The sequence below is a fragment of the Nocardiopsis sp. NPDC006938 genome (assembly GCF_042869555.1).
In the GTDB taxonomy this organism is placed as follows: domain Bacteria; phylum Actinomycetota; class Actinomycetes; order Streptosporangiales; family Streptosporangiaceae; genus Nocardiopsis.
Genome location: NZ_JBIAGA010000007.1, coordinates 64,191 through 121,861, shown reverse-complemented (window position 1 = coordinate 121,861; position 57,671 = coordinate 64,191). Strand labels below are relative to the sequence as shown.

Genomic DNA, 57,671 nt, shown 5'->3' with positions numbered 1-57,671 from the left:
GTGGCGCTCGCTGTCGCGGATCACCATGATCAGCACGACGCCACCGGCGGCCAGAGACGACAGGAAGAAGAGCACTCCGAGGCCCGACCCGTTCAGGCCCGCGCCGAACATCACGGACAGGACCAGGAAGACGATCGCCGCGGTCACGAACGTGGCCCTGATCCTGAAGTCGCGGCCCCGCTCCGTGGCCTGCGCGGCCAGCGTGTGGTGTTCCCGGCGCAGGGAGTCCCGCCGCCGTTCCCAGGCCCCGCGCTGCCGGACCAGGGTCACCACGGCCGGGAGGGCGCCGTAGACGGCCGCCGCGTACCCGGCCCGCCGGGCACCTGAGGAGAGTTCGACACGCGCCCACAGAGCGTTCGTCCAGTGCGCGGCTCCGGGTAGGTCCCCCGGGTCCGGGGGCACCATGAGGTCGGGATTGAGCAGGAAGGTGAGCGCCAGCGCCGGGTCCAGCCGCTCGTCGAATCCGCGCCAGCCCCGCAGGTTCTGCGCGAGCTCGCGGTGGAAGGCCAGGCCGGTTCGCTCGGCCACCTCGACGTCCTCTGCCAAGCGGCGCAGTTCGGGGCCGTCCGCGTGCCGGTGCTCCGCCATCTGCCGCAGCAGTTGGGGGCGGGCCAACAGCATGAGTTCGTTGGCCTCGTGGCCGCCGGTGATGAGCGGCCGGGGGTCGTGGAAGAGCTGTCGCAGCCCCGCGACGGTGAGCTCGTGGCCACGGAAGAGGGGCGGCAGCTCCGGGCAGGCCTGGGAGACGAACGAGGCCACGGCCAGGTTGGCGTCGCGCACCTCGCGACGGAACAGGGAACGGTCGACCTTGGTGTCGTTGATGTCGTTCATCACCCACGAGCCGAGCATGGCCCGCTCGGCGGGGTCGCCCAGGACGGTCACCGCGTCGGCCCAGTGCTCCTGCATGGCGGCGGCCAACGGTTCGATCCGGGTGAAGCGCACGCCCGCGAACCGGTAGGGCGGGGCGTCGGAACCCGGGGCGGACTCGGCGGCCGGAGGGCCGTACGAACTCTGGTGACGCGCCGTGGCCGGGGGCGGCGTCGGGTGGGCGGGAACGGGTGTGGGGTGGAGCGGCGGGGTGGCGGGGCGGGGGCCGGGGGACGGTGCCGCCTCGCCGGTGCCCGCGAGCGCGGTGTACTGGCGGGTGGGGGGCGCCGAGGGCGCCTCCTCCACCCGCGTGGCGGAGATCCGCGCGTCCGTGCCGGCGGCGGGGGACGTGCCCGCGACGAGGTGGTGGAGCAGGGTCGGCGCGTCGGGGCGCCGCTTGGGGTTCTTGTCCAGGCAGGCCAGGATGGTGTCCAGCAGATGGCCGGACAGGTCCCCGGTGTCGGGTTCTCCGGAGAGCACCCGCGCGATGCGCGCGGCCTGGGTGGGGCCGTGGAAGGCGTCGCGCCCGGTGGCCGCGAACACCATCACCGAGGCCCACGAGAACACGTCGACGGCGGCGGTCAGGCGCATGCCCTCCAGCTGCTCGGGGGCCATGTACCCGACCGTGCCGACGATGCCGCTGGCGGTCACGGAGGTCGACTCCACCGCGCGGGCGATGCCGAAGTCGATCACCCGGGGCCCGTCCGGAGCCAGCATGATGTTGTCCGGCTTGAGGTCCCGGTGCACCACACCGGCCGCGTGGATGGCCGCGAGCGCGGTGGCCGTGGCCACGGCCAGGCGCTGGAGCTCGGCACCGGAGCGGGGTCCCTCATCGGCCACGGCGCGGTGCAGGGTGGGTCCGTCGATGAACTCGGTGGCGATCCACGGCTGGGCGGCGTCCGGGTCCGCGTCCAGGATCGTCGCGATGCAGAACCCGCTCACCCGCCGGGCCTGCTCCACCTCGGCGGCGAATCGGCGCCGCATGTCCGCATCCCCGGACCAGTTGGCGTGCAGCAGTTTGACCGCTGCCCGGGTGCCGTCCTCGGCCTCGCCCAGGAACACCTCTCCGAAACCGCCACGGCCCAGCGATCGCGTCAGGGTGTACGGACCGACCGCTCGGGGGGCGGGCGTCAAGTCCGTGGTCTCGTCCACGAGCGCGTCCTTCCTTCTTCTCTTGTCACGTCCGGCGACCGACGGGGGCCCGCGCCGTCGGGTCAGCTGGAGGTGATTCTGCGTGCCTGCGCCAGGTCGGCGCGGATGCGCTCCACACCGGTGGTGAGCTGGGGCAGTTGGTGGTGCGAGTTGCGCAGGTCCATGAGCCGCTGGCGCCGCCTGGCCGCGGGGCCGCACATCACCAGGCGGGTCGTGAAGGCGCCGACCAGGGCGACCGTGCCCAGCAGGGCGACCCACAGCACGAGGTCGGCCAGGCCGTCACCGATGGAGGTCGCGCCGAGGACGAGGCCGACGGGATACCCGACGAGGGCGATCCTGCCCCAGTGGATCACCCGATCGGTCGTGTTCTGGAGCCGCACCTTCCCCACCAGGTCGTCGTGGGCGGCGGAGACGTCGGAGAAGCGGCTCTCCCAGTAGCGGCGCTGCCGGGCCAGGGCCTGGAGGGTGCTCAGGGAGCCGTAGATCGCGGCCGCGTACCCGGTGCTCTCGGGGGCGTCGGCGTCCGACACGCGCCGCCAGAGGATGTCCACCCACTCCGCAACACCGGTGTCGCCGCCGTCGTCGGGCGGGACCATCCGCTGCGGGTGGAGCAGGAAGGCCAGGACCAGTGCGGGGTTGACGTTGGGTTGGCTGGAGCGCCACCCCACGAGCTGCCGCGACAGCTGCTCGTGCAGGAGGGCGCCGGAGCGCTCAGCGCGGTCCAGGCCCTCGGCCAGCCGCTGGAACTCGACGCTCTCGGGGCCCTGGTGGGCTCCGGCGATCCGTAGGACCTCGGGACGGGCGAGCAGGACCATCTCGTTGCTCAGCGGCGCCCCGGTCAGAAGCGGACGCGGGTCCTCGAACAGGGCCCGGAGCTCGGGAAGGGACACGCCCCGCCCCCGGAAGACCGGCGGCAGGTCGGGGCGCGTCTGGGCGACGAAGGAGGCGACGGCGAGGTTGGCGTCGCGGACCTCGCGCCGGAACAGCGAGCGGTCGACGGTGGTGTCGCCGAGGTCGTCCATGAGCCAGGCGCCCAGCACGTCGCGCTCGTGGGGGTCGCTGAAGACCTGGACGGCAGCGCCCCAGTTCTGCTGCATGGCCTCGGCCAGATGGGCCGGGTCGTGGAAGCGCAGGCTGACGAAGTGGTAGGGCGGAACGGCACCGGTGTGCCGGGGATCGGGTGCGTACCCGCCGGGCCCGGAGGGGCGGGGCGGGGGGTGGCCGTGTGCGGCCGCCTCCGGGAGGGCCGCTTCACCCGCACCCGCCATGCGCGTGTAGGCGCGGGTGGGGGCGACCGGCGCCGCTCCGGCCACCCGGGTGGGGTCGAGGGGGGCGGCTCCGGGGTGTGGCCCGTCCGCGATCCTGGTCGGGTCGACGCCGACCCGGGTGCGGGGGTCGGGGCCGTCGGCACCGGGGACGACCGCCGTGGGCGCGGTGGGCGTGTGGTCGGGTCCGGCGGCGGGGCGTGCGGGGCCGCCGACGGTCGGGGCCGAGACGAGCCAGCGCATGAGGGTCTCGGCGTCGGGGCGCCCCGAGGGTTCCTTGTCCAGGCAGGAGCGGAGAATCGCGGCGAACGGGCCGTCGAGGCCGTCGAGGCCGGGTTCTCCGCCCAGGATGCGGGCGATGCGCGCCGCCTGGGTGGGGCCCGGGAAGGCCTCCCGGCCGGTGGCCGCGAACACCATCACCGAGGCCCACGAGAACACGTCGACGGCGGCGGTGAGACGGGCTCCCTCCAGCTGTTCGGGGGCCATGTACCCGATGGTGCCGACCACCCCGCTGGCGGTCACCGAGGTCGACTCCACCGCGCGGGCGATGCCGAAGTCGATCACCCTGGGCCCGTCCGGGGCCAGCATGATGTTGTCCGGCTTGAGGTCGCGGTGCACCACACCGGCGGCGTGGATCGCGGTCAACGCGGTGGCGGTACCGATGGCCAGGCGCTGGAGGTCCACACCCGTGCGGGGCCCGTCCTCCTCGACGGAGGCCTGGAGCGTGGGACCGTCGATGAACTCGGTGGCGATCCACGGCTGGGCGGCGTCGGGGTCCGCGTCCAGGATCGCGGCCACGCAGAACCCGCTCACCCGCCGGGCCTGCTCCACCTCGGCGGCGAAACGGCGCCGCATGTCGGCGTCCCCGGACCAACTGGCGTGCAGCAGCTTCACGGCGGCCCGGGTGCCGTCCTCGGCCTCGCCCAGGAACACCTCGCCGAAACCGCCCCTCCCCAGGGAGCGCAGCAGACGGAAACCGCCCGCCTCCTCGACTCGTATCGCCTGGTCCTGAGGGTCGTCCACTGCCCGCCCCGTCTCTCGTACGTCGTTCTCCGGCCCCGAGCGGGGCGCCATGTCAGGGTGCCACAAGGAACTGACCGCCCGTACACGGTTCCGGTTCCGATCCGTTCGTATCCGATGCCCGGCCGTTATCTCCGGGAGCGCGCGTGGTCGCCGCGCAGGACGCGGTCGACCAGATCGTCGCGCAGGGCACCGTAACCGGTGGCCGCCCACACGCTCGCCTCGGCGGGCACCTCGTAGTAGGGCACCTCACTCCCCTGGTGGCGGTCGGGCAGTACACGGGGGCGCCCCCGGCCCCGCACCGCCTTGGCGCAGGCCGCGCACAGCGGCACGCGGACGGTGCGGGTTCCGCCGAACTCGCGCCAGTCCGTCTCCCTGGTGACGGTGCCGTGCAGGGGGTTGGCGTAGCAGTGCACGCGTGCCGGACGGGACCGCGAACGACTGCGCACGATGGCGTCCTCCGCCATGTCCAGCAGGACGAGGACCCCGGCCGCGTCGGGCAGGCTGGGCGCGGTGGCGAGCATGTGGTCGTGAACCTTGGCGGCGGCCGATCGCGCGTCGAGGGCGTACTGGAGGAGCCGGGTCGCCTCCTCCCCCTGTGGCCGGGCGCGCAGCTGACCCAGGCGCTCGCCCAGTTCGACCAGGTCGGTGGCGCCCCGCTCGACGAGCCGGTCCAGTTCGGCCCGGTCGGCGTTGTCGAACCCGGCGTGCTGGGTGACGGCCAGCGCGGGCAGGGCCGGCACGCGGGCCCGGTAGGCGCGCCACCCGGCGCCGACGGCCAGCAGGAGCGCCACGGCCGCGACCGAGGGCCAGACCCATCCGGGCACGGCGGTGGCACCGCCCCGCCAGGCCCCGGACCCGAAGGCGGAACCGTCCTCACGCTGTTCGTCGTAGGCCTCGCTGGCCGCGGTGTAGGCCGCTTCGGGGTCCTCGGACAGGGACGCCTCCACCGAGACCTCGATCAGCTCGGCGATGTTGCCCCCGAACCCCGTGGCGTACGAAGAGGTGAGCGAACCGTAGTGGGCGCGCAGGTCCGATCCGGCACCGAAGTCCTGCCCGTACACGCGGTCGTTGGCGAACACCAGGAAGTGGGCGCGGCCTCCGCCCATACGGTCGTGCAACAGGACGGCCAGGTTCTCGGGCTCGCCGTCCCATGCGTCGCCCGCGACCATCGGCACCGCGACCACGTACAGGGGCAGACCGGAGTCCTCGATGAGGTCGACGGTCTCCTGGCGCAGCTCTTCGGGGAACGCGCCGGAGTAGGCGGGGTCGACGTGGACCGGCGACTCCGCCAGGGAGGCGGCGATCGCCTCGGAGGCGTTCTCCGGAGCGGTGTCGTCCGGTGACGCGGCGGCGGGGGCCGCCGTCAGGACGAGTGCCAGAACCAGGGCCAGGACCGGGGCCAGGACGGAGGGGACCTCGAACCTACGCATCGCTCTCCTCCAGGATTCCGTCGACGAGGCCGCGCGCCGTCGATCCGTAGTTGGTGCGCACCCAGACCCGGTCCGGGGTCAGGTGCGCGACCCAGGCGCCACCGATCCGCAGCTCCAGCACGCGGAGGCGGCGGGCGTCGTCCGGGGTGTTCCGGCAGGCCTCGCACAGCGGTCGGCGGCCCTCGAAGCCCGGCACCCGGCCGTTGCGGACCGCCGCGCCGTGCAGGGGGTTGGCGGCGCAGACCGGTCGGCGCGCGGCCGCGCGGTCTCCGGAGATCCCCGCCCTGGCGCGGCGGGCCAGGACCGTGACTCCGAGGAGGTCCAGGGCGTCGGCGGGGCGCCGGAGCACCACCAGTGCGGCGTCCGCGTCACGCAGGGCCTCCGCGGGCACACCGCTCTCCTCGGCGGCCTCCAGTTCACCGACCATGGCGCGGGTCTCCGACAGCGCGAGTCGGCGCAGGGCCCGGGTGCCCATCCGCGTGCGGCGTCCGGCCCCGGTCCCCCGTACGACGAGCACGGTCAGGAGGACCCCGCCGAAGACCAGCCCGGCCAGGAGGGGTCCGACCACGATGAGGCAGGGGAGGAAGCCGTCACCGAAGAAGCGCTCCGAGCGCGGACCGGGGTCGTTGTCGTAGGTGTACGCGAAGAGGGGCTCGGTGTCCGTCCCTCCGGGGTCGGTCGGAAGGTCGGACAGGGCAGACAGGGCCTCCTCGATCGCCTCGGCCGGGGTGGGGGCGGAGACGTCGCGGGTCGCCGAGCTGAGGGCGAACGGGTCGGCGCCCGTCCCGGCGGTCCCGGCCGCCACGGCGACGCGGCCGTCGTAGTCGGTGGTGGCGACCAGGTAGACGGACGGCCCCTCGGTGAGGGCGGCCAGGGAGTAGGCGAGCACCTCCGGGTCGCCCTCCGACTCGTCGGCGGGACTCATGGACATCACCAGGGCGCGGACCGGAAGGTCGCTCTCCGCGAGCAGCTCGGCGGTGGCGGCCAGCCCGGTGCGGTCCATGGTGACCAGGGGTGCGACGTACAGCGGTGCGGCGCCCGTCTCGGCGACGAGCCGTTCGACCCGCTCGGTGTTGACCACATAGGGAGGGGCGGACCGGGGCTCCGGGGTCTCCCAGGCGGTCTCGACTCCCCCCTTGGGCACACTCATCATGTAGGCGTAGGGCCCGGCGACCGCCGCTCCGGCCAGGACCAGGGTGAGCACCGCCGTCACCGGAGCCTCGTGGCGTCTGCGGCGACCGCGCGCGGAGCGCCACCACACCCAGATCACGCCCGCCCCGAGCACGAACCCGGAGCAGAGCCCGGCCAGGGTACCGAGGTTCTCGGCGCCCACGGAGCGCGTGGGGTCGACGTCGTCGCGAAAGTCCGACCAGAAGCGGGCCAGCGCGCCCGGTTCGTCCCGCTCACCGTGACCGTGCACGGGGTCGGGAGCCTCGCCTCGCAGGCGTTCGACGAGGACGACGGCGATCTCCCCGACACCGGAGTCGTACTCCAGCCTCGGGTCGTCGTACAGCCCGCGCGCGCTCTCCTCCACCGGGAGGTCGTACCCGCGGACCCGCACGTCGGGGGTGGGGGCGTCGGGGCTCAGGTGCACGTAGAGCCCGTCGCGTCCCAGCCGGTCCATGACCGGGGGCAGGAGCGCGCCGCTCCCCCAGTCCCTCCCCGCTCCGGGGAAGGGGCTGACGATCACGTGGTACGGGACGTCGAGGGTGGAGAAGAGCTCGTGCAGCTCCCGTTCCAGGGTGGCGACGTCGCCCTGGCCGGCCAGGGCGTCATCCACGATCACGGCCGCGTCCTCGGGGAGCGCGGCGAGCTCGTCGGCGTAGTACTCGGCCGGTGTCACGACCCGCTCGTACCCGTCGGCCGTCTCGGGCGCGGGCTCGGCCAGGGCGGCGGGAGCCGAAGCGAGCACGGCCGCCAGGACGACGGCGGACAGTGTCAGGGCACGTCGCAGCCGGTCCGCACGGGGCAGGAGAAGGCCTGGGCCGAGGGGCGAGGGCATGCAGCGAGCATATCGGGAGCTTTCGGCCGGTCCGGAACCCGGGACGGGCCGGAACGCGCGAGGGGCCGCCACCGTCGGTTGGACGGTGGCGGCCCCGAAGCACCGCGTGCGCGCCGGTCCGGCGCGTGCGGCGGTCCCGGTGCGCCTCGCTACTTGGCGATCAGCTGGCGCAGCACGTACTGGAGGATGCCGCCGTTACGGTAGTAGTCGGCCTCACCCGGGGTGTCGATCCGCACCACGGCGTCGAACTCGACGCCGGTGTCGGTGGAGACCTTCACCGTGCCGGGGACACGGCCCTCGTTCAGCTCGGTCACGCCGGTGACGGAGAAGGTCTCCTCACCGGTCAGGCCGAGGGAGTCCGCGGACTGGCCCTCCGGGAACTGGAGCGGCAGCACGCCCATACCGATGAGGTTGGAGCGGTGGATGCGCTCGTAGGACTCGGTGATGACCGCGCGCACACCCAGCAGGCTGGTGCCCTTGGCCGCCCAGTCGCGCGAGGAGCCGGAGCCGTACTCCTTGCCGCCCAGGACCACCAGCGGGGTGCCCTGCGCGGCGTAGTTCTGCGCGGCGTCGTAGATGAACGACACCGGCGCGTCGGCCTGGGTGAAGTCGCGGGTGTAGCCGCCCTCGGTGCCCGGCGCGATCTGGTTGCGCAGGCGGATGTTGGCGAAGGTGCCCCGGATCATCACCTCGTGGTTGCCCCGGCGGGAACCGTAGGAGTTGAAGTCCCGGCGCTCCACACCGTTGGCCTTGAGGTACTCGGCCGCCGGGGTGCCCGGCTTGATCGCACCGGCCGGGGAGATGTGGTCGGTGGTGACCGAGTCGCCCAGCTTGGCCAGGACGCGGGCACCGGAGATGTCGGTGACCGGAGCCGGGGTCTGGCCCATGCCCTCGAAGTACGGGGGCTTGCGGACGTAGGTCGACTCGCCCTCCCACTCGAAGGTGTTGCCGGTCGGGGTGGGCAGCTCGCGCCAGCGGTCGTCACCGGCGAACACGTCCGAGTACGCGCTGGCGTACATGTCCGAGGCGATCGCGGAGTCCATGACCTCCTGGATCTCCTCCGCCGACGGCCAGATGTCGGCCAGGTAGACGGGCTGGCCGTCCTTGTCCAGGCCGAGGGGCTCGGTGGTGATGTCGACGTCCATCGACCCGACCAGCGCGTAGGCGACCACCAGCGGCGGCGACGCCAGGTAGTTCATCTTCACGTCCGGGTTGATCCGGCCCTCGAAGTTGCGGTTGCCGGACAGGACCGCCGAGACGGCGAGGTCGTTGTCCTGGACCGCCTTCGAGATCTCCTCGGGAAGCGGGCCCGAGTTGCCGATGCACGTGGTGCAGCCGTAGCCGACCAGGTTGAAGCCCAGCTTGTCCAGGTACGGGGTCAGGCCGGAGCGCTCGTAGTAGTCGGTGACGACCTTGGAGCCCGGGGCCATGGAGGTCTTGACCCACGGCTTGCGGGACAGGCCCTTCTCGACCGCCTTCTTGGCCAGCAGGGCGGCGCCGAGCATGACCGAGGGGTTCGAGGTGTTGGTGCACGAGGTGATCGCGGCGATCACGACGGCGCCGTGGTCGATCTCGGTCTCGGTGCCGTCGGCCATGGTGACCGGGACCGACTTGTGCGGGCGCGCGCCGTTGGGGGCCTGCGCCGGGGCGTCGGAGGCCGGGAAGGACTCCTGGCCCGCCTCGTCGGCGTCGTCCGAGACGTAGTTGCGGACGTCGTGGCGCCAGGTCGGCTTGGCCTCGGAGAGGGCGATGCGGTCCTGGGGACGCTTCGGACCGGCGATGGAGGGGACGACCTCGGCGAGGTCGAGCTCCAGGTACTCCGAGAACTCGGGCTCGTTGGCCGGGTCGTGCCAGAAGCCGTTGGCCTTGGCGTAGGCCTCGGTCAGGGCGACCTGCTGCTCGGAGCGGCCGGTCAGGCGCATGTACCGGATGGTCTCGTCGTCGACCGGGAAGATCGCGGCGGTGGAACCGAACTCCGGGCTCATGTTGCCGATGGTGGCGCGGTTGGCCAGCGGCACGGAGCCGACGCCCTCGCCGTAGAACTCGACGAACTTGCCGACCACACCGTGGTCGCGCAGCTTCTCGGTGATGGTGAGCACGAGGTCCGTGGCGGTGGTGCCGGGACGCAGCTCACCGGTGAGCTTGAAGCCGACCACGCGCGGGATGAGCATGGAGATCGGCTGGCCGAGCATGGCCGCCTCGGCCTCGATGCCGCCGACGCCCCAGCCCAGGATGCCCAGGCCGTTCTGCATGGTGGTGTGCGAGTCGGTGCCGACGCAGGTGTCGGGGTAGGCCTGGCCCTTGCGGTCCATCGTCACGCGCGCGAGGTGCTCGATGTTGGCCTGGTGCACGATACCGGTGCCGGGCGGGACGACCTTGAACTCGTCGAAGGCGGTCTGGCCCCAGCGCAGGAACTTGTAACGCTCGTAGTTGCGCTCGTACTCGATCTCGACGTTGCGCTCGAAGGCGTCGGGGCGGCCGAAGAGGTCCACGACGACGGAGTGGTCGATGACCAGCTCGGCGGGGGCGAGCGGGTTGATCTTGTCCGGGTCGCCGCCCATGTCGCGGACGGCCTCGCGCATGGTGGCGAGGTCGACGACGCAGGGGACGCCGGTGAAGTCCTGCATGATCACCCGCGCGGGGGTGAACTGGATCTCCTGGCTGGGCTGGGCCTTGGCGTCCCAGTTGCCGAGGGCCGTGATGTGCTCTGCGGTGACGTTCGCGCCGTCCTCGGTGCGGAGGAGGTTCTCCAGCAGCACCTTCAGGCTGTAGGGAAGTCGGTTGTAGCCCTTGACGGCGTCCAACCGGAAGATCTCATACGACTCGTCGCCAACGCGCAACGTGTCACGGGCGCCGAAGCTGTTCGCGGACACGGTGTCTGCCTCCTGATCTCGCCACTTTGTCCCCAGCATCCTGCCCCATGGGCCGGACGCGGGACCTACTGAGGCCGCCCTAACCGGATCGCCGGGGCGCGGGGGACGCGAACGCGCCCCCTCACCACCGGTGCCACCCTTCAGGGCCGCTTTGACCTGCGACGACGCCACATCGTCACCGGTCGCGGCCGGTGGGCCGCGCACACTCACGGACCCGGGACGTGCCGTCGAAAAGCGGTCGACCTCACAGGCCCGAACCGGGAGCGGGACGGGGGAACCCCCGCTGTTATCTTGATGTCAAGGTATCTAACTTGTATCTCGATATCAAGTTATCGGGCGCGGCGCCACACCCCCGTCCGCCCCCGCGCCCCTCCTCCCGGGCACCGCCGGTCAGTCCAGCGCCGGTGCCACCGCCGACGCCACCAGCTCCAGGTGGTCCAGGTCGGCCAGGTCCAGGAGCTGCAGGTACATTCTCTCCGCACCCGCCTGCGCGAAGCGGCCGATCCGGTCGACGATCTCCTCGGGAGACCCGGCCAGGCCGTTCTGACGCAGCTCCGCCACGTCGCGGCCGATCCGGGCCGCACGACGGGACACCTCGGCCTCGTCCCGCCCCGCGCACAGCACCTGCGCCGCCGAGTACACGATCGGCGCGGTGCGCCCGGTCGCACGCACGGCCTCGGCGGTACGTCCGAAGGCCGCCTCGGTCTCCTCCAGAGAGCAGAACGGAACGTTGTACTCGTCCGCGAACTTGGCCGCCAGCCTCGGCGTGCGCTTGGCGCCGGTGCCGCCGATCAGCACCGGCGGGTGCGGCCCCTGCTGCGGCTTGGGCAGAGCCGGGCCCTCCGCCAGCCGGAAGTGCCTGCCCTCGTACCGGAAGGTGTCCCCCACCGGGGTGGACCACAACCCCGTGATGATGTCGAGCTGCTCCTCGTAGCGGTCGAACCGCTCCCGGGCGGAGTCGGGGAAGGGGATGCCGTAGACCGCGTGCTCCTCCTCGAACCACCCCGCGCCGAAACCGAACTCGACCCGGCCGCCGCTCATCCGGTCGACCTGGGCGACGGAGATCGCCAGCGGACCGGGGTGGCGGAAGGTCGCCGCCGTCATCAGGGTGCCCAGCCGGATACGGGAGGTCTCCCGCGCCAACCCGGCCAGGGTGATCCACGCGTCGGTCGGGCCGGGGAGCCCGCTGACGTGGTCGCCCATGGACAGAAAGTGATCAGACCGAAACAGGGCCTCGAACCCCAGGTCCTCGACGGCCCGGGCGACGGCGAGCTGGTCCTCGTAGGTGGCCCCCTGCTGGGGTTCAAGGAAGATCCTCAGGCGCATACGCCCCATTTTCTCCCACCGCACCGACCGTTCGGAAACCGCCGCGCGGGTACTGTGGAAAAGCCGAGGTCAGGGCGGACCGGCCCCGGCCCTCCCCCCACCCGAACCGTTCCGCCCCCGACCCGCGATAGCACCCCACGTGAAGCTTCTCCGCCGCGCGCGACGCCGCGCACCCGCCTACGGCCCCGACAGCACGGACCCCGTACTGCTGTCCGCCGTCGCCGCCGGGGAGACCGACGCCCTGGAGATCCTGCACCGCAGACACGCTCCCTGGCTACGGACCCGCCTGCGCTACCGCTGCTCCGACAACGACCAGCTCGACGCCGCGCTCCAGGAGACCTTCCTGGCCGTGTGGCGCAACGCCGGTTCGTTCACCCCCCGCCCGGGTGACAGCGACGCCGGTGCCTGGCTGTGGACCATCGCGATCCGACAACTCATCTCCCAACTGCGCAAACGCGCCAACCGGTGGATCGCCGAGAACGATCCCGAACCGTACGAGACGATCGGCGACGCCTCCGCCGAGGACACCGTGCTGCTCAACATCGAGCACGGCCCCCTGGGCGCCGCCCTACACCAGCTCTCCCCCGAACTGCGCTCGGCGATCCAGGCCACCGTCCTCGACGGCCTGACCGTGCGGGAGGCGGCGGAGATCCTTCAGATACCCGAGGGAACCGTGAAGACACGGGTCATGCGCGCCAAGGCGCGGCTACGGGAGGCACTGACCACATGAGCTGGCACCTGACCCACGACCAACTCCACCGGTACGCGGCGCACACCGCCGACGACGTCACCGCCATGTCCGCCGAGGCCCACCTGACCCACTGCGCCCGCTGCCGCTCCCTGCTGCCCGCCGACCAGGAGTGGCTGGACCGCAGTTGGGCCGACCTGCGCGACATCGTGGACCAGCCCAGGCGCGGCCTGGTCGAACGCGCGCTCACCGCCGTCGGCCTCCGCGAGAACACCGCCAAGCTCCTGGCCGCCACCCCGCAGCTCTACCGGGCCTGGCTGGGCGCCACCGTGCTCGTGCTGGCCATGGCGCTGGTGGTCGCGCACGAGGTACCGCGCGGCTCGCTGCTGTTCTCCTTCACCGCGCCCGTCGTTCCGCTGATCGGGGTCGCCCTCGCCTACGGTCGCGGGGTGGACCCCGCGCACACCCTCACCTCCGTCACGCCCCTGGCCGGATACCGGCTCCTGTTCCTGCGCACCGCCGCGGTGCTGGTCCCGGCCCTGGTCCTGTGCACCTCGGCCGCGTTCCTGATGCCCGCGGTCACGTCACTGGCGGAGGCGGTCTTCTGGCTGCTGCCCGCGCTGGCCATGGTGGCCGGGTGCCTGGCGCTGAGCCGCTGGATGGCCCTCTCGGCCGCCGGAGGGGTGGTCGGCTCCGCGTGGCTTCTCGCCCTGTTCCTCCTCGGCTCCGCCGACGGCCTCGACCCCCTGCTGCTGTTCTCCCCCGCCGCGCAGGCCAGCTGGGCGACCGTGTTCGCCGTACTGGCCGGGATCATCCTGATCCGGGTGAGGACCGCGTGAGCACCGGCACCACCGTCGGCGGGCCCGCGACCGGGAACCGGGTCAGCGTGAGCGGCCTGGTCCGCAGCTACGGCACGCGCCGGGCCCTGGACGGGATCGACCTCGACCTGGGGCCGGGAGTGACCGGGCTGCTCGGGCGCAACGGCGCGGGCAAGACCACGCTGATGCGCTGCCTGGCCACCGACCTGGACGCCACCGGCGGACGGATGCGGGTGCTGGGACGCGACCCCGAGCGGGCCGTCGACCGCACCGAGATCCGCCGCCGGATGGGCTACCTGCCGCAGGTCCCGACGTTCTACCCGCACTTCACGGTGTTCGGCCTGCTCGACTACGTGGCGGTGCTCAAGGAACTCGGCGGGCGCCGGGCACGCCACGACGAGGTCCGCCGCGCCATGCGCCGGGTCGACCTGTACGACCGCAGGCACAGCAGGGTGCGACGCCTGTCCGGCGGGATGCACCAGCGCCTGGGCCTGGCCGCCGCGCTGCTCGGCGATCCGGAACTGCTCCTGCTCGACGAGCCCACCGTCGGGCTCGATCCCGAACAGCGCATCCGCTTCCGCGACCTGGTCTCCGAACTCGCGGTGCACAGCACGGTGGTGCTCTCCACCCACCAGATCGAGGACGTCTCCGCGCTGTGCCGCCGGGTGCTGTGCCTGGACCAGGGCCGGGTGATCTTCGACGGCACGCCCGGGGAGCTGGTGGCCCGTGCGCGCGGGCGGGTGTGGGAACAGGGTGTGCGCCCCGAGCGGGGCGTGACCTCCTGGCGCCTGGCGGACGGACGGTACCGCGTGCTCGTCCCCGAGGGAGCGGACAACCCGGACTCGACGACCCGCGTCCCGGTCGAGCCCTCCCTGGAGGACGCCTACCTCCTCCTCACCGGGGCGCGGGGCACCACCCGGTGAGCCGGGTCCCGACGTTCCTGGCGCTGACCGGGTTCAACCTGCGGCACCTCCTGCTGAGCCCGGTGTTCCTCGCATTGGTACCCGCGACCCTGGTCGTGCTGGCGTCCTCCTCCTACTACCCGGCGCTCCCGACCTGGAAGGATCTGATCAGCCAGGTCAGAATCCAGATCGTCGGGATGTCCGCGGTGATGTTCGCGGTCACGACCTTCCCCGCGCTCCGAGAGGTGCGGTACTCGGAGGGTTTCGCCCCACCCCTGACGGCACGCGCCCGCCTGGTGTCGGTGCTCCTGGCGTCCGTCCTGGTCACCTCGGTGTGCGCGGGTCTCCTGATCGCCCATCTGGCACTGAGGGGCCCCGAGCCGATCGCGGGGACGGCCAGCCCGTTCGCCGTCGCGGCACTGGTCGTCCTGAGCTGGTGCGGGCCGATCGGGGCACTGGTCAGCGCGGTCTGGACCCGTTCCTACACCCCCCTCGTGCTGCTGCTCCTCCTCATCCCCGCGTACCTGCTGTACACGGTCACGTCCATGGGGGCACGGGCCGAGGAACTCCTACGGCGCCTGAACGAGCTGGCCCGCTGGCTGCTGGACCCGCTGCCCGTCGACGAGCCCTCCGTGACCCGGCTCGGTGTGGTCTCCCTGCTGCACGTCGTGTTCCTGGCGGCCCTCCTCCTCACGGTCGCGCTGGCCCGCAAGAGGAACACGCGGCTCGTACGGCCCGCGTCCGTCGGCGTGGCGGCACTTCTGCTCGCCGGGATGGTGAGCGTCGACGTGCACGCCCAGCGCTCCTACACCTACGAAACACCCTTCACCGACCATGAGGTGTACGGCGCCGAGGCCGACCCGTGCCGGGTCCGGGAGGGCGTCACCTACTGCCCGCTGCCCGGGTACGACTCCTGGGTGGACTACTGGCACGCCGCGCTCGCGCCGACCGTGGAGCGGATACCCGAACGCGCGCGGGACAGCATGCCCACGGTGTGGCAGGGCTCCCAGCACCTGCGCCGCGACGTGCGCGAGTTCCAGCCCGGCGCGCTGGAGTTCCCCCGCACCGACGAACCGTTTCCTCCGCGCGGAACGGTTCTCCTGTTCGACAGTTGGGAGCCCGGGGCCCGCTACCACCATGACGATCTGGTCTCCGACTTCACCACGAACGTCCTGGGCCTGCCCCGCCTGTACGACCCCTGGTGCGAGGCCTCGGGACAGGCCAGGATCGTGGTGGGGGCCTGGCTGGTCTCCGGCGCCGGAAAGATTCCGGCCGCGGAGAGCAGGTGGGCGGTGGAGGCCTTCCTGCCCCGGTTCCGGCCCTCGCCCCTGGACCTGCGGTTGACGCGGACGCTGCTGGAGCTGCCCCCGGAGGACGTCGCCACCGTCGTGGACGAGCACTGGGAGACCCTGGTCTCCGCCGACACCCCCACCGAGGAGCTGGCGGAGCTTCTGGAACTCCCCCTCACCGGAGACGGGGCAGTCCCCGGCCCGGACTGGGAAGCGGACTCCTGGTACGGACCTCCGCTCCCACCCGACGGTGACTGGCGGGGCCCCGTCTGCCGCTGACCGGACGGCGCACGCTACCGTGGCGGGATGAACACCTACTGGCACCGGGTCCTTCCGCCGCTGTCCGCCTGACCGGGCGCACACGCTGACCACCCCGAGCTACGAGGCCCCACCGCACCGGTGAGCGGCCCCGTCCGTCGTGCGCCCGTCGACGAACTCCTCTCCAGGCGTCCAGACGGAAGGTACGCACATGCCAGACCAGAACACCCCCACCACGACGGCCCGGCCCCGACTCACCGGCGGCGCGCCGCCCATCCTCGGCGCCGCCGTCCTGTGGGGCACCACCGGAACCGCCAGCTCCTTCGCTCCCGACGGAGCCCACCCGGCCGCGATCGGCTCCGCCGGTCTGGTCCTCGGCGGGCTCCTGCTCTTCCTCGCCAGCCGAGGCTCCATGGCCCTGGTCACCGGTGCGGACACCCGCACGCGATGGACGCTCCTCCTCGGTGCGGTGGCGGTCGCCGGGTATCCGTTGTCGTTCTACCCGGCCGTCGCCAGCACCGGGGTGGCGGTCGGCACCGTGATCACCCTGGGCAGCGCCCCGGTCTTCTCCGGGCTGCTCGCCTGGTGCGCGGACCGGACCCGGCCGACCGCCCGCTGGGTGACCGCCACCGCGGCGGCGGTGGTCGGCTGCGCGGTGCTGGTCCTGGGGCCCGGGCTGGCCGGGGTCCCCGCCCCGACCAACGCCACGGGCGTGTTCCTGGCGCTGCTCGCCGGGTTCTCGTACGCGCTGTACGCGATCATCGCCCAGCGGCTCATCCGGCGCGGGCACAGCTCGGGTGCGGTCATGGGGTCGATGTTCGCCGGGGGCGGCCTCCTCGTTCTGCCCGTGGTGCTGGTCGCCGGGACCGCCTGGCTGGCGACCGTGAGCGGCGCGCTGGTCGCCCTGCACCTGGCCCTGTTCACGGTCTTCCTCGCCTACTGGCTGTTCGGTGTGGGCCTGCGGTACACCTCCGCGTCCACGGCGACCACGCTGAGCCTGGCCGAACCCGCCGTGGCGGCGCTGCTGGGCGTGGCCCTGCTGGGTGAGCGCCTTCCCCTGGTCTCCTGGGCGGGGCTGGTGGTGCTGGCCCTGGGACTGGCCGTCCTGAAGGCGCCCCGGCGGCCGCGCCCGCGCGGTTGAGCCCGGCCGGGCGGAGCCCTCGCGACCTCGCGGCTCCGCCCGGTGCGGGTCAGCCGACCCGGACCCAGAACCCGGTTCCGAACCCGCGCTCGCTGAACTGGCCCGCGTGCGCGGGAATGGTGACCGTGACGCTCTGCGCCGAGGTGAGGAAGTCGTTGGAGATGATGCCGCCGTCGGACGCGGTCACCTCCCAGTAGGCGTCGGTGAACAGGCCCAGGCCGAAGTTGTCCACCTGGTAGGTGCCCGGCTCGACGTCCGTCCCGACCACGCAGGCCGTAGTGCAGGCACCGCCGTTAATGCCGCCCTCCAGGCGTGTGACCATGGGGGCGACCTCATCGGCGTGGGGGAAGTCGAGCGCCTCGAAGGCGTGGTGGACCACGTCGCTCGCCACGCCGTCGACGTACAGGTCGTGGCTGCGCACGGCCTGGAAGAGCGCCCGCTCGTCCCCCTCCTCCACGGCCTCCTCCAGCTCGGCGAAGGCGGAGACGGCGTACAGCAGGGCGCGGAAGTCCTTGCCGACGGGTGCGTACGCCCTGGTGTTCGCTTCCTTGTCCATCCACGTGACGTCGGTGAACGCCTCGTCCCACCCCTGCTCGTCGGCCGCCGCGATGAACTCGGCAGCTCCGGGGTTCCGAGGGAGACGGTGAGGGCGAGGGCGAGGCCTCGGTGTCGGCCACGTGTTCGCCCACCGGCACCGTGCACGCGCTCGCGCACAGGAGGGCGGCGACCGCCGCGGCCACGACACGTGTGGGCAGGGGGATGCGCACGTTCAAAGGGGGAACCTCTCGGCTGATGGGCCTGAGCGGGAGGCAGGAACGATGAACCATCATTATGTCCGAATTGCCAGCCCCTCGCGGACGTACGACAGCGATGTCCGGACCACGCGCCGGGCCCGGTCAGCGCCTTCCGGTGACCGGTGCGACCCTGGCCGGTCTGGTCACCGGTGCGGGCACCGCCCGCACCCTGGACGGCGGTACCCGCACGGTGCGCGTTATCGAAGTGCTTATGGCCCTTTCCCTGGTAGACGCCACGCGAACGTCTGTACGCTTCCCGGCAAACATCCCCCGCATCCCCTGAATCAGAAGGACACCCCTTGCGCAGATCCGCGGCGGCCCTGGCCGCCCTGTCCCTGCTGGCCACGGCCGCCGTGCTCGACGTCACGGACGCCCCCGCCGAGGCCTCCGCCCTGGACGGAGCCTCCGTGGTGCCCCTCCAGGTCACCGGAGACCCCTCCGAACGGTTCAACCTCGTCCTGCTCGGCGACGGCTACACCGAAGAGGAGATGCCCCTCTTCCGCGAGCAGGTGGACCAGCACCTGAACGTGCAGTGGAGCATCGAGCCGTTCCGCTCCTACCGGAACTACTTCAACGTCTACCTCGTCGAGACGCCCTCGGCGGAGTCCGGCGTGGACTGCGACCCGGCCCACGGTTGGGAGGAACGCGACACCGCCCTGGGCATGGGCTTCTTCAACGGCTGCGACGAGTCGGCCCTGGAACGCCTGCTCACCGTGGACGCGTCGGCCGCCAACGCCGCCGCCGACCTGGTCCCCGGCGTGCCCGCGAACAACCGGCAGATCCTGGCGCTGGCCAACAGCGAGACCTACGGAGGCGCGGGCGGACGCCTGGCCACCGCCTCCTCCGGCAACGCCCTCTCCGCGCTGATCAGCCCGCACGAGCTGGCGCACTCCCTGGGCGGGCTCCAGGACGAGTACCCCTACTACTTCCGGGACACCAGCCTGGGCCGCTACACCGGCGCCGAACCCACCTCGGCCCACCACACCCTGATGTCCTCCGAGCGGATGCTCGAAGAGGAGGCCAAGTGGTGGCGCTGGCTCGGTGAGGAGAGCGAGTCGGGCGGCGTGATCGGCGCGGCCGACGCCGACGGGCACGAGGGCGGCCTCTACCACTCCGAGGGAGTGTGGCGTCCCAGCAACCACTCGATGCTCAAGACCCTGGGCTACTACTTCGACCAGGTCGGACGCGAGGTGATGACCCGCCGTATCTCCGGACTGCGCGACCAGGCGACCCTGCCTGTCTCCTCCACTCCCGAGGGCGAGGTGGGCGCCGAGGACGCCGTGTGGGTCGAGGGACCGCACCCCGTCCACCACGAGCTGGACTACACCTGGACGGTCGACGGTGAGGAACTCGCCGAGGCCTCCGGAGCACGCGGCCTGGAGTTGGCCGGGCTCGACCTGGACGCCGGGACCCGGATCAGCGTCCGAGTGCAGGACCCCACCGAGTTCGTCCGCGACCCGGCGATCCGCGACTCCCCCGCGATGACCCAGACACGCACCTGGACCGTGGGCGCGGCCCAGGAGCCGGTCGAGGCCCAGGCCGGATTCACCCGCCACCGCGACACCGAGCGCGCGGTCAGCGCCACCGAGGTCGTCTACGCGGAGACCACCCGCCCCACCGACCGCCTCATGGAGGTCGCGTGGGAGCTGGACGGGGAGACCGTGTCCACCTCCGCGGACGGACGCACTCTCGACCTGGGCGCGTTCGACCTGTCGGCCGGTGACCACGTCCTGACCGCGACCGTCACCGACCCCGCGGGGTCGGACTCGGAGTCGCTCACCTGGACGGTGGACGCCACCGACCCGACCGCGCCCCGCGAACTCTCCGAGGCCGCGGCCACCGTCTCCGGCGGCGAGCACCACCTGTTCCTCAACGAGTTCTCCATGCGCCTGTCCCCCGAGGACGACGGCGAGGGCCACGTGGTCGGCGAGTTCCGGGTCGACGGCGACGGCTGGCACCACTACTACGGCTGGCCCGAGGACTCCGGGGCGCCGTTCCGCTTCACCCCGGACGGCACCAACGTCGACGACCTCGTCTACGGAAGCCTCGGCAGCGGCGGCCTGTCCATGGCGGTCTTCGAGGTGGACTCCCACGAGCCCGGCTGGGGCACCCACACCGTGGAACACCGGGCGATCGATTCTGCGGGCAACATCGGCGGCGCCGAGTCGTTCCGGGCGACGGTCGTGCCCGGCACGGAGCTCGAGTGCGCCGAGACCGTCACCGGCAGGGTCAACGGCGGACTGGACGTCGACGAGGGTGTGGTCTGCCTCGACGGCGCCGACGTGCGCGGAGGCGTCACCGTGGCCGAGGGCGCGTCCCTGGTGGTGCGGGGCGGCTCCGTGCGGGGCGGGTTGACCGCCTCCGGCGCCCACACCGTCCGCCTCTCCGGCACCGAGGTGAACGGCGCCGTGTCGATCACCGGCACGACGTCGGAGGTGACGCTGCTCGGCTCGGCGTTCTCCGGCTCGCTGGCGCTGAACGGCAACACCCAGGTCCCCGCCGCCAGCTGGACCGGCGGCGACGAGGGATACGGACCGGTCATGGCAGCGAACACCGTGCGCGGTTCGCTGTCCTGCTCCGGCAACAGCCGGGCCGTCGCCGACTTCGGCGCGGCCAACGACGTCACGGGCTCCGTCGCGGGGCAGTGCTCCGACCTGTGACACCACCGCCCGCGCACCGGAGGAACCTCCGGTGCGCGGGCGGCGTGCTAGTCCTGCTCCGCCTCCCGGTGGCGACGGGCCAGCTTCACCGGCTCCAGGACCGCCAGGCACTCCACGTGATGGGTCATCGGGAAGGCGTCGAAGGCGCGCAGGCCCGCCAGACGGTACCCGGCGCGGTCGAACTCCGCGAGGTCACGGGCCAGGGTCGCCGGGTCGCACGAGACGTAGGCGATCCGGCGCGGCTTCATACCCGCCACCTTGCGGACCACCTCGACACCGGCGCCCGCGCGCGGCGGGTCCAACGCCACGACGTCGGCGCGCACGTCGGCCCACTCACGCATCTGCTTGGCCACGTCGGCGCGCTCGATCCGCACCTGCGGCAGCTCCTTGAGGTTGTACTGGGCGTCGCGGACGGCGTTCTCACCGTTCTCCACACCCATGACCCGCCCCTCGGGGCCGACTGCCTCGGCCAGCGCGCCCGTGAACAGGCCCGCTCCGCAGTACAGGTCCAGGGCGGTCTCGCCCTCGCGGGGCTCCAGACCGTCCAGGACGGCGGCGCTCAGGGTCTCGCCGGCGGCGGGGTGCACCTGCCAGAAACCACCGGCCCCCACCCGGTACTCGCGACCGGCCACGTTCTCGCGCACGCCCTTGCGGCCCCGCACGGACTGCACCCGGCCGCCCTTGAACCGCCGCAGCACGGCGCTGGAGGCCTTGAGTTCGGGCAGCGTGCCGAGCTTCGCGGTGGTGGGGGTGACCACGACCGCGCGGTCGGCGCGGGTGGCCGAGGCGACCGCCTCGACCTCCCGGATGTCCTCCCACTTGACCTCGGTCACGCCGAGTTCGCGCACACCCGGGTGGGCGATCAGGCACTGGTCGACCGGCTCGATGTCGTGGGAGCGGTGGCGGCGCAGACCGGCGTGGCCGTCCTCGTCCACCGAGAACCGCACCCGGGTGCGCCAGCCGAGGCCGTCCGGGGTTCCGGGCAGCTCCTCGACCACCACGTCGCGGTCGATACCCGCGATCCGGCTGAGCTGGTCGGCGACGACCTTGGCCTTCATCCGGCGCTGGGACTCCAGGGTGGCGTGCTGCCAGTCGCAGCCCCCGCACATGCCGGGCCCGGCGAAGGCGCACGGGGCCTCCACCCGGTCCGGGGAGGCGGTGAGGACCTCGACGGCCTCGCCCCTCAGGAAGCGGGTGGTCCGTTCGGTGACGCGCACCCGGACGCGCTCGCCGGGCAGGGCGTGACGGACGAAAACGACCTGGTCGTCCAGTCGGCCCACGCACCATCCCCCGTGGGCGACGTCGTCCACGGTCAGTTCGATCTCGGTGCCCACACGGGTCATGGCGGTGTCCTTCGCTGGTCGGGTCGTGTTCCGGGTGACCCTGCGCGCACAGCCACCAACCGACCCCAATCTACCGGCCCCGGGGTAGTCCCCGCGCTGGTACACGAGCACGACGCGGCCGGGGTGGTCACGCGGTCCGGAGCGTTGTGTGCCAAGGTGGGAACGCCGGGGCACGCGGGTCTGCCCGTGTCCCGAGGGCGGACGGCTATCCGACGGGGGTACGGACGAGGTGCACATCGTGATCATGGGGTGCGGCCGCGTGGGGTCCACGCTGGCGCACACCCTGGTGGACCTGGGTCACTCGGTGGCGGTGATCGACCAGGACCCGGAGGCGTTCCGCCGCCTGCGCAGCACCGTGGCCAAACACACGGTGCGCGGCGCGGGCCACGACCGGGAGGTCCTGGTCAGCGCGGGTATCGAACGCGCCTCCGCGTTCGCCGCCGTCAGCAACGGCGACAACTCCAACATCATCGCGGCCCGGGTGGCCCGCGAGGCCTTCGGGGTCGGCGCCGTGGTGGCCCGCATCTACGACCCCCGCCGCGCGGAGGTGTACCAGCGCCTGGGCATCCCCACCGTGGCGACGGTCCGCTGGACCGCCGACGCCATCCTGCGTCGGCTGGTGCCCGGGGACGACCGGCTCGGCACCGCCCCCGAGTGGCAGGACGCCTCGGGAAGCCTCGCCATGAACGAGCTGACACCACCGGATCGCTGGGTGGGGCGCGGCCTCTCCGAGCTGGAGGACGACTTCCGGCTGCGCGTGGTGTACCTGGTCCGACAGGGGCGCATCGTGCTGGCGCGTTCGGAGGGGACCATCGCGGAGGGCGACGTGCTGCACGTGGTGGGACACTCCCGGGACATGGCCGACCTGTCCCAGCGTCTGCTCGGGCGGCACGAGGACGAGACGGGGCGTGGGTGAGATGCGGATCGCCATCGCGGGAGCCGGGAGCGTGGGCCGCTCCATCGCCACGGAGCTGGCGGGCAACGGGCACGACGTCCTGCTGATCGACCGGGACACCCGGGCCATCGGGGTCGACGACCTGCCCCAGGTGGAGTGGCTGCTCGCCGACGCCTGCGAGCTGTCCACCCTGGAGGACGCGCGCCTGGGCGACTTCGACGTGGTCATCGCGGCCAGCAGTGACGACAAGGTCAACCTGGTCGTGTCGCTGCTCGCCAAGACCGAGTTCTCCGTGGACCAGGTCATCGCCCGGATCAACGACCCGGCCAACGAGTGGCTGTTCGACGACTCCTGGGGCGTGGACCTGGCGGTCTCCCCGCCGCGTCTGATCGCCGACCTGGTCGAGGGAGCGGGTGAGGAGGAGGTCTACGCCGACGAGGGAGGCCTGCCACCGCTCCCCGGCGCCGAGATCGCCGAGTCGGTGCTGCACGCGGCGAGCCCGTTCGAGGGACGCCCCGAGAGCGACCTCACCGCCGAGCTGCCCGAGGGGGTGGCCCTGGTCGCGGTGGTCGGACCCGGCGGGGTGCGCCCGCCCTCCCCGGATCAGGTCCTGTCCGTGGGCAACACCGTGGTGTTCCTGGCCGAGCCGGACGCGCTGGGGCTCCTGGAGGAGCTCCTGGAGCGGGTCGTGGACGAGGAGGACACCGGCGCTGACCAAACCGGGGACTGACCGGCGCCACGGCGGCGGCCGGGCCGGGCCGCCGTCCGCTCCCGGCGTTCCCGCCGTTCAGCGCTCCTCGGACGCCCCGGACGCGTCGGCCTCCTCGGCCTCCAGCGGGGTGCGGCCGCGCGCCAGCACCCACACCATGCCCGCGAAGGCCGCCACCTGGAGCGGCCAGCCCATCGCCACCTTGGACAGACCCAGCAGGGCGAAGGTGTTGGCCCAGTCGTTGGTCTCGGCGAGCCAGAGCGGGTACTGCACCAGGACACGGATCACGCACGGGAGCACCAGCAGCCAGGTGAGCCGGGAGGCGAGCGTGACCACGGCCGGGTTCTGGCGCCAGGAGGTGAAGTCCTCCCGGTTCCCGATGAACGGGCCGATCATGAGACCGATCACCGGCCAGCGGACCAGGACCGACAGGCTCAGCACCACCGCGTAGACCGCGTTGTAGATGATCCCCGGCAGGAAGGCGTCCTCGGCGTTGCCGCTGCGCATCGCGAAGACCGCCGCCAGGCCGATACCGAAGAGGCTGGTGAAGACGTACTGCAACGAGGAACGCTGCACCAGCCGGACCACGCCCAGGAGCAGGGCCGCCCCGACCCCGAGCATGATCGACAGCCGCAGGTCCTCACCCAGGATGTAGGAGATCGTGAAGGTGAGGGTGGGGACGGCCGTCTCGACCATGCCGCGCTTGCCGCCCAGAGCCTCGGCCAGCTTGGTCCGGACCAGGGCCTCGACCGTGCCCTCGGTGACGGCGGGCGTCGGCGCCCTCTCCTGGGCCCGATCCTCGGCCTGCGCCTGGGCCGCCTCTTCGGAGGCCCGCTGCTGCTCAGTCATCCCGCTCCCGCTCCGGTGTCGCCGCGCGGCCTGTACGGCCGCCAGCCATGATGCACCACCCTATGCGACCTGTCACAGCCGGGGAGTGGCGTTCGCGGCCGCCGAACGCCGCACCCGAACGGGCTTGCCCGGCTTTGTCAGGTGTTGCGGCGTGCCCGTTCTCACCCCGTCCCCTGGCCTCCGGTCGCGCCCCTTCCGTACGCTGGCGGCCCACCCGCTCTCGTGAGGAGTCGCCCGATGACCACCCGGCAGGAAGAACCCGACGAGGAGCACCTCCGCTTCGCCCTCGCCCTGGACCCCGAACTGGTCGGTGAGGGGGCCTCCCACGTGTGGTCCCCGTACTCGGTCGGCGCCGTGCTCGGTCTGCTGGCCACTGGAGCCGGCGGGGACACCAGGAGGGAACTGGTGGATCTGGTCGCCTCCGTGACCGGCGACCCTCGGCACCACCTGGCGGTCCTGGACTCCGCCGTCACCGAAACGGGAGGGGTGGACCTGGCCGCCCTGAACGGCCTGTACGTCCCCGCCGGGCTGGCGCTGCGCGCGGACTTCGAGGAGCACGTCCGGGCCCGCCCCGGCGCCGAGGTGGACCGGGTCGACTTCCGGGGCGACGCCGAGGGCGTACGCGTCGATGTCAACGCCCGGGTCTCGGAGGTCACCCGGGGTCTGGTTCCCGAACTGCTGGCCCCCGGCACCGTCCACCCCGACGTGCGCATGCTGCTGGTCAACGCCCTGTGGGTGCGGATGGTGTGGGCCCACCCCTTCGACGTCGCCCTGACCCGTGAGCGCGACTTCCACGCACCCGACCGCACGCACCCGGTCCCCGCGATGGAGCGCACCGGACCCATGGACCACGCGGCCCACGCGGGTCTGCGCATGGTCACCCTGGAGGGGGAGCACGGGCTGGCCCTGGACGTGATCGTCCCGGACTCCCCCGGTAGGCGGCGTACGCCGCTGCCGACGCTCACCCCGAAGGTGCTGCGCGGGCTGTACCGGGCGCGTCGCAGGGAACAGGTGAGCCTGACCCTGCCCCGCTTCGCCGTGGAGACCGACACCGCGCTGCTGGACCCCCTCGCCGCCACCCCCTCCCGGGTGCGCACCCTGGCCACCGACGCGGCCGACTTCGGCGGGATCGGCGACGAACCCCTGAAGGTCGACGCCATCGTGCACCAGGCCGTGTTGAGCGTGGACGAGAAGGGGGCCGAGGGGGCGGCCGCCACCGCCGCCGTCATGCTCATGTCGGCGGCGGTGCCCCCGCCGCCTCTGGAGTTGCGCGTGGACCAGCCCTTCCTCTTCGTGCTGCGCCGCCGGGGGGCGCTCCTGTTCACGGGCCGGATCACCGACCCCGTGGACCCGGGCCCGGCACGGTGAGCGCCGCCGGGGTCAGCCGCCCAGGAGGAACGCGGCGGTGACCCCGGCGACGGCCTCGTGCGCCCGCTCGTAGTCCAGCTCCGGTTCGGCGTCACCCGACTGGGCGCCGTAGGCACCGAACTGGGCGTGGTTCATGCCCTCGACGACCTCGGTACGGGCGTCCTCGGGCAGGTGGGGTCTGTGCTCGGCGACCTCCTCCGGGGAAAGAATCCCGTCGCGGCCGCCCGCCACCGACAGCACCTCGAGGTCGTCGCGCTCGGCCAGGCCCGCGCTCTCGACGGCGTAGGTGGCCCACAGGACCAGCCCCCGCCACTCGGTGTCGCCGTTCCCCGAGCCCACGTGCAGGGCGGCGAAGGCTCCGCCCATGGAGTGGCCCCCCAGGTACCACTCGGTGACCTCCGGGGCGGACTTCACCGCGCTCTCGGCCCGAGCGGAGTCCAGCAGGGCGAGGTTGAGGCGCAGGTCCGGGATGACCACCGTGGCGCCGCTCTCGGCCACCACCGGCACCCAGGAGGCGACGTAGGCGTCGGCCTCGACCCGCGCGCCGGGGTAGAAGACCACCCCCGTTCCCGAGGCCTCTCCGGCCGGGGAGATCAGTACACCGTCGGAGAGCCTCTCGACGACCACGGCGGGGTCCCGCTCGGCCCGGGCCAGCGGCCCCGGTTCTGCCCGGTACGGGGTGAGCGCCCACACCGCGAAGGCCGTGAGCGCCACCAGGAGCAGGGCCACGAACACCGCCAGCGTCCACCACAGGACGCGAACGGACCGGCGGCCCCGCCCGCTCCGTTCCACCGTGCCGTCACCGCTCATGAGTCTCCCCCTCGTTCTCGCGCCGGACCGGGGGCCGAACGCGTACTCACCGTTCGAGGCACGCCGTCCGGCCTCACCGGGGGGCGCCCCCGTCCGCCATGGGACCATCGCACCGCGCACGCCTCCGTTCGGGGTCGCCCTACCGTCGACCGGTCATGGGAGCGTCACACCGCACGGCGTCCCCGGCCCCGCGACCCTCCCCGGTCCGCCCCGCCGGACGCACGCGTGCGCGGCGCGGTGGCCCACCGGCGACACCTCTACCAACACGCTCGCGGCTGACGCGCGCGGAGCGGTAGCGGCCGTCCGCGCCATCCGTGCCCGGGAAGCCAGACGGACGCGCGTGCGCGGAGCCGGACGGGACGCTGGCGCGCACCAGGTCGTAGGCGACGGACACACGCGTGCGCGGTGCCGGGTCAGGTCTCGAAGACCTCGAAGGAGGTGGCCAGGGGCACTCCCGCCCACTCCCCCGCGCGCTCGGCACCCTCCCGCAGGAAGGTGCGCTGGTCGAAGCCGTCCAGGTTGGCCAGGTACACCTCGTGCGCGTCCAGCGACGCGATGCCCGCGGCCAGGTCGTCCTCGCCGAGCTCCACGTAGTGGGTGGGGTCCGGAGCCGCCCCGAAGGCGACGAAGCGCACACCCCGCCAGGGCTCCAGCCCCTCAGCCAGCTGTTCGGGGAAGACCCACCGGTTGGCGGCGTCACGGACCGCGTCCAACAGGGCGGGCCCCAGCACCCGGTGGTCGGCGTGGTTGAACCCGACGCCCCCGCCGAAGCGCTCGCGGAAGTTGATGGAGACGATGACGTCGGGCCGGTGTCTGCGAATGACCCCGGCCAGCGCCGCGCGCAGCGGCAGCCCGTACTCCAGCGTGCCGTCCGGGAAGTCCAGGAACTCCACGGCGGCCGCGCCCACCGCCGCCGCCGAGGCCCGCTGCTCGGCCATCCGCAGGGGCGCGCAGGCCTCGGGGTCCAGGGTGTCGATCCCGGCCTCGCCCCTGGTCACGAGGGACTCCACGACCTCCCGGCCGCCCGCCGTCCAGCGGTGGATCGCGGAGGAGACCCCGAACTCCAGGTCGTCGGGATGGGCCACCACCGCCAGGGCGCGGCCCCAGTCCTCGGGCAACGGCCGGGGGGCGCTGTTCTTCGTCGTCTGAGCCATGTGACCCACACTACGGAACGGCGCGCCCCGGACTCGGTTGTCCACAGGCCGGGTGGTCCGGAACCTCAGGAAACGGAGGGCGGTCCGCCCGCCGAACCGTTGGGCGAACCACCCGCGTTGCCGTGCTGGGCGGCGTGCTGGGCCGCGCGCTGCTGGGCGGCGGCCGCCATCTGCTCCTGGATCTGCTTGGGAACCGTGATCTGGAGCAGTTCGCTGGGCGGAACAGGCTGGTCGCCGCGCACCACGACGATGTTGGCGAAGACCTGTTCGATCTCGGCCATCACCTCGGGCTTGCTCGCGCCCTCGCCCCGGATCACGCCGCGCAGCACCCAGCGGGGGCCGTCGACACCGATGAAGCGCACCCGCTGGCCCAGCTGTCGGCCGTCGTCGGTCTTCTTCCCCTTGATGGGGATGACCGCCTGGAGCTCGGGGCCGAAGGTACCGTCGTGGTCCTCGGCCTTGCCGCCCTGCTTGGTGACCTGCTCGCGCAGCTCCTCACGCATCTCCTCCCAGAGCCCGGAGGACTTGGGCGCGGCGAACGGCTGGACCTGGAGCGCGGTCTTGCCGCGCACCAGGGTGACCCCGATGATCTTCTGCTTGTTCTGCTTGTCCTGGGCGACGTTCACCTGGATCTCGGTGCCCTGCTCCATCGGCAGGAGCATGCTGCCCAGGTCCATCCGGCTGGCCTCGGGGGCGTCCTCGGTGGAGTCCCACGGCCCGGTCGCCCGGTACTGGTCGGCGTCCTTGGCGGGCTCCGCGGAGGCTCGCACCGGCTCGATCTCGTTGTCGAAGGAGACCTCGCCGGCGGCTCCCCGCCGCTTCGGCCGGGCCTGCTCCTCCGTGGCTCTCTCGGTCTCTTGGTCCCGCTTCTTGCGGCGGCGTCCAAACACGCCTTCACCTCTCCGCTTCTTCCGTAGGTCCCGGGATCACACCGGGGAGTCAGGGGACGTTCACCGCAGCGCGGCGTGGCCCCCGGTCGAACCGAAACCGCCCGCACCGCGCACCGAGTCGGGGAGCGTGTCCGTCTCGACGAACTCCGCCCGCTCCACGCGCTGGATCACCATCTGCGCGATCCGGTCGCCGCGCGCGATGGTGACCGGGGTGTCGGTGTCGGTGTTGAGCAGGGTCACCCTGATCTCCCCCCGGTATCCGGCGTCGACGGTACCGGGGGCGTTGACCACCGTGACCCCGTGCCGGGCGGCCAGCCCCGACCTGGGGTGGACGAAGGCCGCGTAGCCGTCGGGCAGGGCGATGGCCAGGCCGGTGGGGACGGTGGCGCGCCGCCCGGGTTCGAGCCGGACGTCGACCGCGGCGTACAGGTCCGCGCCCGCGTCACCCGGGTGGGCGTACGAGGGCAGGGGGAGGTCGGGGTCCAGACGGTGGACCGCGACGGTCATCCGCCCGTCCTCCAGGGATGAGGTACTCACATTCGCCGAGCCTATCGCTCCCGGGGCGCTGCCTTGGTGTCCAGCGTGCCGTAACGAGGGGGCGGGCCCGAACCGTGTTCGGGCCCGCCCCCGGGCCGGGTGTTCGCCGCGGACTACTCGGTGGTCGCGGCGAGGGTGACCGCCACGGTCAGCTCCGCGTCGTCGGTGGCCTCGAAGTCGACCCCGGTGGCTCGCCCGGCGGCCGCGATGTCACCGGAGGCGGCGCTGGCGGCCTCGGCCTGCTTGCCACGGACGCGGACGAGGTCGACCTCGGCGCGCATCGACAGCTTGGCCTCGGACTTGGCCTTGCGCACCGCCCGCAGGACCTCGGCGGTGGCGGCCAGCACGGCCGGGTCGCCGCCGGCGGCCGCGGTGCGGTACTCGGCGGCGTCGGGCCAGCGCTGCGCATGCACCGAACCCTCCTGCCACCAGCTCCAGACCTCGTCGGTGACGAACGGGACGAAGGGCGCGAACAGCTTGTGCAGCGCGCCCAGGGCGATGAGCAGCGCGGCGCGGGCGGAGGCGCCCTCGTCGGACTCGGCGTCGTAGGCCCGGGTCTTGACGAGCTCCAGGTAGTCGTCGCAGAAGTCCCAGAAGAAGCGCTCGGTGCGTTCCAGGGCACGGGTGTGGTCGTAGGACCGGAAGGCCGTGGTGGCCTCCTCGACCACGTCGGCCAGCGCGGCCAGCATGGCGCGGTCCAGGGGCTCGGTGACCCGCGCCGGATCGGTGGTGGAGTTCTCGCCGGCGACCGACATGACGAACTTGCTGGCGTTGAGGATCTTGATGGAGAGGCGGCGGCCGATCTTCATCTGGCCCTCGTCCAGGGCGGTGTCGGTGCCCAGACGGCCGCTGGCCGCCCAGTACCTGACCGCGTCGGAGCTGTACTTCTCCAGCAGCGCGACCGGGGTGACGACGTTGCCCTTGGACTTGGACATCTTCTTGCGGTCCGGGTCCAGAATCCAGCCGGAGATGCCGGTGGTGTTCCAGGGCAGGCTGTCGTTCTCGAAGTGGGCGCGCACCACGGTGGAGAACAGCCAGGTGCGGATGATGTCCTGGCCCTGCGGGCGGAAGTCCATCGGGAAGACCCGCTCGAACAGGTCCTGGTCGCGTTCCCAGCCGGAGGCGATCTGCGGGGAGAGCGAGGAGGTGGCCCAGGTGTCCATGACGTCCGGGTCGCCCATGAACCCGCCCGCGCGACCGCGCTGCTCCTCGGTGTACCCGGCGGGTGCCTGGGAGCTGGGGTCGACGGGCAGCTGGTCCTCGGAGGGCAGCAGCGGCGCGTCGTAGTCAGGGTTGCCGTCCGCGTCCAGCGGATACCAGACGGGGAACGGGACGCCGAAGAAGCGCTGGCGGCTGATCAGCCAGTCGCCGTTGAGCCCCTCCACCCAGTTCTCGTAACGCTGGCGCATGTGCTCGGGGTACCAGGTGAGCTCACGGCCGCGCCGGAGCAACTGGGCGCGCACGTCCTCGTCACGGCCGCCGTTGCGGATGTACCACTGGCGGGTGGTGACGATCTCCAGGGGCTTGTCGCCCTTTTCGTAGAACTTCACCGGGTGGGTGATGGGCTTGGGGTCCCCGACGAGGTCGCCGCTCTCCCGGAGCAGCTCCACGGTGCGCTCGCGGGCGGTGTGGACCGTGGCCCCGGCCAGGCGGGCGTAGGCCTCACGGGCGGCGTCGGACTCGATGCCCTTGGGCGGGTCGGCGATGACGCGGCCGTCCCAGCCGATGATGGGGCGGGTCTCCAGCTGGAGCTCGCGCCACCAGGTGACGTCGGTGGTGTCACCGAAGGTGCAGATCATCGCGATGCCGGACCCCTTCTCGGGGTCGGCGAGGTGGTGCGCCCGCACGGGGACCTCGACGCCGAAGACCGGGGTGGTCACGGTCGTGCCGAACAGGTCCGCGTACCGCTCGTCGTCGGGGTGGGCGACCAGGGCGACGCAGGCCGCCAGCAGCTCGGGGCGGGTGGTCTCGATGTGGACCGGGGTGCCGTCCGGCTTGTGGAACGCGACCTTGTGGTAGGCGCTGGGACGCTCGCGGTCCTCCAGTTCGGCCTGGGCCACGGCGGTGCGGAAGGTGACGTCCCACAGGGTGGGCGCCTCCGACATGTAGGCCTCGCCGCGGGCCAGGTTGCGCAGGAAGGCGCGCTGGGCGGCGGCGCGGGAGTTGCCGTCGATGGTGGCGTAGGTGTGCCGCCAGTCGACGCTCAGCCCCAGACGGCGCCAGATCGACTCGAAGACCTTCTCGTCCTCGACCGTGAGGATGTCGCACAGCTCGATGAAGTTCCGGCGCGAGATGGGGACCTGGCGCTTGGGGTCGGGCTTGTGCGGGGGCTGGAAGTCCGGGTCGTAGGGGACCGACGGGTCGCAGCGGACCCCGTAGTAGTTCTGGACGCGGCGCTCGGTGGGCAGACCGTTGTCGTCCCAGCCCATGGGGTAGAAGACGGCCTTGCCGTTCATCCGCTGGAAGCGGGCGACGGTGTCGGTGTGCGTGTAGGAGAACACGTGGCCGATGTGCAGCGATCCGGACACCGTGGGGGGCGGGGTGTCGATCGAGTAGACGTCCTCGCGGCTGCGCGTGCGGTCGAAGTGGTAGACGCCGGACTCATCCCATACGTCCACCCACTTCGCCTCGATACCGTCCAGCGAAGGCTTGTCGGGCATGCGGAAGGAATGAGAGCGGTTGGTCATGCGGGCAATATTAGCCCTCCGAGCACCCTGGTCGCTCCCGGTTTCCCCCCTCTGACAGGGAGAACGGCGCCGCCCCGGGGGGCCGCCGCCGATGCGGTCCGGGGGTCCGCGTGAAAGGATTCCCCAGCGGGCGCCACGCGTCCGCGCCCATCGTACGCACTAGGGAACGGTGAACGATTCACATGGCAAAGAAGGACGGTGAGGTCGCACCGGTCATCATCGGCATGGTCGCGGGTTTCGCGGCCGAGTTCGTCACACGCAAGGCCCTGACCTTCGCGTGGACGCGCGCCACCGGTGAGGAACCGCCCACGGACCTGGAGTCCCCGGACGTGAGCCTGGGCCGCGCCCTCGGCTGGGCCGTGGTGGCGGGTGTGGGCGTCGAGGTGGCCAGGGTGCTGGCCGTCCGCGCCGCCCGCAAGCAGCTGGTCGGCTCCGGCGGGCGGGGCCTGGAGGCCTGAGCACCGCCCCCGCCCGGGCGGCTCGCGACGACGGTGGACGGCCCACCACATGGGGGTGAGCCCCCACGTGCGGTCGGCCGTCCACCGTCGTGACCGCGAGCCACCGTCCCACGGTCGGACGGCTCCCGGGCCCTCACCCCTCAGCGTCCTCGGATACCGTGGGAATCGGACGGGAGACCGTCACCGTCGGTCAGGCGCACTCCTTGCAGACCAGCTGACCGGCGCGCTGCTCAGCGAGCTGACTGCGGTGGTGCACCAGGAAGCAGCGCGAGCAGGTGAACTCGTCCGCCTGGCGGGGAAGCACGCGCACCGCGAGCTCCTCGCCGGACAGGTCGGCACCGGGGAGCTCCATGCCCTCGGCCACCTCGTCGGGGTCGACGTCGATGGTGCCGGTGCCCTTGTCCACGCGCCGCGCCTGCAGCTCCTGGAGGCTGTCCTCGTTGATGTCCTCGTCAGTCTTGCGCGGGCTGTCGTAGTCGGTCGCCATCTCTGCTAACTCCATCCCCCTCGTTTAGTGCCTCGTCGCGCGGGTGTAACGCTTGAGAGACCTTCGTTGTGCCCGAATCGGCCGACGAGTTTTCCCGGTGTCGTCCGACCGTGCCCCCTCCCGGGCCACAGTCCACAGGTCAGCAGTACGTTCACGGGATCGTGACCGGAGGCGGCCAAGGTTGGGTGGCCCCTCTCGGGTCGTTTCCCCGGTACTACCCGACTCCGGGTGTCTCGTAGACCCGAAAACACGTTTGCGCCCACATGCCGGACCAGCCTGGAGCACTCCCCCGAGTACGGGCGAAAACCCAGACATGCCCACGTCAGGAGGGATTCCCTCCGTGTCCACGCCCGGGGAAGCATACCCACCGCAGGTCGACACTCGTGACAGGGGTGGGCGTGTCTTCGGACACGTATAGATACCACGAAGCGGGGCGGTGCGCAGCTCGGCCCCCGGGCCTAGCGACGCTCGGCGTTCTCCGTCCCGTTACCCGGAGGTACCGGCAGGCACACCGTGACGACCAGGCCGCCGCCCGCGCGGGGCCAAGCCGTCACCACCCCGGCATGGGCGCGCACCACCGACCGGACGATGGACAACCCCAGACCGGCGCTGCGCCCCGAACCCACCCGGTCGCCGGAACCGCGCCGGAAGGGCTCGAACAGTCCCTCGATCTCGTAGGCCGGGATCACCTTGCCGGAGTTCTCCACCTGGACGGCGGGCATCCCCTCGTACATGCCGCTGCGGACGGTGATCTCGCCCTCGTCGACGTTGTACTTGAGGGCGTTCTCGACCAGGTTCGCCACGAGGCGCTCCAGGAGCACGGGGTCGCCGACCACCGGCGCGGGGCGCAGGTCCTTGCGCAGCGAGAGCCCCGACCGGTCGATGTCGGCGGAGAGCTGGCTCAGGACGGTCACGGCGACCTCGCTCAGGTCGACCCTGGCCTTGGACTCCAGTTCGCGGTCGCTCTTGGCCAGGAACAGCAGGCCGTCGATGAGGCGCTCGTGGCGGGCGTTGGTCTCCAGGAGGGTCTGTCCGAGCGTCTTGAGGTCCGGTGAGACGTCCGGGGCGCTCAGGGCCACCTCCAGGAGGGTGCGGTTGATCGCCAGGGGCGTACGCAGCTCGTGGGAGGCGTTGGCGACGAACCGGCGCTGGCCGTCGAAGGCCCGGTCGAGGCGTTCGAGCATGCCGTCGAAGGTGTCGGCGAGCTCGCGGATCTCGTCGTCGGGCCCCGAGAGGGCGATGCGCTCGTGCAGGGAGCGTTCGGAGAGTCTGCGGGCGATGCGGGTGATCTTCTGGAGTGGTGACAGCGCACGGCCCGCCACGGCGTACCCCAGGGCCACGGCGAGCAGGCCCACGAGGAACAGGGCCAGCAGCGAGAACCGGGTGACGTGGGTGAGGACCTGCTCGATGTAGTGGCTGTTCTCGATCAGCTCGGCCGGGCTCTCCTCGGCGAGGAGCGCGTTGAGCAGGACCGCGACGACCAGGTAGTTCACCAGGACCAGTAGGGAGCCGGCGGCGAAGAACAGCATCCCGTAGATGAGCGTCAGGCGGGCCCGCAGGCTCAGGTTGTCGGTGAAGCGGTGGACCGTGGCGTGCACGGTCGTGCGGGCGGAGGAGCGTTCGGCCCCGTCACCGCTGGGGGCGACGGAGTTCAGACTGCGCCAGGTTCCGGTGTCGCCGGGGCGCGTCGGTTCGACCTGTCCCGGTTCCGGTCGCTCCCCCGGTCTCACAACCGGTACCCCGCCCCCGGGACGGTCTGGATGACCGGGGGGTCACCGAGCTTCTTGCGCAGGGTCATGACGGTGACCCGGACGACGTTGGTGAAGGGGTCGGCGTTCTCGTCCCACGCCTTCTCCAGCAGGCCCTCGGCGCTGACCACGGTCCCCTGGGCGCGCATGAGCACCTGGAGGACGGCGAACTCCTTGGGGGTGAGCGAGACCTCGCGGCCGTCGCGGTGCACCTGGTGGTTGGCGGGGTCCAGGCTGATGCCCTCCCGTTCCAGCACCGGCGGCAGCGGGGGCGCCGAACGCCGCCCCAGCGCGTGCACGCGGGCGATGAGCTCGGCGAAGGCGAAGGGTTTGGCCAGGTAGTCGTCGGCCCCGAGGGTGAGGCCCTCGACCTTGTCCTGGACGCCGTCGGAGGCGGTGAGCATCAGGATGCGGCCGTTGTAGCTGTCGTTGACCAGGGAGCGGGCGACGTCGTCGCCGTGCGCTCCGGGGAGGTCGCGGTCCAGGACCACGACGTCGTAGTCGTTGACCGAGGTGTACTCCAGAGCGGTGTCACCGTCGTAGACGACGTCGACCGCCATGGACTCCCGCCGCAGTCCGACGGCCACGGCGTCGGCCAGGACCCGTTCGTCTTCGACCACGAGTACGCGCAACGTTGTCCTTCTAGAGCGTCGGTGTCTGGAAACAAAAAGGGGGCCGCTGCCGGCGCATCCCCCAACACACCGGCAGCGGCGTTCTTGGTCCCGGCCGCGTCAACCGTTCTCTCACAGTGGAGGTAAGGAGACGGTAAACCCGTGGGTTCGCTCGGTCTCCTCGCCCCCGTGTGGCACGGGCGCTGGGCCGGGAGCCTCGCGGCTCCCCCTGTGCACGGGGCGGCCGCCGCCGGCGAATCCCCCAACCGTCGGCGACGGCTCAACCCCGCACATCTCAAATCTGACACATCAAGAATAAGAAACAAGTAAGCACCAGGCCCGCTCGGAAAATGTGTCTTGTGACACCCCTGACCATCGCTTGACGCGTGTCCGCGGCCGGACGGCCCCAGGGCCATCCGGCCGCAGCGGGACCACCGCGCCGCGAGCCGCCCCCTTCCGGGAGCCCGGCGGACCGCCCCGGGATCACGGAACCGTCACACGAGGGGGGCCGGGGTTTGACGTGGGTCACAGTGCGGTAGAGGTAGAAGGCGACGCGCGGACACCGGGGGCCACCCCGGACCGCGACGTACACGCGTGTCACAGGGTCGTGACGTCTTCTACTCGTGCGGGCGCCGCGTCGCGCGCACACGGATTCCACCGGGACACCACCCCGTCCCGGTGCCTACCCCTGGAAGAGGTGCAATGGGCGAGTTCATGGCGGAGATCAGGGTCCGGATCAGCGAGACCTACCGGTCGCTCGAATCAGCGCGTGACGCAGGAGACGAGTTCCTCGCCGACACCCATGCGTCGGAGCTGGAGGACCTCTACCGCATCGCGGCCCGCAACGGCGTCGACACCCACTCCTGAGCGGAGCGGCCGACGTCGTCCCCGCCCCTGACGGGGCCGGGGCCGACGACCCCCGGCCGGGGCGCGCCACCTCCTCGTGAGGGCGTGCGACCCCGCGCCGCCCGTGCCCCGGACCCCACGGCGTCCGGGGCACTCGTGTGCGGGTCAGCCGTCGGTGTCGGCTCCCAGCGGCGCCAGGAGTGCGTCGAGCTCCTCGTACAGACCGGGGCGGGCCGCGATCACCAGGTCGTTGCTGGGCGGTCCGGCGCGCAGCCCGCCCACCCGCAGCCCGGCCTCGCTGGCGACCAGACCGGGCGCGGCCCAGTCCCACAGGTGCAGACCGCGCTCGTAGTAGGCGTCGCAGCGGCCCGTGGCCAGACCCGTGATGTCGACGGCCGCGGAACCCACCCGCCGGATGTCCCGGACCCGGGGCACCACCTCGGTGAGCACCCTGGCCTGCTGGAGGCGGCGTTCGGGGAAGTACCCGAAGCCGGTGGCGACCAGCGCCCGGTCCAGCGGGACCGCGTCGGGCGCGCACAGGGTGCGGCCGTCGAGGCGCGACCCGCCGCCCAGGACGGCGTCGAACATGTTCCCGTGGGCGGGCAGGTGGACGGCGGAGGCCACGACCACGCCGTCGATCTCCGCGGCGATGGCCACGCCCCAGTCGGGCCCACCGTAGAGGTAGTTGACGGTGCCGTCGATGGGGTCCACGACCCAGCGCACCCCGCTGGTGCCCTCGACGCCGCCGCCCTCCTCGCCCAGGACGGCGTCGCACGGGCGGGCGGCGAGCAGCCGGTTCCTGACGAGGTCCTCGGTGGCGCGGTCCATCTCGGTGACGACGTCGGTGGGGCTGGACTTGGTGTCCAGGACGGTGATGCCCTCCTGCCCCTTGGCCGCGAGCGCTCCGGCCTCCGCCGCCACGGCGACGGCGAGGTCGCGCAGCTTCTCCGGGTCGTGGGGGGAGTGGATGGTGGTCACGGGTGCCCTTCCGCTCGTGGCCCCCGGGTCCGTCGTGCCCGGAGTACCCGCCCGAACTCTATGCGCCGCCCCACGGGTCGGCGGTGGCCGGGAAGCGGCCGAGGGAGGGCCCCGGCGGATGCCAGGGCCCTCCCAGGGATGTGCCACGCGGGCCGTCGCGGGGGACGGCCCCACCAGGGGATCGGATCTAGATGTGCTCGGGCCTGATCCACTCCTTGCCGTGGACGTGGTGGTCCAGGAAGGCGAAGATCGTCTCGTACCAGATCTGGGCGTTGCCCGGGCTGAGAATCCAGTGGTTCTCGTCGGGGAAGTACAGGAACTTCGCGTCCACCTCGTGCAGGAGGAGGTCGCGCCACAGCCGCAGGCCCTCGCCGATCGGCACCCGGTAGTCCTTGTCACCGTGGATGACCAGCATCGGCGTACGGATCTTGTCCGCGTGCAGGTGCGGTGAGTTCAACCGGTAGCGCTCCGGCTGGGCCAGCGGGGTGCCGAACTCCCGCTCCCACACCGGCGGGTAGTCGGTGGTGCCGCTGAACCCGTCCAGCTGCCACAGGGAGGCGTGCGACACGATCGCCTTGAACCGGTCGGTGTGCCCGGCGATCCAGTTGGCCATGTAGCCGCCGAAGGAGCCGCCCATCATGGCGGTGTGCTCGGCGTCGATGTCGTCCCGGGCCTCGGCGGCGTCCGTGATGGCCATGACGTCGGCGTGGGTGCGCGGACCCCACTGGCCCCAGGCACGGCGGAGCATGTCCTGGCCGTAGCCGGTGGACAGCGCGGGGTCCGGGAGCAGGACCGCGTAGCCCCGGGCCGCCAGAATCCACGGGTTCCAGCGCCAGGACCAGCCGTTGAAGCTCATGTACGGGCCACCGTGCACCCACAGCATGAGCGGGGCGGGCGATGCGGCCGAGGCCTGCTCGGGCAGCACCAGCCAGGAGCGGACGCGGGTGCCGTCGTCGGCGGTGGTCTCGATCTCCGTGAGCGTGCCCGGCATGGTCAGCTCGGAGCCGGGCGTGCGCAGGTACACGGGCTGGCCGTCGGCCGTCTCGGCCTCCAGCCGGACCGGTGCGGGCGGGGCGTCCCAGGCGTCGCGCAGGGCGTAGACGTGGCGACCGTCCGGGGAGGGGTTGAGCGCGCTGTAGGCGCCGTGGTCGCCGGTGAGACGGGTGAGTTCACCGGTGGCCACGTCCACGCGGAAGAGCGGGCGCCGACCGTTCTGGTCGGCCACGAAGAAGACCGCGCGGGAGTCGGCCGACCACGCGTAGTCCCGGGGCCAGAGCTCGTGCCCGGGCAGCAGGTCGCGGCCCTCGCCGGTGGCGAGGTCGGTGATCCACAGCGTGGCGTCGCGGGGCTCGCCGTCGTAGCTGCCCTCGGTCCTGGCCTGTGTCAGGACGCTGGCACCGTCGGGTGAGGCCAGCGGCCCGGAGAACTCGTGCTCGGAGTCGGCCGAGCCCGCGACGGTGCGGCGCTCGCCGGAGGCGGTGTCGATCGCGACGACCTCGTCCCTGCTCGCCCCGCCGGAGGTGGGCACCGCCCAGCCGATGAGCAGGGTGGACCCGTCGGGGGTGAGCGCGGGGGCGGAGCCGAGCAGGGCCAGGCCGGTGTCGGAGGTGAGGTCGCGGGGCTCGCCGAGGCGGGCGTCGTCGTTCTCGGGCGGGGTGGCGGTGAAGACGCGGGGCAGGTCGGGGCCGATGTCGCTGTCCCAGGAGCGGACCGGGAGCGCCTCATGGAGGATGGCGGTGATCCCGGCTTCCTCACGGGCCTTGCGGGCCTCGGTGTCGGCCTCGGTGTCCGCCGAACGCGGCAGGACGTTGCTGGTGAAGGCGACAAGCCCGGAGTCGCGGGCCACGGTGAAGGAGCCGACGCCACCGGGGCGGGAGGCGACCTGGCGGGCCTCTCCGCCGTGGGCGGGCAGCAGCCACAGGGCGGACTTGGGCTTCTCCCCCGGCTCGGCCTCGGGGTCGTCCCGGCCGGTCGTGAAGAGTACGGAGCCGTCGGGGAGGAACCCGGCGCTGGACTCGCCCTTGGTGGAGCGGGTCAGGCGCCGGGGAGCGCTCCCTCCCTCGGCCTCGGGGGCGACGTCGATCTCCCACAGGGCGCTGCGGAAGGACTTGGCGTCGGGGGCCAGGTCGCTCACGGGCGCGACGAGCCGGGTGCCGTCCGGAGACAGGCGCAGACCGTTCACGCGGCGCAGGCGGACGTATTCTGGAAGTTCGTACCAGGAACGGACCAAGACAGTTACTCCCGAAAAGGTCGACTTGTGGTCTGAGCCGACTCTATCGCTCCCGGTGACCTGAATCACCCCACTTCAAGGGCGGTCAACATTGTTGACTCGGGGGCGCGGCGGAGGCGTCCCGCTGACGCGTGGGCACGGGTGGTCAGTCGAGCGCCACCGCGCTGCCGCCCACCGCACTGCCGCCCAGCGCGGCCAGGATGTGGCGCAGGCTGTTGCCGACGTGCTCCGACGCGGCCCGCGCGGCCTCCTCCTCCGCCCCCGCGCGCACGGCGGCGCAGATCCGGGCGTGCTCACCGGCGCTGAGCGCCATGCGGCCCGGTGTGCGACGGGCGATCCGGCGCAACCGCCGCAGGTGCTGGCGGACCGAGGCGAGGGAGTCCGAGAGGTGGGGGTTGGCCGCCCCCTGGGAGACCTCGGCGTCCAACCGCGAGGTCAGGGCGTAGTACCCGGTGTCGTCGACCGCGCCCGCGCCCGCGTCGAACCGGTCCCGCCACTCCAGGAAGTCCGCCTCCAGCGCATCGAACACCGAGCGTTCGTCGGCTCGGGCGCACAGCCGGACGGCGTAGGACTCCAGCGCGTCGCGCAGTTGGAACCGGTGCGCGACGTCCCCGAGGGCGATCTCGCTGACGAAGGCCCCGCGGCCCGGGCTGATCCGCACCAGACCGTCCCGGTCGAGCCGGTGCAGGGCCTCACGCAGGGGCGTCCTGGACACGCCCAGGCGGGCGGCGATCCGGGTCTCGTTCAGGTGCGTTCCGGGTGCCAGCTCCCACTCCACGATCTCCTCGCGCAACCGCTCGTACACCAGATCGCCCTGTTTCACCGCGCTCCCTCCGTAGGCGGTACCGGTCGGTCCGCCACCCCTCGACCCCGCCGCTTGACATCCCGGACCCGGCGGTCCAGGCTCGTCCAGGATTGTATACAAGCAGTATCCAGGGTGTGTGCGACGTCGCCGTCGTACCCGCCCCGACGTCGACTGGAGAGGGGCCCGCGCATGAGGGCGACCACACGGCTGCGCGCACTGGTCGAGGGCGACGGCACACACGTCGCCCCCGGAGTGTTCGACGGACTCACCGCTCGACTGGCCGAACGAGGCGGAGCCGAGCTGGTCTACGCCAGCGGCGGCGCGATCGCTCGGGGCCACGGGGTGCCCGACATCGGCCTCCTGGGGGTCACGGAGGTCGCCGACCGGTTGGCGCAGATCACGGCGGTGACGTCGCTCCCGGTCATCGCCGACGCCGACACCGGCTTCGGCAACGCCGTGAACGCGGTGCGCACGGTGGGCCTGTTCGAGCGCGCGGGCGTGGCCGGGCTGCACCTGGAGGACCAGACCTTCCCCAAGCGCTGCGGGCACCTGGACGACAAGTCCCTGGTACCCACCGGCGAGATGGTGGGCAAGCTCCGAGCGGTACTGGACGCGCGCACCGACCCGGACCTGGTGGTGATCGCCCGCACGGACGCGATCGCCGCTGAGGGGGTGGACGCGGCGCTGGAGCGTTCACACGCCTATCTGGAGGCCGGTGCCGACGTCGTGTTCGTCGAGGCGCCCGAGACCGTGGAGCAGATCGAACTGATCGCCCGCGAGATCCCCGGACCCAAGCTGATCAACATGTTCCACGGCGGGAAGACCCCGGTCGTGCCCCGGGCACGGCTGGCGGAGCTCGGCTACCGGCTCGTCATCATCCCCTCCGACCTCCAGCGGGCGGTGATCAGGGCCTGCGAGGACGTGCTGGCGGCGATCGTCCGCGACGGCGACAGCTCGGCCGTGGCGGACTCCCTGGCCACGTTCGCCGAACGCGAGGAGATCGTCCGGACCACGGACTACCTCGCGCTCGGCACCTGAGCTCGTCCCGCTCACGTGCGCCGCGGCCGGAGGCACCGTCGCGGGGCACGGGAGCGGGACGGCAGGGTCAGCGCTGCTTGCAGCACTGACCGCCCGCCTCGGCGCAGTGCGGCAGCGAGGTCAGCCGCCGCTCCCCGGTCCGGTCGGTGTACTCGCGCACCAGCTCGGTCACCATCGACACGAACGACGGGTGGGTGCCGGGGCTGAGCGCCCGCTCGTAGCCAAGACCCAGCTTGGCGGCGGTGTCGCGGGCCTCCACGTCGAGGTCGAACTTGACCTCCATGTGGTCGGAGACGAACCCGTGCGGGACGACCACGACGGCGGGGACCCCCTCGGCGGCCAGCTCCTCCATGCGGTCGTTGACGTCGGGCTCCAGCCAGGGCTGGCTCGGCGGTCCGCTGCGGCTCTGGTAGACGAGCTCGTAGGGGTAGGGGCGGTCCAGGCGCTCCACCACCAGGCGGGCCACCTCGGCGAGCTGCGCGCCGTAGGCGCCCGCCGGGCCGAACTCCTGGTCCGGTCCGCCGCTGGCCTCGGCCATCGCCGTGGGGATGGAGTGCGCGGAGAACAGCAGGCGCACACCCTCGCGCTGGTCGTCGGGGAGTCGCTCCAGAGACTCCTGGGTGTGCCGCGCCAACGGCTCGACGAACCCGGGGTGGTCGTAGAAGGGGCGGATCAGGTCGATCTCGGGGGCGCCCTCACCGAGCGCGGCACGGGCGCGCTCGATGTCCTCGTGGTAGGCGGTCCGGCTGGACCAGTTGCAGTAGGCGGAGGTGGGCAGCGCCAGCACGCGGCGCACGCCGTCCTGGCGCATCCGCTCCAGGGTGTCGGCGAGCATCGGCTCCCAGAACCGGTTGCCCCAGTACACCGGCAGCTCGATGCCGTTGGTCCGGAAGTCGGCGGTGACCGCGGCGAGCAGGTCCCGGCACTGCTGGTTGATCGGGCTCACTCCCCCGAAGAGGAAGTAGTGCTCACCGACCTCCGCCAACCGCTCGCGGGGGATGTTGCGCCCGCGGGTGACGTTCTCCAGGAACGGGATGACCTCGTCCTCGCCCTCAGGGCCGCCGAAGGAGATCAGCAGAAACGCGTCGTAAGGCCTCATGCACCTCATGAAACCAGCTCTCCGTACCCTCCCGGAGCCGCCCCGGCCCGAGTGACGGGACTTTCGCGCCTTCCGTGACCAGGGACACTCCCGGTCTGGTCACACAAGTGACCGCTGGGTAATGTCACCGCATGACTGATGTGTTGTGGCACACCTGGGCCGACACCCACCAGGCCCGCCCGCGCCGGACGGCGACCCCCGACAACACCGACGACGTCGTCTCCGCCGTCGTCTCCGCCACCGCCGAGGACCTGCGCGTTCGCATGGTCGGTTCCGGGCACTCCTTCACGGACGTGGCCGTCACCGACGGTCTGCTCCTGGCCCCCACCTCGCTCAACCGCGTGCGCTCCATCGACGCGGAGGCGGGGACCGCGACGGTCGAGGCGGGAATGCCCCTGTGCGACTTCAACGACGCCCTGGCCTCGGCCGGTGTGGCCCTGGCCAACATGGGCGACATCGCGGTGCAGACGGTCGCCGGCGCCGTACAGACCGGCACCCACGGCACCGGGCGGGACGCGGGCGGCCTCGCCAGCCAGGTCGTGGGCCTGGAGATGGTGCTCGCGGACGGCTCCGTGGTCGAGTGCTCGGCCGAGCGGGACCCGGAGCTGTTCCACGCGGCCCGGGTCGGCCTGGGCGCCTTCGGCGTCGTGACGGCGCTGACCTTCGCGGTACGGCCCGCCTTCCTCCTGCACGCCAGGGAGGAGCCCATGCCGCTGGACGAGGTGCTGGAGCGGCTGCCCGAGTTGCGTGCGGAGAACGACCACTTCGAGTTCTTCTGGTTCCCGCACACGGGCAACACCAACACCAAGCGCAACAACATCACCGAAGGTCCCGCCCAACCGCTGTCCGCCTTCAAGCACTGGCTGGACGACGACTTCCTGTCGAACACCCTCTTCGACCGGATCAACCGCGTGTGCCGCCGGTTCCCGGCTGCGGTTCCCACGGTGAACCAGATCAGCTCCCGGGCCCTGTCCGCGCGGAGCTACACGGACGTCTCGCACCGGGTGTTCGCCTCGGTCCGCGACGTGCGGTTCGTGGAGATGGAGTACGCGGTTCCCGCCGAGCACGCGGCGGACGTGCTGCGCGAAGTCAGGAGGATCGTGGACCGGGGGGACCACCGGGTGAGCTTCCCCGTGGAGGTGCGCTTCGCCCCCGAGGACGACGTGTGGCTGTCCACCGCCCACGAGCGCGAGACCGCGTACGTGGCGGTGCACATGTACCAGGGAACCCCCTACGAGTCGTACTTCGCCGACGTGGAGGCGGTCTTCACCTCCGTGGGCGGACGGCCGCACTGGGGCAAGATGCACACCCGCGACCGCGCCTACCTGGAGGGCGTCTACCCGCGCCTGGGCGACGCGCTGGCGGTGCGGGACCGGGTGGACCCGCACCGCCGCTTCGGCAACGCCTACCTGGACACGGTCTTCGGCTGAGGACCGCCGTGCCCGGGGCGCGGGCCCGCCGGACACGGGCGCCGGGGCGCGGGCCCCGGCCGAACGACGGTCCCGGCTAGCCGAGGGGGGCCGTGGCGGGCTCGGGCGCGGGTTCCCCCTCGGGCTGTTGGGGCCGCGACCCCGGGTCGGGCGCCTCGCCGCCGCCCGGGTCCACCTGCTCTCCGCCGTCCACGGGAGGTGCGGTCGGGTCGGTCTGCCCGCCCTCCGGGGTCTGCGGGTCGGTCCCGGTCGGCGGTGTGCCGGTCTCGGGGGCCTCCGGCCGATCGGTCTCCGGCCGCGTGCTCCCGGTGTCGCCGTCGTCCGAGGGACGCCCGCCGTCGTGGGTCACGGGTGCGTCCTCGGGTTCCTCCTCGTCCTGGACCTGGGAGGAGTGGCCGCCCAGCAGTGAGGGCGAGGTGGGCTCGTCCTGCCCCTGGGTCCAGGCGGTGAGGGAGCGGCCGGTGAGCAGTTCGAAGGCCAGGATGACCAACATGACCAGGGTGAACACCGCGGCGGCCGGGATCACCACAGTGCGCCAGCCGCGCCTGGGCCGGTCCGGGGCGTCCCCTCCGCCCCCTGTGCCGCCCGGGGTCTCCCGGGTGTGTGCTCCTGCGGAGCCGCCCACGGCTCCGAGGACCCGGGTGGCGTCGTTCTCCGTGGAACCGCCGACGAGGGTGGGGTCCTCGGGGTTGCCGAAACCGTGCGCGAGGGTCTGGCCCGGCAGGTCGGTCCCCACGGTCGGCATGGCCATCGTGCGGGTCGCGTCGTCCTCGTCGCGGAGGTCGGTCCCTTCGGTTCCGCTCCCGTGCGGCGCGCCGAGGAGACGTCCCGTCCCGGCCGGTCCCGCCTGCCCGAACACGGCCGTCGAGGGATCGGACAGCCGCTCGTCGGCGCGGGCCTCGGCCTCGGTGTCGACGAGGGAACGCACGGCGGTGTGGTGGGCGGCCTTCCGCTCCGCCTTCTCCGCCAACCCCTTGGCCTGTTCTCCGCTGCGGGTGATCCAGTGCTGGATCACCGGGGCGGCGCTGGTGCTCAGCACGGCCATGACACCGGTGCCGATGACGGTCCCGTAGACGTTGAGATAGGAGGCGGCGGTGGCGGCGGTCAGCGTGGCGACCCCGGCTCCGGCGACCTGCGCCACGCTCAGGTCGATCCGCTTCCTCCGGCCTCGCTCCTTCTCGGGGCCCTCCTCCCGTGCCTCGAACTCGTCCTCGTGATCGGGTCTTGGCATCGTGCCCTCCCCCCTCTGTCGGCCGCGGTCGGCGCGGCGGGGCACTTGGTCGTGGGATGGGTGTGTGGCGGGGCAGACACACCCGGACAACCCAAACTTCGCAAACAGCCCATAAGTGGAAACTTCACCTTACGGGCGGCGGACCGCTGATAACGCCATGAGATTGGAATGATCACTGTGTGGCATCCAACGGCGTGTCGAGTTGCGAACCGGCACTCCCATCAGGTTCGAGTGCGGTCCGAGATCGGAGTTTTCCCCGGGCCTGGGGGGATTCGAGCTCCCGGGATACCATCACCGCGGAGCCTTCGTGCGGGATGCGCGACATTCACCCTCGATCGCTCCCGGTCACGGAAGGTTCACCGTGTCAAGATTGGCACCGGAAGTGACCATAAGAGCCCCGACCCCGGGGCCGCTCCCACCGTGGTGCCCACCACGGGCCGGGAGGCGGGCACAGTTCGGACATGCCGGGCGCGGTACTGGCCGAACCGTTGTCGGCCGACCAGACTTGGAGAACGCGGGGGACGGTCCACCGGACCGGCTCTCGACGGGACGCGAAAGGGAGGGCGATGCACGAGCTTCGCCTCGTGGCCGTGAGCGAGGACGGCACCTACCTGGTGCTCGCCAGCACCGGCCGTGGCACCCGCTTCATGCTGCCCGTCGACGACCGCCTCCGTGCCGCGGTACGCGGCCAGTTCTCCCGGCTCGGCCAGTACGAGATCGAAGTGGAGAATCCGTTGCGCCCCAAGGAAATCCAGGCCCGTATCCGGTCCGGCGAGACCGCGGAGGCCATCTCCGAGATCTCCGGAATCCCCATCGAACGGGTGCGCTGGTTCGAGGGACCCGTCCTCCAGGAGCGCGGGTACATCGCCCAACAGGCCCAGCGCGCGACCGTGCGCTCCCAGGGCGAGACCGGCCCCGGCCCCTCCCTGGAGGAGGTGGTCGCCAAGAGGATCGGCTCCCACCAGCTGGAGACCGGCGACGCCGAATGGGACTCGTGGAAGCGTGAGGACCGTTCCTGGCAGCTCAAGCTCGTCTTCCTCCACGGCGGTGACGAGCGCGTCGCCCACTGGCTGTACGAGCCCAGACACAACAGCGTGACCCCCGCCGACGAGGAGGCCGCCCGGTTCTCCTCCATCGAACCCCTGGACGCCGCACCGGGTCCCGGGGCCAACGTCACCCCCTTCTCCCCGCGACGCGGCGAGTACTCCACCGACCTGCCCCGCCTGGACGCGCAGTCCGCCGCCGAACGACGTCCCGACCACGTCGCTCCGCGCCGCCTGTCACCCGCGCAGGACACGCCGTTGGACGAACCGCTGCGCCCCGTGGCCCGTCAGACCGAGACCGACCAGTTCGGCGTCCCGATCCGGGAGGAGCGACGACGCCAGGCGCCGTCGCGACCCGAGCCCGAGCCCCGGCGCGCCTTCGAGGCGCCCGGCGACCGGTTCGGGGACCAGCGCGGCGACCCGCCGCCCGCCGCTCCCCTGCCGGAGGGCCGCCGGCACCCGGCGCACCGCCCCGAGACCGCCCGCCAGCGGTTCGCCGACCCGGTCGAGGCACCGCCCGCGCGGCCCGCGCCCGAAGCTCCCGAGCACGAGCACCAGCACCAGCACCAGCACCACGAGCAGCGTCGCCCCGAGCCCCGCAGGGCGGTGTTCGAGGAGAGCGCCCCCGCCGCGTTCGAGGCGCCGGTCCGGCCCGAGCCGTACCAGCACGAGGTCCGCTCCCACCCCTCCCAGCGGCCCCCGGAGCCGCAGGCCGCACCCGACTGGCTGGACGCCCGCCCGGCCCCGGCTCCCCCGGTCGAGCCCGTCGAGCCGCCGGCCGAGGACCCCCGGCAGCGTCCGCGCCGCCGCCGGGCCACCATCGACCTCAACGACAAGGGGACGCCCCGCCGCGCGGCCGATCCGGCACCCCCGACCCCCGGCCTCCCGGCGGCGGCCAGCGGTTCCACGGGCGCCGGCGCGGCCAAGCGCAAGAGCCGGGGGCGCCGGGCGTCGGTGCCGTCCTGGGACGAGATCATGTTCGGTTCGAAGAAGAGCGAGTAGGCGCGTGCCGGACCTCCGGGTCCGGACGCGGCCGGAGGGCAGCGGGGGGCGGTCGCACGGCGACCGCCCCCTTCGTCGTCCCGCACCCGGCGCGCTGGGTCAGGGGCGGCGCGGTCGCCCCGTACCGTCAGCGCCCCCGTCCCCCTCGGGGACCAGGAAGAGCCGCACCATCTCGGGGGTGACGCGGGCCGCGAAGGCCACGGACTCGTCGAACGCGGCGTCCTGGGCCGTGTAGCCGCCGGTACCCGCGCCCACGGTGACCTGGAGGCTGGCCAACGAGGAACGGCGTTGGAAGAGCGTCTGGGTCCAGGTCCACCCGATCACCGCCGACCGCTCCACCGTGGCCTGGGAACGGGACAGCGACCCGGATCGCACGCTGACGCGTTCACCGTCGTAACCGTGCCCCAGTGAGCGGTACCGGTCGATCCCGAGCGGGACGCCCAGCAGCGCCAGGACGCCGGCGACCACGGCCAGCCAGGTGAGATCCCCGTACGCCGCCGCCGCGGCCACGACACCGAAGGGCACCACGGCACGGGTCAGCCGCCGGTACAGGGCGGCACGGGGGTGGCGGACCAGGCGCCCCCGGAACAGGGTCAGGGCCCGGTCCACCACCGGTTCCACCGTCGACCTCGGGCCGACCGGCAGGAGCACGGCGCGGGTCGCCGCGTCGCCCAGGCCGGTGACGATCGCGCGCAGCCCCACCGCGCCCCGGGTGCGTTCGAGGGGGTTGTCCAGGAGTTCGTAGCCCCGGATACGCCGCTTCTCCAGGGTGACGCTGCGCCGGGTGAACAGGCCCCGCTCGGCGAGCAGCGACCCGTCACGGGAGCGCAGACGGAATCCCCAGTGGGTGATGGCGTAGGAAACCACCGCGAACACCGGCATCAGCAGCACCAGCACCCCCACGAACACCGCGCCGAACACCACGAGGAAGGCGCGGTCGGTCGTGGTCACCCAGTCGATGAACAGGTCGGTCACCATCTGCCCGGCCGACTGCTGCACCATGCCGAACAGGGTCGCCAGGACCACGAAGGGTGTCAGCAGGTAGCCCAGGCTGAGCGCCCCGTAGAGGTACCAGGAGCGGGGCATCGTGAAGTGGGTGACCGTGTCGTCGGTGGTCCGGTCCGCCTCGGGGAGCGCGCCAGGCCCGGCGGTCGCGGCGTCCGCGTCCCGGCCTCCCCCGGGGCCCGTCTCGGAGTCGTGCGTCCCCTGCTCGGCGAGCACGGCCCTGCGGTGCAGCAGGACCCGGCGCAGCCGCTCGGCCTCGGCGGCGGAGACGGCGTCGAGCTTGCCGTCCTCGGCCTCCCCCACCGAGCCCGCGGCGGCCTCGATCCGCACCACCGCCACACCGAGCAGCCGGTGAAGCAGGGTGCTGGTGACGTCCACACCGCGCACGCGCTCCAGCGGGATGGTGCGCCGGGAACGGCGGATCAGGCCCCTGCTGATCTCGACCCGGTCCGTACCGACCTCGTAGCGGAAGGTTCGCCAGGTGACGAATCCGCCGACCAGGAGCACGACAACGCCCAGGCCCGTGGCGGTCAGCAGCCAGGGGTTGAAACCCCCGAGCACCAGACCGGCGAGGACGGGCAGGAGGAGGCTCCGTAGCTGGTTGATCGGGCCGACCACCATGGTGCGCGGACTGAGCCGTCGGGCGCGCTCCGCCCCGAACGCGTCGGCCGGACCGCTCGGGCGTTCCTCGCCCCACCAGGAGTGGGCGGTGGGCGCCCCCGGGTGCCACGGCCCCCAACCGGCACCGCCCGGGTAGGGGGCGGGCCCCGCGCTCGGAAGACCAGCGTGCGGGGACGCGGGCACCGCAGGGTCCGGGGGCGCGGGCACCGCAGGGTCCGGGGGCGCGGGCACCGCAGGGTCCGGGGGCGCGGGCACCGCAGGGTCCGGGGGACCCGGCGGCCGGGCGGACCACGGGTGCCCGCCGGAGTGGGGCGGGGGTCCCGCCCCCGGTCCTTGGTGCGGACTCGGCCGCTCGACGCGCTGGTCCTCGCCACCGTTCGGGAGCCCCGAGGGGGTACTGCCCGGAGCGACCCAGCCGCCGGGTTCCCGCTCCCCCTCGGGCCCGTCCTGGCTGTGTTCCCGGTCACGCCCGTACTGTTCGTCCATCAGGTCGCGTCGTCCCGGAGTGTCCCGGCGCGCACGGCGAGCCGCTCGCTCAGCCCGCGCGCCTCGTCGGCGTCCAGTCCCTCGATGGTCGAGGAACCGGCGAAGGAGGCGGTCTGCACCTTCAGGGTGGCGACTCCGAACATCCGCTCCAGCCACCCCTGGGTGTGGTCCACCGTCTGGAGCCGGTTCACCGGAACCAACTGCCAGGCGCGGCTGATCCACCCCTCGCGCGTGTAGATGACGTCCTCGGTGACCTCCCAGCGGTGCACCCGGTACCGCCAGGACGGCACGATCGCGATCTTGGCCACCGCGTACACCGAGTACGCCACCGGCAGCACCCAGGCGTGGTGCGAGGCCCAACCGGGAATCCAGCCCCAGGGAGCCGAACTCGCCCCCCAGGCGAGCAGCAGGAACAGGGGCAGGGTGAAGAGCGCGCCGAAGATCAGCCGCAGGGTCCACACTCCGATCGCACGACCGCTCACCCTGCGAAGCGGTGGCCGCAGCCGAGCGGTCCCTACCGGGCCGGACGGGTCGGGGAGTCCCCCCGAGGGGGGAATGGCGTCGTGGGGCGGGGTGTTCATCACGTGCACGAGTCTAGGACGTTCCCCCCGGGCCGGGGCGGGCGCCGACGGTGTCAGACCGGGGCGAACCATGCTGTCAGCGTTCTGTCAGTGCGGGTCCGCACACTTGTGGACAGACGTTGAAACGGAGGACCAATGACTGACGCCATCCGTGCGGAGGGTCTGGTCAAGCACTTCAAGGGCAAGACCGCCCTTGGCGGAGTGGACCTGACGGCGACGGCGGGGGCCGTGCTGGGCGTCCTGGGACCCAACGGGTCCGGGAAGACGACGACCGTGCGCATCCTCTCCACCCTGCTCAGACCGGACGCCGGACACGCCACCGTCGGCGGCTTCGACGTGGTCCGCGAACCACACGAGGTACGCCGCCAGATCGGCCTGACCGGCCAGTACGCGGCGGTCGACGCCGAGCTGACCGGCACCCAGAACCTGGTGCTCATCGCCCGGCTGCTCGGGTTCGGGCGCGCCGACGCCAGGGCCCGGTCCAAGGAGCTGATGGAGCGGTTCGGGCTCTCCGACGCCGCCGACCGCCCCGCCAAGACCTACTCGGGCGGTATGCGCCGCCGTCTGGACCTGGCGGCCAGCCTGGTGGGACGCCCCGCCCTGCTGTACCTGGACGAGCCGACCACCGGCCTGGACCCGCACAGCCGCAACGGCCTGTGGGACGTGGTGCGCGACCTGGTGGCCGACGGGGTGACCGTGCTGCTCACCACCCAGTACCTGGAGGAGGCCGACCAGCTCGCCGACGACATCGTCGTCCTGGACCACGGCAAGGTGATCAGCCGGGGCACCCCCGAGGAGCTCAAGTCGCACGCGGGCAACCAGGTGCTGCAACTGCGCACGGTGGACCCGTCCCAGCTCCCGCTGGCCACACGGATCGTCGAGGCCGTCACGAGCACGCCGGTGACCACGGACGGCCTGCTGGCCAGTGTCCCGGTCACCGACGTGGCGGTACTGCCGGAGACGGTGCGCCGCCTGGACGAACAGGGCGTCTCCATCGCCGAGCTCTCCCTGCGCAGGCCGAGCCTGGACGAGGTGTTCCTCGCCCTGACCGGCCACACCGCCGAAGACGAGACCGCGGACGGACCCGCGAACGAAGGGACCCCAGCATGAGCGCCGTGACGACCCGGCCGAGGTCGGCACCGGAGGGCGCGCCGGTGGCGCCGCCGAACATCTCCCCGCTGACGACCGTCCAGAACGGGCTCCAGCTCACCTGGCGCAGCGTCCTCAAGATCAGGGCCAACCCCGAAGAGGTCTTCGGGCTGATGCTGACGCCGGTCATGTTCGTGACCCTGTTCGTCTTCGTCTTCGGACAGGCGATGATGGGCGACTGGCAGACCTACCGCGACTTCCTCATGCCCGGCATCGTCGCGCAGTCCGTCGTGTTCGCCACGATGGGCACCGGGTTCAGCCTGAGCCAGGACGTGGAGAAGGGCATCTTCGACCGGTTCCGGTCGCTGCCCATCGCACGTTCGGCACCGCTGATCGGGGCGGTCCTGGGCGACCTCGTCCGGTACGCGATCACCGTCGTCATGGTGATGCTGGTGGGCGTGGCGATCGGTTTCCGCCCCGACGGCGGCCTCCTCGGCGTGCTGGGCGCCAGCGCCCTGGTCCTGCTGTTCGCGTTCGCGCTGTGCTGGATGTCGGCGTTCGTGGGCATGCTGGTGCGCACACCCATGGCGGTGCAGTCGTTCGGCATGATCCTGCTGTTCCCGCTGACCTTCGGCAGCTCGGCGTTCGTCTCCCCGGACCACATGCCGGGCTGGCTCGCGCCGATCGCCGCGAACAACCCGGTCACGCACCTGGTGGACGCCATGCGCGGGCTCATGCTCGGCGGTGACGCCGCCGCGCCCGCGGCCTGGACGCTCTTCTGGACCGTGGTGATCACGGCGATCTTCTTCCCGCTGGCCGTGTGGGCCTACCGCCGCCGTACCTGACCCGGACCGCCGGGCGCCCTCCCGTGGGGCGCCCGGCGCGCGGGCGCGAACCGGCGCACGGGCGCGAACCACCGTCCCACCGGAACCGGGATCACAGCGCCCAGTCACCCAGGTCGACGTCGTTCGGGACGCGGGGTTCCAGCCACCGCGCCACCCGGTCTCGGGCGGCCACCCGGTCCGCGCCCTCCCCCTCGGCCAGCGCCCGCGCGAAACCGGCCGGGCCCAGGCTGGCCTCCAACCGCTCACGGACGCGCCGCGCCCGGGGTGAGGCGGTGTCGGCCACCCCGCGCAGCCGTGTCGCGAAGCCGATCAGGAAGGCCGCCCACTCCGGGTCCTCCCCCTCCACCATCGTCGCCATGGTGTCCAGCACGTCGGCGCCGATGGTGCCCAGACCGACCCTGGACAACCACCAGGCGCGTCCCGCGTCCCGCCAGGCCCGCGCCGTGTCGCCCTCGTCCCAGGAGAGTTCGGCGGCCATGACCCGCCAGAGGGGCTCGATGTAGGCCGGCGCGAACCCGCCCAGACCGGCCACGACCGGCTCGGTCTCCTCCAGGAGGCGCCGCGCCTCGGGGCCGCGACCGGCGGCACGCAGCCACTGGACCCGGGTCAGCCGGAGGGTCACCAGGTGCCCCTCCTCCACGGGCCCGCCGACGAGCCGCCTGAGGTCGCGTTCGGCCTCCTCCACCTCACCCAGGTCGACCAGGACCTGGGTCCGTCTCGTCCGGAACATGTCCACGACCCCGTCCAGCCCGCCCCGCTCGGCCAGGGCGATCCCGTCGTCGAGCAGGCGGCGGCACCGTTCGAGGTCGGTGTAGCGGAGCACGTCCACCAGGTGCACGATCGCGTTGCTCTGACCCCACACGTCACCGAGGTCACGCATGGACTCCAGGGCGACCGCGGCGCGTTCCGCCGCCCGGGCCGCGTCTCCGTGCACCCCGTCCAGCAGTGAGAGCATCAGGTACGTCATCGCACGCGTCCAGGGGTCGCGCTGACTCCTGGCGCTCTCCTCCAGGCGCGTGCGCGCCCGGTCCCGCGAACCTCCGTCGTACCCGTCGACCCCCGCGGCCATCGACCGGTACACCAGGGCCAGGATGAGCACGGGGTGATCCTCCGCGCGCAGGCCGGCCCGGGTCAGCACCTCCTCCACCCGGTCGAGACGCTCCAGGACGGCGACCCGGCCCAGTTCCATCTGGCCCGAGAGATGGAACAGGCAGCTCGCGTAGGCCGCCTCATGCCCCGGGGGCGGCGCGTCGCCCACCATCTCCAGTACCTGCCCGGCCCACCGGTGGAGCTGTTGCCAGTGCTCGTCCAGCGACCAGTACCACTGGGAGTGCTCCACCAGGTCGAGAGCCAGGGCCGCGTCGCCCCGCTCGATGGCCCAGTGGAAGGCGGCCACGCAGTTGTCGGACTCCGCTCCGAGCCGGGCCAGCCAGGCCCGCTGCTCCGGGCCCCGCAGACCCGGGTCGGCGCGGCGCCACAGGTCGCGCGCGTAGCGGGCCTGGACATCCCGCACCCGCACCTCCTCACCGCTGTCCGTCAGGCGCTCGGCGGCGTACGCGCGGACCGTCTCCAGCTGCCGGTAGTGGGAGGGGCCGTCCCCCCGCTCGGGGTTCTCCGCCACCACGAGGGACTTGTCCACGAGGGCGAACAGGACCGTCCACACGTCGTGACCGGCCACGGTGCCGTCCGGGCCGTCGGGATCGGAGCCGATCCGTTCGACCGCCTCCAGGGTGGCCCCGCCGGGCAGGACCGCCAGACGGCGCAGCAGTCGGCGCTCGGGCTCGTCGAGCAGTTCCCAGCTCCAGTCGACCACCGCGCGCAGGGTCCGGTGGCGGGGCAGGGCCGAACGGCTCCCGTTGGTCAACAGGCGGAACCGGTCGCTGAGGCGGTCGGCGAGCTGGGCCGGCGACATCGCGCGCAGGCGAGCCGCGGCGAGTTCCAGGGCGAGCGGCATACCGTCCAGTTCACGGACGATACGCACGACGTGACCCGAGTTGTCGGCGTCGACGGTGAATCCGGCCAGCACCGCCTGGGCGCGTTCGGTGAACAACGTCACCGCGGGGAAGGCGCGGGCCTCCTCCGCCCCGGCGCCCTCGGGTGGCAGGTCGAACGAGGGCACCGGCAGCAGGGCCTCTCCGTCGACGCCGAGGGGCTCGCGGGAGGTGGCGAGCACGCGCAGGCCCGGACAGTTCGACAGCAGGGCCTCGACCAGCCGGGCGGCGTCGTCCACCACGTGCTCGCAGTTGTCGAGCACGACGAGCCCGGAACGATCGCCCAGGAAGGAGACGACCCGTTCGAGCGGGGTCTGGCGCGTCACGGCCGAGCGTGTCTGGAAGACGGCCTGTCCGCGCAGGTCCAACGCGGTGGCCAGGGCGTCGGGCAGGTCGGCGCCCTGACGCACCGGGGCCAGGCCGACGAACCACACGCCCTCGGGGGCGAGGCCGAGGGCGTGGTCGGCCACGGTGGCCGCGGCCTCCACCGCCAACCGGGTCTTACCCGAACCGCCGGGGCCGGTGAGGGTGACCAGCCGCGCCGTCGAGAGGCGGTCCACGGTGGCACCCACCTCCGTCTCGCGGGGAACGAAGCTCGTCAGCGGCTGGGGCAGCCGGACCACGGACGGCGGGCGGTGCGCCTCGGTGGTGCGGCGCTCGGAGTCGAGTTCACCGCGCAGCAGCCTGAGGTGGGCCTCCCGGAGACGTTCGGAGGGGTCCAGCCCCAGTTCGTCGGCGAGCCGCGCGCGGAAGGCCTCGTAGGCGGACAGGGCGTCGGCGGTACGTCCGTTGCCCGCCAGCGCGCGCATGAGCAGTTCGACGGGGCGTTCGCGTTGCGGCTCACCGGAGGCCAGGGCCTCCGCGTCGGGCAGGGCCTCCACGTGGCGCCCGAGGTCGAGCCGGGCGCTGAGGTGGTCCTCCCGGGCGGTGCGCCTGGACTCGTGCAGCCGCAGCGCGACGTCCTCGGCCACGCCCCGGGCGGTGAGGTCGGGCAGGGCCGCGCCGCGCCACAGGGCCAGGGCGGAGGAGAGGGCGCGCTCGGCCTCACCCGGGCGCCCCGCCAGGAGTCGTTCGCGCCCGAGGCGTGCCAGGTCCTCGAACTCGTACAGGTCCACCTGGCCCGGGGCGACCTCCAACCGGTAACCGGAGGCGTTCCCGTGGAGCGGGGCGGCCGTGCCCAGGGCGCGGCGCAGCCGGGAGGCCAGGGCCTGGAGCGCGTTGCCCGAGGCGGCGGGGGCGGCGTCGCCCCAGATCGCCTCGGTGAGGTACGCGGTGGACACGTGGTGGCCGGGGCGGAGCAGCAGCAGCGCCAGGAGGGCGCGCAGACGGGCGCCGCCGATGGTGAGGGGCGCACCGGAGGTGTCATGCACCTGGAGGGGCCCCAGTAGGGAGAACCGCACCGCCCCATCATCACCGATCCCGGGGACGACCGCGCGGGTCGGCGGCTCCGGCGTCCGCCCGGCGCGTCGACGCGACGCGGCCCCCCGCGCGGTCCGAAATGCCGTGGTCGCCGCCGATCGCAGTAGGGTTCGCTCAGGACCGTGTCGCGCGAGCCGTCCAGGTGCCCGGGCGCACGGTCTCCCCGTGACCGGCCGGGGTCCTCCCGCGCCCGGTCCGACGTACCGCGAGTCTCGCCTTTTGGCCCGAAAGTCCAGCAGGAGCCCCATTGTTCCCGGTCTTGCCTTCCCTCCGGACCACCGCCGCGCACGGTGTGCCCAGAACGTCCCCCGGAACCCGCGCGGGTGCCGTGGCGGTGGGCGCCGCGCTCCTCGCGTCGACCGGGTGCGGGATGTCTTCGGAGCTGCGCGGCGAGATGCCGACCGACATCAACGTGACCAGCCCGATGATGCAGGAGGGGCAGCCGCTGCCCTCCGCGTACTCCTGTGAGGCCGACGGCGATCCGGTCTCCCCGCCGCTGAGCTGGTCGGGGCTGCCGAACGACGTGGGGTCGATCGCGCTGGTGGTGGACGACCCGAGCGCGGCCGTCGTGTTCTGGATGGTCTACGACCTCGACCCGCAGCTGGTCGAGCTGCGGCAGAACACCGTCCCGGGCGACGCGAAGCAGGGACAGAACACCGCCGGTGACGCGACCTACGGTGCGCCCTGCCCCAAGGAGGGCGACGTTCACGAGTACCGCTTCACCGTGTACGCGCTGGAGGGGAACCTCGACCTGCCCGAGGGCGCGGCGCTGGAGCAGACTCTGGAAGCCGTCGCGGACCAGGCCGTGGCCAGGGGAACCCTGGTCACGAGCAGCGAGTGAAATAGGTCATAATAAGCCATTCCCTGCGCCCGGAACAGGACGGACGCTCCCGACCGACGACACGGGACCACCGCAGGAAGCACCCGTCGCCCTCTGCACACAGCGCGCGACAGCACATACAGTGGGTCCGTGCCCCTCGCCCCATTTCAGTTGACCGATTCCCGTTCACCCGCCCCGCGGCACCCTGACCCGAGACCGCGTCGGATCACCGGCGGTCGCGCCCTGTCAGCCACTCGGTCCCGGCACACCGGGTTCCCGCGGAACCGGGCCACCGCCTCTCACCCTCGACCGGCCCTCGCCAGGCCGGTTCCAGGCGCTCCCCGGGCGCGGCCGACCTCCCCAAGGTAGTGCGTACACCATGACCGTCACCGTCATCATCATCACCGCCGTCATCGTCGTGCTCGCAGTGCTCGTGCTCCTCCTGCTGGGGATGCGCGCGCTCAGCCTCGGCTCGCGTGAGGACGACTACGACGACGAGTACGAGCACGACGACGTCGAGGACGCCGACCGCGGCGACCGGCGCGACCGGCGGGGGCGGGACGAGGACCCCGGGGACGAGGAGGACGCCCCACGGGGACGGTCGCGCAGATCCCGGCAGAACTCGGGCAGGGCGGAGCGGCGCACCAAGGGCAGGCGCCAGCGCGGGACGGACTGGGAGGACGACGACTCCGGCGGCCTCTCCGACAACGACTTCTGGTCGAGTCTGAGCGACGAGGACGCCGGTGCGGACCGCTCGGGCGGGCACGAGTACGCCGACCGCCGTGACGACGGCGGTTACACGGACGACGGCGGTTACGCGGACGACTACGACGATGACGACACGGGTGTCCCCGACCACCAGAACACCATCGTCTACTCCCCCTCCAACGGAACCGACACCCTTCCGCCAGCTCCGGCCGAGCGCGGCGCCACCGGCCCCTCCGACCTGGCGATGCTGGCCAGCCTGGGGCAGGGCGCCACGCCCGCGCCGCCCGAGCCCGCACCGCGCCACCAGGAACAGCGGCCGACGGCGCAGACCCCGGCACAGGGCCTGGCGGCCCTGCCCTCCGCACAGGGTCTGCCTCCCGCCCAGGGACCCGGCCCCACTCAGGGGCTCCCGGCCGCCTCGGCTCCCGCCCCTCTCGACGACGACCCGCTGGGGCCGGGCTCCTGGACCCCGCACCCGCCCTCGACCGGCGACCCGTTCGCGGGCCGTGAACCGCTGCGACCCGTGGAGCGGAACGAGTCGACCGCGCCGGACCCGCTGGGCGACGCCTTCGGCGGCGGCTCCCGGGGCGGCGGCTCCCTGGGAGGGCCCGCGGGGAGCGACCCCCTCGGTGGCGGCGGCTTGGGAGGCGGCTCCCTGGGCAGCGGCCTGGGCGGCGGCGACCTGGGCGAGGGCCGTTCCTCCTACGACAGCGGCTCGATGAGCCGTTCCGACTACCCGCCCCTGGGCAGCGGCTCGGGCGGCGGTGTCGGTACCGGGCCCGGTTCCCCCGACCCCCTGGACCCCGGGTTCCGGCCCAGCCCGTCCAGCGGTGACGACCTGAGCTCACCGATCTGGTCGAGCATGGACACCGGCGCCCACCAGCGGCCCCCGTCCCCGCTGGGCGGCTACGGCTCCGGACCGGCGCACGGCGGCGGTACGGGTGGCGCCCACGGCGCCCCCGGCAGCGGAGCCCAGCCCGCTCCGGGCCAGCCCATGGGCGGTCCGACCGTGCCGGGGCACCGGTTCACGGGGTCCGACGACCCCCTGACCGGCGGGTACACGCCGGGTTCGTTCGCGTCCGGCTCGTCCTACGACAGCGGTTCCTTCTCCCGCTCCGAATACGACACGGGCACCCACCAGCGCAACCCCTACGACACCGGAGCCCACACCCGCGACTACCAGTCCGGACTCCCCACCCCCAACGGACCCGGCGCACCCGAGTACGACACCGGAACCCACCGCCGCCCCTCCTACGACACCGACTCCTTCACCCGCTCCGAATACGACACGGGCACCCACCAGCGCAACCCCTACGACACCGGAGCCCACACCCGCGACTACCAGTCCGGACTCCCCACCCCCAACGGAC

The 57,671-nt window shown here is 72.6% G+C and carries 43 protein-coding genes (1 of these 43 only partly in view); 18 read left to right on the top strand and 25 right to left on the bottom strand.

Going from position 1 to position 57,671, the window contains the following annotated elements; all coding sequences use genetic code 11:
- The 6 genes from ACFYL4_RS13325 to ACFYL4_RS13300 form a co-directional block, all read right to left on the bottom strand.
- A protein-coding gene (locus ACFYL4_RS13325) for a serine/threonine-protein kinase (protein WP_357764435.1) crosses the window boundary here: on the bottom strand, positions 1-2,019 show its 5' portion. The gene continues 150 nt to the left of window position 1, outside the view; the window shows 2,019 of its 2,169 coding nt (coding positions 1-2,019); it begins with the start codon at positions 2,017-2,019; its stop codon lies beyond the left edge, outside the window.
- 62 nt (positions 2,020-2,081) lie between these two features.
- Positions 2,082-4,307: a protein kinase gene (locus tag ACFYL4_RS13320; protein ID WP_387518504.1), complete on the bottom strand. Its 2,226-nt coding sequence runs from the start codon at positions 4,305-4,307 to the stop codon at positions 2,082-2,084.
- Positions 4,308-4,432: 125 nt separating this feature from the next.
- Positions 4,433-5,737, bottom strand: a complete 1,305-nt coding sequence (locus ACFYL4_RS13315; RefSeq protein ID WP_387518503.1) for a hypothetical protein — start codon at positions 5,735-5,737, stop codon at positions 4,433-4,435.
- Positions 5,730-7,739: a hypothetical protein gene (locus ACFYL4_RS13310; RefSeq protein ID WP_387518502.1), complete on the bottom strand. Its 2,010-nt coding sequence runs from the start codon at positions 7,737-7,739 to the stop codon at positions 5,730-5,732. The genes ACFYL4_RS13315 and ACFYL4_RS13310 overlap by 8 nt, the downstream gene beginning before the upstream one ends.
- A 149-nt stretch (positions 7,740-7,888) precedes the next feature.
- The gene (gene acnA, locus ACFYL4_RS13305; RefSeq protein ID WP_387518501.1) at positions 7,889-10,651 is read right to left on the bottom strand and encodes an aconitate hydratase AcnA; all 2,763 of its coding nucleotides are present in this window, start codon (positions 10,649-10,651) and stop codon (positions 7,889-7,891) included.
- A gap of 351 nt (positions 10,652-11,002) precedes the next feature.
- Positions 11,003-11,938, bottom strand: coding sequence for an LLM class F420-dependent oxidoreductase (locus ACFYL4_RS13300; protein ID WP_357764447.1), 936 nt, complete (start codon positions 11,936-11,938; stop codon positions 11,003-11,005).
- A 139-nt stretch (positions 11,939-12,077) separates the two neighbouring features.
- Here ACFYL4_RS13300 and ACFYL4_RS13295 point away from each other — a divergent pair, with 139 nt between their 5' ends.
- The 5 genes from ACFYL4_RS13295 (at position 12,078) to ACFYL4_RS13275 (ending at position 17,034) form a co-directional block, all read left to right on the top strand.
- Positions 12,078-12,668 (top strand): RNA polymerase sigma factor, encoded by a 591-nt coding sequence (locus tag ACFYL4_RS13295; protein ID WP_357764448.1) that lies wholly within the window; start codon positions 12,078-12,080, stop codon positions 12,666-12,668.
- Positions 12,665-13,465 (top strand): zf-HC2 domain-containing protein, encoded by an 801-nt coding sequence (locus ACFYL4_RS13290; protein ID WP_387518500.1) that lies wholly within the window; start codon positions 12,665-12,667, stop codon positions 13,463-13,465. The genes ACFYL4_RS13295 and ACFYL4_RS13290 overlap by 4 nt, the downstream gene beginning before the upstream one ends.
- Positions 13,462-14,367 carry an ATP-binding cassette domain-containing protein gene (locus ACFYL4_RS13285; RefSeq protein ID WP_387518499.1) on the top strand — a complete coding sequence of 302 codons (906 nt, stop codon included), beginning with the start codon at positions 13,462-13,464 and terminating at the stop codon, positions 14,365-14,367. Before ACFYL4_RS13290 ends, ACFYL4_RS13285 begins: the two co-directional genes overlap by 4 nt.
- On the top strand, positions 14,364-15,914 hold the full coding sequence (locus ACFYL4_RS13280) for a hypothetical protein (protein WP_387518498.1): 1,551 nt from the start codon (positions 14,364-14,366) through the stop codon (positions 15,912-15,914). The genes ACFYL4_RS13285 and ACFYL4_RS13280 overlap by 4 nt, the downstream gene beginning before the upstream one ends.
- A gap of 190 nt (positions 15,915-16,104) precedes the next feature.
- Positions 16,105-17,034, top strand: coding sequence for a DMT family transporter (locus ACFYL4_RS13275; RefSeq protein ID WP_387518497.1), 930 nt, complete (start codon positions 16,105-16,107; stop codon positions 17,032-17,034).
- A 49-nt stretch (positions 17,035-17,083) separates the two neighbouring features.
- Here ACFYL4_RS13275 and ACFYL4_RS13270 read toward each other — a convergent pair whose 3' ends face one another.
- Complete coding sequence (locus ACFYL4_RS13270) at positions 17,084-17,590, bottom strand: hypothetical protein (RefSeq protein ID WP_387518496.1); 507 nt, start codon at positions 17,588-17,590, stop codon at positions 17,084-17,086.
- 537 nt (positions 17,591-18,127) lie between these two features.
- Between ACFYL4_RS13270 and ACFYL4_RS13265 the strand changes: the two genes are divergently transcribed.
- Entirely contained in the window at positions 18,128-20,488 is a 2,361-nt protein-coding gene (locus ACFYL4_RS13265; protein ID WP_387518495.1) for a M64 family metallopeptidase, read from the top strand.
- Between the two features lie 47 nt (positions 20,489-20,535).
- Here ACFYL4_RS13265 and ACFYL4_RS13260 read toward each other — a convergent pair whose 3' ends face one another.
- Positions 20,536-21,831 (bottom strand): class I SAM-dependent RNA methyltransferase, encoded by a 1,296-nt coding sequence (locus tag ACFYL4_RS13260; RefSeq protein WP_387518494.1) that lies wholly within the window; start codon positions 21,829-21,831, stop codon positions 20,536-20,538.
- Between the two features lie 229 nt (positions 21,832-22,060).
- On the opposite strand from ACFYL4_RS13260, the gene ACFYL4_RS13255 reads away from it, so the two are divergent.
- Together ACFYL4_RS13255 and ACFYL4_RS13250 are read left to right on the top strand one after the other, a co-directional pair.
- Positions 22,061-22,747 (top strand): potassium channel family protein, encoded by a 687-nt coding sequence (locus tag ACFYL4_RS13255; RefSeq protein ID WP_387518493.1) that lies wholly within the window; start codon positions 22,061-22,063, stop codon positions 22,745-22,747.
- Positions 22,740-23,456 (top strand): TrkA family potassium uptake protein, encoded by a 717-nt coding sequence (locus tag ACFYL4_RS13250; RefSeq protein WP_357761508.1) that lies wholly within the window; start codon positions 22,740-22,742, stop codon positions 23,454-23,456. Before ACFYL4_RS13255 ends, ACFYL4_RS13250 begins: the two co-directional genes overlap by 8 nt.
- Positions 23,457-23,513: 57 nt before the next feature.
- Here the strand turns inward: ACFYL4_RS13250 and ACFYL4_RS13245 are convergent, their stop codons facing one another.
- Positions 23,514-24,284: a DUF3159 domain-containing protein gene (locus ACFYL4_RS13245; protein ID WP_387518492.1), complete on the bottom strand. Its 771-nt coding sequence runs from the start codon at positions 24,282-24,284 to the stop codon at positions 23,514-23,516.
- Positions 24,285-24,521: 237 nt separating this feature from the next.
- Here ACFYL4_RS13245 and ACFYL4_RS13240 point away from each other — a divergent pair, with 237 nt between their 5' ends.
- On the top strand, positions 24,522-25,652 hold the full coding sequence (locus ACFYL4_RS13240) for a serpin family protein (RefSeq protein WP_387518491.1): 1,131 nt from the start codon (positions 24,522-24,524) through the stop codon (positions 25,650-25,652).
- Positions 25,653-25,664: 12 nt separating this feature from the next.
- Here ACFYL4_RS13240 and ACFYL4_RS13235 read toward each other — a convergent pair whose 3' ends face one another.
- From ACFYL4_RS13235 to valS, 5 genes are all read right to left on the bottom strand, one after another.
- On the bottom strand, positions 25,665-26,462 hold the full coding sequence (locus ACFYL4_RS13235; protein ID WP_387518490.1) for an alpha/beta hydrolase: 798 nt from the start codon (positions 26,460-26,462) through the stop codon (positions 25,665-25,667).
- A 413-nt stretch (positions 26,463-26,875) separates the two neighbouring features.
- Positions 26,876-27,616, bottom strand: a complete 741-nt coding sequence (locus tag ACFYL4_RS13230; protein WP_387518489.1) for a PIG-L deacetylase family protein — start codon at positions 27,614-27,616, stop codon at positions 26,876-26,878.
- Positions 27,617-27,681: 65 nt separating this feature from the next.
- A complete protein-coding gene (locus ACFYL4_RS13225; RefSeq protein WP_357761525.1) occupies positions 27,682-28,506 on the bottom strand; it encodes a DUF3710 domain-containing protein in 825 nt (274 codons plus the stop codon).
- Between the two features lie 60 nt (positions 28,507-28,566).
- Positions 28,567-29,013 (bottom strand): dUTP diphosphatase, encoded by a 447-nt coding sequence (gene dut / locus ACFYL4_RS13220; RefSeq protein WP_387518625.1) that lies wholly within the window; start codon positions 29,011-29,013, stop codon positions 28,567-28,569.
- Positions 29,014-29,156: 143 nt separating this feature from the next.
- Complete coding sequence (gene valS, locus ACFYL4_RS13215; RefSeq protein ID WP_387518488.1) at positions 29,157-31,730, bottom strand: valine--tRNA ligase; 2,574 nt, start codon at positions 31,728-31,730, stop codon at positions 29,157-29,159.
- Positions 31,731-31,912: 182 nt separating this feature from the next.
- Here valS and ACFYL4_RS13210 point away from each other — a divergent pair, with 182 nt between their 5' ends.
- Positions 31,913-32,188: a DUF4235 domain-containing protein gene (locus ACFYL4_RS13210; RefSeq protein WP_387518487.1), complete on the top strand. Its 276-nt coding sequence runs from the start codon at positions 31,913-31,915 to the stop codon at positions 32,186-32,188.
- Between the two features lie 190 nt (positions 32,189-32,378).
- Here the strand turns inward: ACFYL4_RS13210 and ACFYL4_RS13205 are convergent, their stop codons facing one another.
- The 3 genes from ACFYL4_RS13205 to ACFYL4_RS13195 all read right to left on the bottom strand — a co-directional run bounded on the left by ACFYL4_RS13205 (position 32,379) and on the right by ACFYL4_RS13195 (position 35,055).
- On the bottom strand, positions 32,379-32,675 hold the full coding sequence (locus ACFYL4_RS13205) for a DUF4193 domain-containing protein (RefSeq protein WP_013153901.1): 297 nt from the start codon (positions 32,673-32,675) through the stop codon (positions 32,379-32,381).
- Positions 32,676-33,133: 458 nt separating this feature from the next.
- Complete coding sequence (locus ACFYL4_RS13200; protein ID WP_357761534.1) at positions 33,134-34,405, bottom strand: ATP-binding protein; 1,272 nt, start codon at positions 34,403-34,405, stop codon at positions 33,134-33,136.
- Positions 34,402-35,055 carry a response regulator transcription factor gene (locus tag ACFYL4_RS13195; protein ID WP_357761537.1) on the bottom strand — a complete coding sequence of 218 codons (654 nt, stop codon included), beginning with the start codon at positions 35,053-35,055 and terminating at the stop codon, positions 34,402-34,404. Before ACFYL4_RS13195 ends, ACFYL4_RS13200 begins: the two co-directional genes overlap by 4 nt.
- Before the next feature lie 681 nt (positions 35,056-35,736).
- Here ACFYL4_RS13195 and ACFYL4_RS13190 point away from each other — a divergent pair.
- Complete coding sequence (locus ACFYL4_RS13190) at positions 35,737-35,901, top strand: hypothetical protein (RefSeq protein WP_357761540.1); 165 nt, start codon at positions 35,737-35,739, stop codon at positions 35,899-35,901.
- A gap of 144 nt (positions 35,902-36,045) precedes the next feature.
- Here the strand turns inward: ACFYL4_RS13190 and ACFYL4_RS13185 are convergent, their stop codons facing one another.
- The 3 genes from ACFYL4_RS13185 to ACFYL4_RS13175 form a co-directional block, all read right to left on the bottom strand.
- The gene (locus ACFYL4_RS13185; RefSeq protein WP_357761542.1) at positions 36,046-36,858 is read right to left on the bottom strand and encodes an inositol monophosphatase family protein; all 813 of its coding nucleotides are present in this window, start codon (positions 36,856-36,858) and stop codon (positions 36,046-36,048) included.
- A 187-nt stretch (positions 36,859-37,045) separates the two neighbouring features.
- A complete protein-coding gene (locus tag ACFYL4_RS13180) occupies positions 37,046-39,088 on the bottom strand; it encodes a S9 family peptidase (RefSeq protein ID WP_387518485.1) in 2,043 nt (680 codons plus the stop codon).
- 145 nt (positions 39,089-39,233) lie between these two features.
- Positions 39,234-39,911 carry a GntR family transcriptional regulator gene (locus tag ACFYL4_RS13175; RefSeq protein WP_387518484.1) on the bottom strand — a complete coding sequence of 226 codons (678 nt, stop codon included), beginning with the start codon at positions 39,909-39,911 and terminating at the stop codon, positions 39,234-39,236.
- Between the two features lie 171 nt (positions 39,912-40,082).
- Here ACFYL4_RS13175 and ACFYL4_RS13170 point away from each other — a divergent pair, with 171 nt between their 5' ends.
- Entirely contained in the window at positions 40,083-40,931 is an 849-nt protein-coding gene (locus ACFYL4_RS13170; RefSeq protein ID WP_357761551.1) for an oxaloacetate decarboxylase, read from the top strand.
- Positions 40,932-40,998: 67 nt separating this feature from the next.
- On the opposite strand, the gene ACFYL4_RS13165 is transcribed toward ACFYL4_RS13170, so the two are convergent.
- Entirely contained in the window at positions 40,999-42,030 is a 1,032-nt protein-coding gene (locus tag ACFYL4_RS13165) for a ferrochelatase (RefSeq protein WP_387518482.1), read from the bottom strand.
- A gap of 131 nt (positions 42,031-42,161) precedes the next feature.
- Here ACFYL4_RS13165 and ACFYL4_RS13160 point away from each other — a divergent pair, with 131 nt between their 5' ends.
- On the top strand, positions 42,162-43,460 hold the full coding sequence (locus tag ACFYL4_RS13160) for a D-arabinono-1,4-lactone oxidase (RefSeq protein WP_387518480.1): 1,299 nt from the start codon (positions 42,162-42,164) through the stop codon (positions 43,458-43,460).
- Between the two features lie 76 nt (positions 43,461-43,536).
- Here the strand turns inward: ACFYL4_RS13160 and ACFYL4_RS13155 are convergent, their stop codons facing one another.
- Entirely contained in the window at positions 43,537-44,691 is a 1,155-nt protein-coding gene (locus ACFYL4_RS13155; protein ID WP_387518479.1) for a hypothetical protein, read from the bottom strand.
- A 566-nt stretch (positions 44,692-45,257) separates the two neighbouring features.
- Between ACFYL4_RS13155 and sepH the strand changes: the two genes are divergently transcribed.
- A complete protein-coding gene (gene sepH, locus ACFYL4_RS13150; RefSeq protein ID WP_387518478.1) occupies positions 45,258-46,736 on the top strand; it encodes a septation protein SepH in 1,479 nt (492 codons plus the stop codon).
- A 99-nt stretch (positions 46,737-46,835) separates the two neighbouring features.
- On the opposite strand, the gene ACFYL4_RS13145 is transcribed toward sepH, so the two are convergent.
- Together ACFYL4_RS13145 and ACFYL4_RS13140 are read right to left on the bottom strand one after the other, a co-directional pair.
- Complete coding sequence (locus tag ACFYL4_RS13145) at positions 46,836-48,848, bottom strand: PH domain-containing protein (RefSeq protein ID WP_387518477.1); 2,013 nt, start codon at positions 48,846-48,848, stop codon at positions 46,836-46,838.
- Positions 48,848-49,429, bottom strand: a complete 582-nt coding sequence (locus tag ACFYL4_RS13140; RefSeq protein ID WP_387518476.1) for a PH domain-containing protein — start codon at positions 49,427-49,429, stop codon at positions 48,848-48,850. Before ACFYL4_RS13140 ends, ACFYL4_RS13145 begins: the two co-directional genes overlap by 1 nt.
- Before the next feature lie 135 nt (positions 49,430-49,564).
- Between ACFYL4_RS13140 and ACFYL4_RS13135 the strand changes: the two genes are divergently transcribed.
- Together ACFYL4_RS13135 and ACFYL4_RS13130 are read left to right on the top strand one after the other, a co-directional pair.
- Positions 49,565-50,539, top strand: coding sequence for an ATP-binding cassette domain-containing protein (locus ACFYL4_RS13135; protein ID WP_357761569.1), 975 nt, complete (start codon positions 49,565-49,567; stop codon positions 50,537-50,539).
- Positions 50,536-51,363 carry an ABC transporter permease gene (locus tag ACFYL4_RS13130; protein WP_387518474.1) on the top strand — a complete coding sequence of 276 codons (828 nt, stop codon included), beginning with the start codon at positions 50,536-50,538 and terminating at the stop codon, positions 51,361-51,363. Before ACFYL4_RS13135 ends, ACFYL4_RS13130 begins: the two co-directional genes overlap by 4 nt.
- 91 nt (positions 51,364-51,454) lie before the next feature.
- Here ACFYL4_RS13130 and ACFYL4_RS13125 read toward each other — a convergent pair whose 3' ends face one another.
- Positions 51,455-54,754 (bottom strand): ATP-binding protein, encoded by a 3,300-nt coding sequence (locus ACFYL4_RS13125; protein ID WP_387518473.1) that lies wholly within the window; start codon positions 54,752-54,754, stop codon positions 51,455-51,457.
- A 266-nt stretch (positions 54,755-55,020) separates the two neighbouring features.
- Between ACFYL4_RS13125 and ACFYL4_RS13120 the strand changes: the two genes are divergently transcribed.
- Complete coding sequence (locus ACFYL4_RS13120; protein WP_387518472.1) at positions 55,021-55,614, top strand: YbhB/YbcL family Raf kinase inhibitor-like protein; 594 nt, start codon at positions 55,021-55,023, stop codon at positions 55,612-55,614.
- A 358-nt stretch (positions 55,615-55,972) separates the two neighbouring features.
- Positions 55,973-57,671, top strand: a 1,699-nt coding sequence (locus tag ACFYL4_RS13115) for a hypothetical protein (protein WP_387518471.1), incomplete at its 3' end; no start/stop codon positions are given.

Coding starts and splice junctions, on each gene's coding strand:
- ACFYL4_RS13300 (WP_357764447.1), bottom strand. CDS start 11,938: ATGCGCCTGAGGATCTTCCTTGAACCCCAGCAGGGGGCCACCTACGAG.
- ACFYL4_RS13230 (WP_387518489.1), bottom strand. CDS start 27,616: ATGGCTCAGACGACGAAGAACAGCGCCCCCCGGCCGTTGCCCGAGGAC.
- ACFYL4_RS13155 (WP_387518479.1), bottom strand. CDS start 44,691: ATGCCAAGACCCGATCACGAGGACGAGTTCGAGGCACGGGAGGAGGGC.
- acnA (WP_387518501.1), bottom strand. CDS start 10,651: ATGCTGGGGACAAAGTGGCGAGATCAGGAGGCAGACACCGTGTCCGCG.
- ACFYL4_RS13140 (WP_387518476.1), bottom strand. CDS start 49,429: ATGAACACCCCGCCCCACGACGCCATTCCCCCCTCGGGGGGACTCCCC.
- ACFYL4_RS13240 (WP_387518491.1), top strand. CDS start 24,522: ATGACCACCCGGCAGGAAGAACCCGACGAGGAGCACCTCCGCTTCGCC.
- sepH (WP_387518478.1), top strand. CDS start 45,258: ATGCACGAGCTTCGCCTCGTGGCCGTGAGCGAGGACGGCACCTACCTG.
- ACFYL4_RS13310 (WP_387518502.1), bottom strand. CDS start 7,739: ATGCCCTCGCCCCTCGGCCCAGGCCTTCTCCTGCCCCGTGCGGACCGG.
- ACFYL4_RS13235 (WP_387518490.1), bottom strand. CDS start 26,462: ATGAGCGGTGACGGCACGGTGGAACGGAGCGGGCGGGGCCGCCGGTCC.
- ACFYL4_RS13145 (WP_387518477.1), bottom strand. CDS start 48,848: ATGGACGAACAGTACGGGCGTGACCGGGAACACAGCCAGGACGGGCCC.
- ACFYL4_RS13270 (WP_387518496.1), bottom strand. CDS start 17,590: ATGGACAAGGAAGCGAACACCAGGGCGTACGCACCCGTCGGCAAGGAC.
- ACFYL4_RS13210 (WP_387518487.1), top strand. CDS start 31,913: ATGGCAAAGAAGGACGGTGAGGTCGCACCGGTCATCATCGGCATGGTC.
- ACFYL4_RS13165 (WP_387518482.1), bottom strand. CDS start 42,030: ATGAGGCCTTACGACGCGTTTCTGCTGATCTCCTTCGGCGGCCCTGAG.
- ACFYL4_RS13135 (WP_357761569.1), top strand. CDS start 49,565: ATGACTGACGCCATCCGTGCGGAGGGTCTGGTCAAGCACTTCAAGGGC.
- ACFYL4_RS13190 (WP_357761540.1), top strand. CDS start 35,737: ATGGGCGAGTTCATGGCGGAGATCAGGGTCCGGATCAGCGAGACCTAC.
- ACFYL4_RS13170 (WP_357761551.1), top strand. CDS start 40,083: ATGAGGGCGACCACACGGCTGCGCGCACTGGTCGAGGGCGACGGCACA.
- valS (WP_387518488.1), bottom strand. CDS start 31,730: ATGACCAACCGCTCTCATTCCTTCCGCATGCCCGACAAGCCTTCGCTG.
- ACFYL4_RS13160 (WP_387518480.1), top strand. CDS start 42,162: ATGACTGATGTGTTGTGGCACACCTGGGCCGACACCCACCAGGCCCGC.
- ACFYL4_RS13290 (WP_387518500.1), top strand. CDS start 12,665: ATGAGCTGGCACCTGACCCACGACCAACTCCACCGGTACGCGGCGCAC.
- ACFYL4_RS13275 (WP_387518497.1), top strand. CDS start 16,105: ATGCCAGACCAGAACACCCCCACCACGACGGCCCGGCCCCGACTCACC.
- ACFYL4_RS13315 (WP_387518503.1), bottom strand. CDS start 5,737: ATGCGTAGGTTCGAGGTCCCCTCCGTCCTGGCCCCGGTCCTGGCCCTG.
- ACFYL4_RS13130 (WP_387518474.1), top strand. CDS start 50,536: ATGAGCGCCGTGACGACCCGGCCGAGGTCGGCACCGGAGGGCGCGCCG.
- dut (WP_387518625.1), bottom strand. CDS start 29,013: ATGACCGTCGCGGTCCACCGTCTGGACCCCGACCTCCCCCTGCCCTCG.
- ACFYL4_RS13245 (WP_387518492.1), bottom strand. CDS start 24,284: ATGACTGAGCAGCAGCGGGCCTCCGAAGAGGCGGCCCAGGCGCAGGCC.
- ACFYL4_RS13260 (WP_387518494.1), bottom strand. CDS start 21,831: ATGACCCGTGTGGGCACCGAGATCGAACTGACCGTGGACGACGTCGCC.
- ACFYL4_RS13205 (WP_013153901.1), bottom strand. CDS start 32,675: ATGGCGACCGACTACGACAGCCCGCGCAAGACTGACGAGGACATCAAC.